The sequence below is a fragment of the Bradyrhizobium symbiodeficiens genome (genome assembly GCF_002266465.3).
GTDB lineage: Bacteria > Pseudomonadota > Alphaproteobacteria > Rhizobiales > Xanthobacteraceae > Bradyrhizobium > Bradyrhizobium symbiodeficiens.
In genome coordinates this window covers 5,916,076-5,971,517 of sequence record NZ_CP029427.2, presented here as the reverse complement: position 1 = coordinate 5,971,517, position 55,442 = coordinate 5,916,076, and the positions used below count along the sequence as shown (strand labels likewise).

The window sequence follows — 55,442 nt, the reverse complement described above, 5'->3', positions numbered from 1 at the left end:
CGCCTCGCTCATCGGATTGACCACGCCGCAGATCGTCCGCCGCGGCATCGCCTCCGTGCCGGAGGCGCGGCGGCTGTTCGCGGACATGAGTGTGCGCGAGAACATCCTGATGGGCGCCTTCGTGCGCAACGACCGCGAGGCGATCATGCAGGATCTCGACAGGATGCTGACGCTGTTCCCGAAGCTTGGCCAGCGGCTGTCGCAGCGCGCGGGCTCGTTGTCGGGCGGCGAGCAGCAGATGGTCGCGATGGCGCGGGCGCTGATGAGCCGTCCCAGGATGATCGTGATGGACGAGCCGACCATGGGCCTGTCGCCGCTCTATGTCGACCGCGTGCTCGAGCTGATCCGCACCATCAACCAGGAGGGCGTCTCCGTGTTCATGGTCGAGCAGAACGCCAGCCTCGCTCTGGAGATCGCGCATGAAGCCTATGTGCTGCAGACCGGCAAGATCGTGCTGTCAGGCTCGGCACGCACGTTGAAGGATGATCCTCGAATCCGCGACGCGTATCTCGGCGGCGCCGAGGCCGCGTAACGTTCACGCCGAGGCCGTGCTCGCGACCGGCTCCGCCGGCAGATCATCGCCATTGGGATCGCCGGGCGCGGTGGCCCAGGCCAGCTCGACCAGCGTCACGATCCGGCGTCCGCCGCCGTCGAGTTGGACCACGATCAGGCCCTGCTCCTCCATGTAGCCGAGCAGCCGCTGCGCGCGGCGCAGCGAATGCGAGCCGTAGGCGCGCGCGATCGCGGCATCGCCGGGGCAGGGCCAGCCTTCCTTGGCCGCGCGCGCGATCATCATGAACACGCCCTGCATGTCGTCTGGCAAAATGGATGCGCGCAGCGACACGTCCTGCCAGGCGTCGTCCTCGGCATGTTCCGCGCCGAGCCCCGCGCGTGCGCGCGTCAGCATGCGGCGGAATTCGGTGAGGTCAGGGACGGCCGAGCCCAGTCCCTCGATGCGGCAGCGGACCACGAACTCCTGATAGAGCACGCCGACGGCGCGAAAGCCGGCGTCGGGTGCGGCGAGCACGGCACGAAGGGTGCGATCGACGCGTTCGCGCCGCTCGGCGAGCTCCTCGGCGCTAACCGGCACCTCGTCGACTTCCGGCTGGATCACCGGCGCGGCGGCCTTCGCGGCGCGGAGCTGCTCGAGCAGATCCGGCGCCGGCCGTCGTTGCGGCCGGCTGGCATCGGGCGGCGGCGCGGCCAGAATCATGGCGCGCATATCTTCCGTGGCCGCTTCAGGCAGCGGCATCAGCCGCGGCGTGGAGTTGCGTGGGGAAGTATCGGTCGGGCCGATGTGCAAACGCAGCGGGCGGCGCGACAGCGCAGGTCCCAGCGCCATGAACTGGCCGCGCTCGAGGTCGCGGAAGGATTCGGCCTGCCGCCGCTCCATGCCGAGCAGATCGGCGGCGCGCGCCATGTCGATGTCGAGGAAGGTGCGGCCCATCAGGAAGTTGGAGGCTTCCGCCGCGACGTTCTTGGCGAGCTTCGCCAGCCGCTGAGTGGCGATGATGCCGGCAAGGCCGCGCTTGCGGCCGCGGCACATCAGGTTGGTCATGGCACTGAGCGACAGCTTGCGCGCTTCGTCCGAGACCTCGCCGGCAACCGCGGGGGCAAACAATTGCGCCTCGTCGACGACCACGAGCATCGGATACCAATGGTCGCGATCGACCTCGAACATCCCGCCGAGAAACGCGGCGGCGCGACGCATCTGGTTTTCGGCGTCGAGGCCTTCGAGATTGAGCACGGTGGAGACGCGATGCAGCCGCGCGCGCTCGCCGGCGACCTGAAGGCCGCGCTCGGTGTGATCCTCGGCCTCGATCACCAGATGGCCGAAACGCTCGGCCAGCGTGACGAAATCGCCTTCGGGGTCAATGATCGCCTGCTGCACCCAGGGTGCGCTCTGCTCCAGGAGCCGCCGCAGCAGATGCGACTTGCCGGAGCCCGAATTGCCCTGCACGAGGAGGCGGGTCGCCAGGAGTTCCTCGAGGTCCATGGCGGCCGGGGCGCCCGCCGTGGTCTGCCCCATCTCGATCGCAACCGTCATGCCCGACTCAAGTCCCCGTCATTCGCGAACAGGGGCTTATCAATCCCGTCGCGGCGCGTCGAGCGGCACGGCGTTGGTGGGGCCGCGTTGCCCACGGCGGCGTTCAGGCGTGATTCGATAGCCGTAAGAGTGCGGGCCGATAGGGGGCTTGCGGATCGTCGTCCTCGTTCTCCGGGATGACGCAGGAGCCGAATTCCTGCCTGATCCGCTCGATCTCGGCGATGCGCTCATGCAATCGCTGCAAATGTTCCGGCGACGTCGCCCGCCAGAACCGGAACGTGTCGGCCGTCATCGGCACGAAGGCCGTGCCAAACAGCGTCGGTTCGGGAACGACCGTGCGCCCGAGCAGCAGGAAGCGGTCGGCGCCGGAAACGATCAGGGTCGCATAGCCCCGGTTTCCGATCCGCCTGATGCCATTCAGCGACCATTCGGCGAGCTTGCTGAAATAAGGCTCCTCGCGCCAGCGATCGGGGCAATGGTCGTCCACCGTGACGTTCACGGCATCTTGGCTGAAATGGACGATGATCCCCGACTTCGCCGGGAACCAGTCGTCGTCGAGATGCCCCTGCAGCCAGGCGCAGACGAAGGAGCGGCACATCTGGGGGCGGCGGTCGTAGATGGTGCAGCCGGTGCCCGTCTGCCAATGCTTGCAGAGCTGGTTCACCGGCTTGTCGATGGCCGCGACTTCCAAAATATCGCAGCAGGCGTTGCACGATCCGCATTGTCGGGGCAGCGGTGCCGTCTTCGGCAGGCCGGTCGCACGCAAGCCCCGGCCGTCGCGCACCAGCAGCTTCTGCTTCTCCAGCGCGTTCAGCGCACGTTCGATCTTGAGACGGGACAGTCCGGTGGCGTCGATCACGCCCTTCGTGGTCGTCGCGCCTGCCTCGATGGCGCGGACGACGCTCAGCATCATCTGGTCCATTTTTATTGTTCTTGGTCTTCTGGTCCGGTTCCGTCAGCCAACATTACGACCCGGGCCGAAACAGGAGCGGCAAACAGGTCTCAGACATCTGATAGAAAAAACTATGTTGCTCATCGATCTGCTTGCCAGGCAAGAAGCCGCGCCCTTCGCGCTCGCATGCAACGTTTGCGCAAATGAAGGATCATGCACGGCGCTTTGCGATCGTGTTCAAGCCGATTGCGCGCAGCGGCCGCGACGGTTTTGGCTCAGATCGCGGCGAAACGAGCGCAGTTCGACGTGATGCGCCCTCAAGATATGATGAGCGGCAGGCGTTTTTCACACACACGTGATGTTCGCGCTGCACGCATTCCCGCGCGCGGAAACGACACGTTCGCGTGATCATGGGTGGATCGAGCGAGACCTTGCATCGAGTTGCTCGCGCGTGACATTCGGAACCGGCAGTGCGTCGTTCGTGGGGCCAAGGTGACCCGTGCGATCGCGATACCGTTCGAACCGTTTGCCGTCGGCTCGCCCTGATCGCGCTTCAGATCGTCACGGCGGCCGTGGCGTGGGTGGCATGCACGACGTCCGCTGTCGCGGAGGAACGCGCGCCGCTACTGCGCGCCGGATCCGCCCTGCACGATCTTCTCGTTCAGCTTGAGATCGACGGTCTCGACGGTGCGGTCGATCTCGGGGTTGGGCGCGCCGAGCTGATGCGAGATCAGCTTCACCAAGAGGTCGACGCGCTCGATGAAGGGCGCGCCGCCCGCGACCGCGCGCGCGGCCGATGACGGCTTGAGCAGGCTTTCGGCGGCCTTGGCGTATTTTGCGAACGGCACCTGGTCCTGCGGATCGGCGCCGAGCTTGCGAGCGATGGCATCGACATGGTCGTAGATCGTCTGCGAGCGCTTCAGGTCGCCGTGCACGGCGTCGCGGATCGACTGCGGCTCGTGCGGCGTGATGCAGCGGTAGTTGCCGGTGAGCAGCATCGACCATTTCGCCAGCGGCACGAACAGAGAATCGAACACTTTCAGCTTCACCGGCACGTCGTGGCCGTCGAGCGTCACGGCGTTGATGTCGGCCTCCAGCTCGCGCAGCAGCTTGTTGTGCTTCTCGTCGGCGAACACCGACGCCTTGAAGTTGGTGGGCAGGCCGACGTGAAGCACGTTCGTGGCTTCTTCCGGCGGACGGAAGGCCTGCGGGTCGGGCGAGCAGAGCGTCACGAGGCCCGGCTCGAACCGCTCCCACACCTGCGCATTGGTGTAGGCCTCCTCCAGATCCATGCCGGCGAGCGCCGGGATGCGCTTCAGATAGGGCAGCGGCGGCATGTTCATGATCGACAGGCACGGCAGCTTCGCCGCGGCGATCTTCACCATGAGCATGCGCACCGTGTGGTTGGTATATTGCGGCTCCTGCATCGCAAGGCCGACCAGATCGTAGCGGGAGAGGTCGACATTGGCGGGGGTCACGGCGTCGAGCTTTCCGGGCAGGTTGCGCGAGAAGATCGCCCGGTGCACCGCCTCGTCACGCAGCTTGATGCGTACCTCGGTACCTTCGCGATTGATCAGCTCAGCGGTCTTGGCGCGGCAGACCAGGGTCACATTGTGCCCGGCCATCAGCAGCTTCGTGCCCAGCAGCGAGCCGTAAGAAGCCCCGAGAATCAATATGTTGCGCGCCATATTCCGTCCCTTTGACAATGTCTGTGATTTTTGGGCCCGGCCGTCATCCGCGGGCGAGTTTGTCGGCATGTAAGGCGAAGTTCGCGGGGATGGCAACTGGGATAATGCATACAAGGCAGTGCCGAGTTCCCGGCCGCAGGGTGGGGGCATCAGGACCCCTCGCTCGGAATCGCCGACCCGTTGGCTGCATCGGGGCTGCTTGCCCGACCGACGAGACCCGCTTTGGGGCCGTCAAAGCCGCCCGAAGTTCCACTTAACCGAAATTAGCTGCGAGATCGGCAAGAAGTGTCTGCGAGTTGAAGAGTCGCGCCGTCGAACCTGGCACCGTCTTGCGGGCGCGGCGCTCTCTCAGCCCTGGCTTGCGACCCGCGCGCGGTCGAGATGCTCCTCGATCTTCGGGCGGTCGCGGGTGCGTTCGAAGCTGGTGCACAGCAGTTCGGTCTCTTCGAGCGAGATCGGAGCGCGATACAGCCGGCACATGAATTCGGCGCTCGCGCGTGCCTTCGAGGTAGCCGGGCCGCGTTCGGCGAGAAACATGCAGTCGCGGCAGACGCTGGCGTCGAGCCGCTGATGGGCTGCGTCGAGGTGGTTGAGAACCTCGCGGAGCGAATCGCGCAGCCTGACGCATTCGTCGTTCCCGAGCGAGGTGACCGCATTGACCACGTGATTGATAGGGTCGTGCTGGCTCAGGCATTTCTCGCCCTGGGCGGTGATGTGCAGGACGACGGAACGCTTGTCCTCTTGCGACGGCTTGCGCACCAGAAAGGACTTGCCCTCCAGCGTCTTCACGATCTGCGATGCGGTCGCTCTGGTGGCGCCGATGAAGCCGGCGAGCGCGGAAGGCGTGCGCGAAAATCGGTTGGCGCGGCCGAGAAAGCGCAGCGCCATCCATTCCCGATCGCGCAATCCATGCTGATTGCCTTCGAAATACCATGCCCTCGCCGCCTGGACCAGCAGCTCGACGGCTTCCCGTGCCAATGGCATGAATCTACTCCGCCCCCGGGACTTCGTTTGCGGCGCTCAGGAGCCGCTTTGCGCTCCGGCCTGCGAATCCATCGAAAGACATCGAACGGCTGCTGTCGGGCGAGCGAATCGTGTCGAGCTCTGGTTCGAAAGAAGGAATTGCAGCACGTCCCGCCTGGATCGCTGGGGCTCGCGTGCTCCGGAGTGAGAAACCGCGTCGTTGACATGCCAACAGCGTCGTCGTCGCGCGGGAGCCCGAGTTGTCGTCGTCAACGGACGATGGATCGGAATAGTTCAACCGGAGCCCCTGAGTTCAAGTCACACGCAGACGTTTCTTATGTTCCGCCGAAACGATGAATGAGCTTCTCAACAAAATCAAGTAGAGACGCTCGCGGAGCTCGGATGTCGCTGCAGGCGAATGTAAAGTTCAAGACAATCTCGCTGCTCGGGACACATCGTGGTGAACGCAATACGCTGTCAGGCAAGCAACATGCACTCAACTCTGCGACGCCATGATTGCACAGCATCCTGCTGTCCATGATCGATGCAGATTGATCGAAGCTTGTGCACGATGACGATGAGTTCGGCGCGTCATCCACAACTTGTGCGTGGATCCGCGGAATCGACAGGGGAATTCGCAGGAATTGCACGTGCCGGTTGTTGGCTTGGTGCCCGCCAAATCGCCCGTGCGGTGGCTTGCGGCAGCGCTGCTATTCGCCCTTCAGCATGTCGCGCAGCTCCCGGAACGGATCGGCGCTCGGGGGCGCCGAAGCGTCCTGCCGCATCGCGCCGTAGATTCTCGGAACCATGTCGACCGCCTGGTCGAGGCCCGAATCACGTCCCGGCTGATAGCCGCCCATCAGGCGAAGGTCGCGCGTGTCCTCGTATTTGGCGATCAAGGCGCGCAGCTTGCTGACCAATTCGCGCTCTTCGGGATCCCAGACGTTATGCGCGAGGCGGGAGACCGAGGCCAGAACGTCGACAGCCGGATAGCGCGCCTGGTCGGCGATGTGCCTGGAGAGCACGATGTGCCCATCGAGTGTGCTGCGGATGGTGTCGGCGATCGGCTCGTTGTGGTCGTCGCCGTCGACCAGCACGGAGAAGATCCCGGTGATGGTGCCGGCACCTTCCTCGCCGGGCCCGGCGCGCTCCAGGAGGCGCGGCAGATCGGTGAAGACCGTCGGCGCGTAGCCGCGTGCGACCGCAGGCTCGCCGGCAGCGAGCGCGACCTCGCGGGCGGCATGGGCGAAGCGGGTGATCGAATCGACCATGAGCAGGACCGATTCGCCCCGGCCGCGGAAATATTCCGCGACCGCCATGGCCGTCTTCGGCGCCAGCCGCCGCATCATCGGGCTTTCGTCTCCGGTCGACACGATGGTGACGGCGCGTTGGCGATCGTTGCCCAGCACGTCCTCGATGAACTCGCGCACCTCGCGGCCGCGCTCGCCGACCAGGGCCAGCACCACGGTGTCGAAACCCTGGCTGCGGGCGAGCATCGCAAGCAGCGTCGATTTGCCGACGCCGGAGCCGGCAAAGATGCCGACGCGCTGGCCGGCGCAGATCGGCGCGAACAAATCGATGACGCGTACGCCGGTGCGCAGCGGCTTGTGCACGCGTGCGCGCTTCATGGCCGACGGCGCCTCAGCCTCCGCCGAGACCGCCTGGGGGCCCGGCGTGAGGGGCCCCAATCCATCCAGCGGCGCGCCGAGAGCGTTGATGACGCGACCCTTCCAGCTCGGATCCGGCGCAAAGGACAAGGGCGGCATCCGGTAGGCGACCGAGCCGAGTCCGCCGGCGAACTGGCGGTCGAACGGCTTGGCGACGATGCCCTCGCTGTCGATTCGCACCACCTCGCCGATCTGCGGCTTGCCGCCCGAATTGACGCCGATGAGTTCGCCGAGCCTGACGAAGCGCGACAGGCCGGAGACACGGAAATGCGTCGGCGCGATCTCGGAGATCGCGCCGCTGACGCTTGCCAGGGGCGTGCTCTGCTGAAGCTCCAGCAGTGCCCACTCGAGTTGTCGAAGAGCGTTCAAGGAAACCGTCCAACCTCAATCTCAATGCGCGCGGGGCGCAGGCTATTTGCCGGGTTCGCCCAGCGTCCGGATCGCGTTCTGCAGCGAGCTCTCGGTGCCCTCGATCATCGAATTAGTGCCCTCGAAGGCACGCGAGGCCGCGATCAGCTTGGTCAATTCCATCATCGGGTTGGCGCCGGAGCCCTCGACATAGCCTTGCTTGAAGCCGTCGCGGGAGAAATCGGCGATGGCGCTCGCAGGCCGGTCCGGTGTCACGCCGGAATTGCCGTAGCGCTCGAGATTGGCATCAGCAGGGATGCTGAACAGGCCGATCGTGCCGATCTCGTTGTTGTCCTGGGTGATCGCGCCGCTGCGCGCGATGGAGATCGGTCCGCCGTTCGGGTCCAGCGTGATCTGCGCGCCGCCGGAATCGACGACGGGGAAACCGCTCACGGTCTGAAGATCGCCGTTGGCGCCGATCTGGAGCCGGCCGTCGCGGGTATAGACCGTGCCGTTGGGACCGGCGAAGGCGATCCAGCCCTGGCCGACCACGGCGACGTCGAGCGGATTGCCGCTCTCGGTGATGTTGCCTTGCTCGCGCGAGATGATGTTGTCGCCGGGCGAGGAGAACGCGACCGGGTTCGCGCCGGCCTTGGACAGCACGGTCTCGAACTTCACCACGTCGGTGCGGAATGCCGCCGTGTTGACGTTGGCGACGTTGTTGGCGATCGTCTGGAGGCGCTTTTCGAGGGCGACCTGGGCCGACAATCCCACATAGAGGGCCGATTGCATGACTTACCTGTTGAACCTGATGTTCTGAAGAGTAGCCAGCATGTTGGTATCCATGCTGGCCGAGGATGCGCCGCCGATCAGGATCAGCGCGGAATTGGTCGAGCTGTCGCTCTGGGCCTGGGTCGCGTCCCACATCGCCGCGAAGCGCTGCACGAACTTGGTGACCTTGGCAGGGTCCTGAAAATCGGTGAGCTTGACCTTGTTCGTGATCATCTTGGCCTGGGCGTCGATGTCGGCCGAGCTGATCGTTGCCGGCAGGCCGAGCGCGGTCTGAACCACCTGCGTCAGCGCCTTGTCCGCGAGCACCTGGTAGGCGGTCGTGATCGTGGAGGCCTTGCGGGTGAAATAGAGCGCCAGCCGCAGACCCTCGTTCTGGTCGCCGGCCTTCTGCTCCATCGTCTGCGTGACGTAATGAGTCGCCGTCCCGGTCGTGGCCTGGGCGGTCTTCGTCGCGTTGCTGCCGAGGGCGGCGAAATTGAAGGCGGTGGCGAATTCCCGGTAGCGGGTGTCGGTCAGCTTGTTGGCGAAGGTGTTCTTGTTCCCGACACCCTCGGTCAGCACCTTGCGCATGAACGCCTTGGCATAGGTCATGTCGCTGAGGCCAAAGGCCTTCATGGCGTAAGAATAGAGGCGATAGTCCTTCAGGAAGTCGTCGATCGTCTTCACGTTGCCGATATGGCTCAGGAAATAGTCGGTTTCGCGACTGACATCCGGCTGTGTCGCGACCTGCGTCAGCGACTTGCCCATGTCCTTGGTCAGCCTGGTGTAGTCCGCGATGGTGGATAGCATGACGCGCCCCTCTGGCCGCTGTTGCGACGCCGCCCCAAGCTGCCGCCGATTGCTTGCGCGGGGCTGGCGACGCGGGAAGCCAGCCTCGCGCAAGGCTCGCCGACTAGATATTCCCGGTGGGGTCGGCGATGGAGCGGCGCGTTGGGCAGTTTCGTGGGGATTTTCATCACGGTAGCGGCGCTGCTTGGCGGATTTGCCGCGATGGGCGGGCATCTGGCCGTGCTCATGCAGCCGTGGGAGTTCGTGATCATCATGGGGACCGCGGTCGGCACCTTCATCGTGGCCAATCCGTGGAAGACGGTGGTGGATACCGGGGTTGCCTGCATGCAGGCCATCACCGGCGCGGTGCCCGGCCAGCGCTACTACCTTGATCTGCTCGGCGCGCTCCACGCCCTGATGCGCGAGCTCAGGGGCAAGGGCCGCAACGAGGTCGAGGCGCATATCGACGATCCCGCGTCCTCCGAGATCTTCAAGGCGTTTCCGAGCGTGCTTGGAGATCCCTCTCTGCTCCAGTTCATCTGCGACTACGTCCGCCTCATCATCATGGGCAACGCGCGCACGCACGAGATCGAGGCGCTGATGGACGAGGAGATCCACACCATCGTGAAGAGCAAGCTGGCGCCCTATCATGCCCTGGTGACGGTGTCCGAAGCGCTGCCGGCGCTCGGCATCGTCGCCGCGGTGCTCGGCGTCATCAAGGCGATGGGCGCGCTCGACCAGTCGCCGAAGCTGCTCGGCGGCTTCATCGGCGCTGCCCTGGTCGGCACCTTCGCCGGCATTTTCCTCTCCTACGGCGTCCTTTCGCCCTTCGCGATCAAGATCAAGATGACGCGCGAGAAGAAGTGCCGGCCCTACATCATCGTCAAGCAGACGCTGCTGGCGTTCATGAACGGCGCCATGCCGCAGATCGCCGTCGAGCACGGCCGCAAGATGATCGCGAGCACCGAGCGGCCGTCGATCGACGTCGTCGAGAACGAGACGATCGCGGGTCCCAAGGCGGTCGTCACCGAGCCCGAACCCAAGGCTGCCCGCGCATGATGGAAGACGTCGAGGTCGATCAGCGCAAGCAGCTGCCGAACTATTTGCTGGACGCCGCCGGCATATCGATCGAACGCATGCCGATGCTCAATGTGATCTTCGATCGCATGGCGGCATCCTGCACCGACAGCCTGCAACCGATGGCGGGAACGCCGTGCTATTTCTCGGTCAACGGCATCACCAACGATCCGCTCGGCGACATCATCAAGGACTACGAGGGTAACGCGGTCGCGGCCGTGCTCTATGCCGAGCAGTGGGACTCGCGCGTGATCATCGTGCTGGACCGCGACTTCGTGTTCACGATGGTCGAGGCGATGTTCGGATCCGACGGGGCAGAACCGCCGCTCGATGTCGAACGCACTTTCTCGAACATCGAGATCCGCCTGGTCCAGGCGCTGTTCGAGCGGTTCGCCAAGGCGCTGCAGAACGCCTTCGCCGGCACGTCGAACGTCACTTTCCGCGTGGAGCGGGTCGAGACGGCGATGGCCTCGCTGGCGATCGGGCGCGCCAGCAACATGTCGATCTGCGCGAACATGATGGTGCAGGCGCTCTACCGCGGCGGCCAGATGTTCCTGATCATTCCGCACTCCGCGCTCAATCCGCTCAGGCAGAAGCTCGCTCACGTCGTCGTCAGCGACGGACGCGCGACCGATCCGCGCTGGCGCGAGCAGATGGAGAGTGAGGTCCAGCGAACCGAAGTGACGCTGAGCGCGGTGCTCGACGAGAAGATGATTTCGCTCGAGGACGTCGTGAAATTCAGGGTCGGACAGGTGATCGAGCTGGAGGCCACGCCGCGCACGCTGGCCCGTCTCGAAAGCAATAACCAAGTGCTGTTCTGGTGTCAGATCGGTCAGCTCGATGGCTATTACGCCATGCAGGTGGCCGATCCTGTCGATCAGAAACGGGAGTTCGTCGATGATATCTTATCTCGTTGATGCCGTGCTGTTGATCGCGCTCGCCTTCACCAGCATGCGGGTGACCCGGATGCACCGCGAGCTGGCGCGGCTGCGCAGCTACCAGGGCGAATTCTCCACCATCGTCCACGAGACGGCGGGCGCCTTCGACACGGTCATCACCGCGGCGCATGATTCCACCGCCAATCTCGGGCGCCTCGCCAACGTGCTGAGCACCAAGATCGATCAGGCCCACGAGGCGATCGCGGCGCTCGATGCGAGGAGCGGGCTCGCGCCCGCGACTGCAGGCGGCGCCGAGGTGAACAAGCACTGAAGCGAGAGCCGGCAGAACCCATACGAGCGGAACGCCAGGGCGCTCCGGGAGTGGAAATACCAAGAGGCAATACCAGATGGCGCAATCCTTCGACTATGACTCTGCCACGCGAGCACCTGCCGCCGACGAGGGGCATGCCGACACGACCCCGCTGGAGCGGCTCGCGGAGATCGCCGCGCGCACGGCGGAGGAGACCGGCAAGTTTGCCAATGTCGATGCCATCCTGCGCATTCCTGTCACCATGCAGGTGGTGCTGGGATCGGCGACCATTCCGGTGGCGAACCTGATGAAGCTCGGACGCGGCGCGGTGGTTCCGCTCGACCACCGGGTCGGCGAGCCCGTCGACGTCGTCGTCAACGGCCGCATCGTCGCCCGCGGCGAGGTGGTCGTCGTCGAAGAGGACAATTCCCGCTTCGGGGTCTCGCTGACCGAGATCGTCGGGCCGCTGGGGCAGGGTGACAGCTGACCATGGCGGCACAGGTCGGCATCGCTCCCGTCAAGCAGCGAGGCGTTGCCACGCTGGGCGGCACGGAAAAGGTCGCGGCGCTCCTGCTGGCCATGGGCCGGCAAGCGGCCGCGAGCGTGCTCGCGCAATTCGAGCCGCAGGACATTCGCATCGTTACCAAGGCCGCGGCCGAGCTGCGGCCGATCACGGCGCAGGAACTCGAATCCATCGTCGAGGAGTTCGCCCAGCAGTTCTCGATGGGCGCCAACATTCTCGGCACCCTCGGCGGCTTGGAGGCCGTGCTCGGCGACGTGCTTCCTGCCGATCAGGTCACGGCGATCATGTCGGATCTGCTCGGCAATTCGAGCCGGTCGGTCTGGGATCGCGTCTCGTCGGTGTCGGAGAATTCGCTGGCGACTTACCTGTCCAAGGAGCACCCGCAGACCGCCGCGCTGATCCTGTCCAAGGTCAAGCCGGCCTGCGCCGCCAAGGTCATGAGCCAACTGCCCTCGAGTCTGCGCAACGAATTGATGCGGCGCGTGCTCAGCCTCAAGCCGATCGTCGACGATGCGATGAAGGTTCTCGAGAAGACGCTGCATGAGGATCTGACGCTCAATTTCGCCCGCAACCTCGGCGCCGACACTTACGCCCGCGTCGCCGACATCATCAACAAGATGGAGCGCGGACATATCGAGGACATGCTCAATAGCCTGTCGGAGAAGCGGCCGAAATCGGCCGAAGTGCTGAAGGAGCTGCTGTTCACCTTCGACGACGTCATCAACCTGGCGCCGAAGGCGCGCACCATGATCTTCGACCAGGTGCCGACCGATCGTATCGTCGTCGCGCTGAAGGGCACCGACAAGCATTTCCGCGAACTGATCCTGTCCGCGGTCGCCTCGCGCGTGCGCCGCGTCGTCGAGCACGAACTCGCCATCGGCGAGCCGTCGAACCAGCGCGACGTGCTGGAGGCGCGCCGCGTCATCACCGACCTCGCGCTCGACCTCGCGGAGAAGGGCGAAATCGAGCTCAACCCCGACCAGGAGGATGAGCTGGTCTTCCGCTGACCGCTGAACGGGCATGGCAGAATCATCCGATCAGGAGAGCAAGACAGAAGAGCCGACCGAGAAGAAAGTCCGTGATGCGCTCGAACAGGGCAAGATCCCGGTCTCTCGGGAGGCCTCTATTTTTGCCTCGATGGCCGCGCTGATGGTCATTCAGGCGTTCCTGATCGGCCAGGGCGTGCAGCAATTGACGCCGACCTTGAAGAACCTGCTGGACGATCCCGACGGCTTCCCGCTCTCCACCGGCGCCGACGCACAGAACCTGCTCACCGTCGTCAGCCTCGAGGCACTGCGCTTCCTGGTGCCGCTGGTCGTCACCCTCGGCGCGTTCGGGCTCGCCACCTCGCTGCTGCAGAACGCCCCGCGCCTGGTGCTGGAGCGCATCAAGCCCGACCTGTCGCGAATCTCTCCGATCAGCGGCTGGAGCCGTCTGTTCGGAACGCAGGGACTGGTCGAGTTCGCCAAGTCGCTGTTCAAGCTGGCCGCGGTGACTTCCGTGGTCGCCTTCGTGCTGCGATCGTCCGAGGCGAAGGCGTTCGAGGCGATGTACACCGATCCGGTTGCGCTGCCGGAGATGATTCTCAACATCGCGATGCGGATCGTCTCGGCGATCTGCATCGCGACCATCGTCCTGGTGGCGATCGATCTCGCCTGGGCGCGCTTTCACTGGCGGCGCGAGCTGCGCATGACCAAGCAGGAGATCAAGGACGAGCACAAGCAGGCGGAAGGCGATCCGCTGATCAAGGCGCGCTTGCGCTCGCTGGCGCGCGACCGCTCGCGGCAGCGGATGATCGCGTCCGCATCGCGCGCGACGCTGGTGATCGCAAACCCGACGCATTTCGCGATCGCGCTGCGCTACAACCGCGAGGAAAATCCCGCGCCTCTCGTCGTGGCCAAGGGCATGGACGTGATCGCGCTGAAGATCCGCGAGGTCGCCGAGCAGAACCGGATTCCCGTGATCGAGAACAGGGCGCTGGCGCGCGCACTCTACGAGGCGGTCCAGGTCGATCAGGTGATTCCGGCGGAGTTCTTCCGGCCCGTGGCCGAGATCATCTACTTCCTGCAGTCGAAGCAGGCGCCTCGGACCGAGAAGGTCCAGTAGATTTCCGAGGACGACGTCCTGCCCAACAGCTTGACGAAAGCTTAACGCCCTAGGCTTCTCCCGAATGGACCTGAACGGGGTTGTCGTGGGACCGCTTTATCTCTTCGAACTCGCATCGTCGCAGGCGCGGTACCTCGAGCTCCGCCAGTCGACCATTGCCACCAACGTCGCCAACGCCAACACGCCAGGCTTCAAGGCGCGCGACGTCGAGCCCTTCAACAAGGTGCTCGAGGGCATGCCGGTGAGGCTTGCCACGACGTCGCCCTCGCACATGCAGCTGGCCGCGGCCGAGACCGACACACGGGCGACCGCGAAGAAGGACAGCTGGGAAGTCGTTCATTCCGGCAACTCGGTCAGCCTCGAGCAGGAAATGATCAGGGGCAGCGACGTCAGCCGCGACTATTCGATGAATTCGGCGATCGTGCGGTCGTTCCACCGCATGGTCCTGTCCAGTGCGAAGGCCTGAGGTGAACTGACATGCTGGACTCACTGCAAGCGTCATTGACGGTCGCGAGCTCCGGGCTCGAAGCGCAGTCGACGCGTATGCGCATCGTTTCGGAAAATCTCGCGAACGCGACTTCGACGGGGCGCACGGCCGGTGCCGATCCTTATCAGCGCAAGACCATCACCTTCGACGCCGCGATGGACCGTGCTTCTGGCTCGCAGCTGGCGAAGGTCAAGGAGATCGGGGTCGACACCACGCCGTACCGTGTCGAATACGATCCGGGGCATCCCGCCGCCGACAAGGCCGGCTACGTCAAGATGCCGAACGTCAACATGATGATCGAGATGGCCGACATGCGGGAAGTCAACCGGTCCTACGAGGCCAATCTCCAGGTCGTGAAACAGGTGAGGTCGATGCTCGGCATGACCATCGATCTCTTGAGGAGCTGACAATGCTTGAAGCGATTTCATCCACGGCGGTCTCCGCAGGACAGGCGGCGAGCCGCGCGACCGAGGCACAGGCCATCGCGCCGACGGCGCCGACCGCCATTCAGTCCACCGACGATGTCGGCTTCGAATCGGTGATGAAGCAGGTGACGACCGACGCGATCGGGACGCTGAAGGCGGGCGAGGCGGCGTCGATCTCGGCGATGCAGGGCAAGGAATCGACCCGCAAGGTCGTGGAGGCGCTGATGTCGGCCGAGCAGGCGCTGCAGACGGCGGTCGCGGTGCGCGACAAGGTCGTGCAGGCCTACCAGGAAGTCGTCCGGATGTCGATTTGATCTGAAGGAGTGGGATAAGTGAAATCGCTCGCCATTGCGGCCACGGGCATGAACGCCCAGCAGACCAACATCGAAGTCATCGCGAACAACATCGCCAACATCAACTCGACGTCGTACAAGCGTGCGCGCGCCGAGTTCACCGATCTGTTCTACCAGATGGACCGCATGCAGGGCGTCGCCAACGTCAACGGCTCCTCGCCGATCCCGGAAGGCGCCAATCTCGGTCTCGGCGTCAAGTCGGCGGCGATCCGCAAGCTGCACATCCAGGGCGCGCTGACGCAGACCGGCAACCCCTACGATATGGCGATCAACGGCCGGGGCTGGTTTCAGGTGCTCGGCCCGAACAACGAGGTGCAATACACCCGCGCGGGTTCGTTTACCCCCAACGCCAACGCCCAGCTCGTCACCACGGACGGCTATCTGCTGGATCCCGCCATCACGATCCCGCAGGGAACCGTCGAGGTCACGGTCAACCAGACCGGGCAGGTGTTCGCCAAGCTGGATACCGAGGTGAACCCGCGTCAGATCGGCCAGCTCAACCTCGCCAACTTCGCCAACGAAGCGGGCCTCGAACCGCTGGGCAGCAATCTCTATCGCGAGACCATTGCGTCGGGCACGCCGGTCGTCGGCCTGCCGGGCGATTCCGGATACGGCAAGATCAACCAGAAATGGCTGGAAGCATCGAACGTCGACCCGGTCAAGGAAATCACCGAGTTGATCTCGGCGCAGCGCGCCTACGAAATGAATGCCAAGGTCATCCAGGCCTCGGACGAAATGGCCCAGACGGTATCGAAGGGCATGCGCTAGTTCCGGTGTCGCGATGTTGAACAGGATGGATCTGATCGTGCGCGGGTTGGCCGCCGTGCTGCTGGTGCTGGCTTCGGTGCGCCTCGCCATGGCCGAGGAGAAGCGGCTTCCCGTGCCGGCGGTGTCGATCCGCGCCGGCGAGCTGATCCGGGACGATATGATCACGGAGCGCGCCTTCGCGCCGAACGGACTCGGCGTCGCCATGTTCATCGTAGGACGGCAGGTCCTGGTCGGCCGCATGGCGCGGCGCGCGCTGCTGCCGGGCCAGCCCATCCCGACCAACGCGGTGGAGGACCCCTGGACCGTCGCCCGCGGCGCCATGGTCAAGGTCGTAGTCGAGGACAGCGGCCTGTCCATCGTCACTTACGGCTCGGCGATGCAATCGGGCGCGTCCGGCGCGCTGATCCCGGTGCGCAACACGGATACCGGGGTGATCATCAGGGGCGTGGTCCAGCCCGATGGCACCGTGAAGGTCATGGACGGGTCATGACCAGAATCCTGCTTGCGCTCGTCCTGCTGCTTTCGGCCGCCTGTGCCCATGCCGCCGTCCGCATCAAGGACATCGCGGACATCAAGGGTCTGCGTGAAAACCAGATCGTCGGCTATGGCCTCGTCATCGGCCTGAACGGCACCGGCGACACGCTGCGCAACGCTCCGTTCACGGAGCAGTCCCTGCAATCGATGCTCGAGAACATGGGCATCAACGTCAGGAACGAGACCACGAGCACCAACAATCCCCCGCGCCCGACGACGCTGCGCACGCGCAACGTCGCGGCCGTGATGGTGACTGCGGACCTGACGCCCTCGATCGGGCCCGGCGAGCGCATGGACGTGACGGTGTCGTCGCTTGGCGATGCGACGTCGCTGCTCGGAGGTACGCTGGTCATGACATCGCTGCGCGCGGCCGACGGCGCCGTCTATGCGGTGGCGCAGGGCGCGATCACGGTCGCCGGTTACAGCGTCGGAGGCCAGGCGCAGAACGTCAGCCAGGGCACGCCGACGGCCGGACGCATTCCGAACGGTGCGCTGGTCGAGCGCGAAGTGCAGGGAAATCTCCATGAGATGGAGTTCCTGGTGCTGCAGCTGAAGAATCCCGACTTCGTCACCGCGACGCGCATTCTGGATGCCATCAACCGCTTCGCCGGCGGACGTTACCGGTCGCAGATCGCCTTCGAGCGCGACTATCGCACCATCGTGCTGTCGAAGCCGCGCCACATCGGCCCTGTCCGCTTCCTCGCCGAGATCGGCGAGCTGACGGTCGAGCCGGATACGCCGGCGCGGGTGGTGATCAACGAGCGCACCGGCACCGTGGTGATCGGGCGCGACGTGCGGATATCGACGGTTGCCGTGACACACGGCAACCTGTCGGTCCGTGTCACGGAGATGCCCGTGGTGTCGCAGCCGGCGCCGTTCTCGCGCGGGCAGACCGTGGTGGTCCCGCAGACCGTGGTCGAGGCCAACGAGGCGGGATCGCAGGTGGCGATCCTCAGCGGGGTCGATCTGCAGCGCCTGGTGCGCGGGCTGAACCAGATCGGCCTGAAGCCGTCGGGCATCATCGCGATCCTGCAGGCAATCAAGACGGCTGGTGCGCTCCAGGCCGATGTCATCGTGCAATGATGCGCAAGCGTCGTGCAAGCATGCTCGCTCAATGCTCGGGTCTGAAGCGAGAATCGCACGCGGCCCGATGCTGAAGCTGGATCACAAAGCCAAACTCCTCCTGCTGGTCGCGGCCTCCGTGCTCGCGGGCGCCTCGCCCGTGCTGGCCCTGGACGAGGCCAAGCCGTCGAAGCCGCTCAACCTGCTCTCCTTCGCGCGCGCGCGCGCCTCCGGTCCGCAGAAGCCGCAGCCGGTCACGGCGTTGCCGAGCGACAATGCGTCGATCCGGGCGACGGCATGGGCGGCCGAAGACCAGGGACCTGCGACCACCGGCGCGGTGCCTGCTTCCGAGGCGCCAGCGGCTGCACCTGCACCACCACCTGGATCTGCTCCGGCGCGTCCGGCCAAGCCCGGCAGCGTCACGGCGCCGCCGAAACCTGCGCCGCCGCAGGCCGCGGTCGCCGCGGACAACGATGTCGCCCTGTTCTGCAGCAACGTCGCTGATCCCGCCGTCGATGCCAGGCTGGCCTGGCAGCTCAAGGAGCTGGAAAAGGCCGAGAGCCTGCTCCGCCAGCGGATCGCCGAGGTCGAGGCCAAGCGCGCCGAATACGAACAGTGGATGGCGCTGCGCGACGACTTCCTGAAGAAGGCCGAAGCCAGCGTCGTCGAGATCTATTCGCGCATGAAGCCCGAAGCTGCGGCGACCCAGATTGCCGGCATGGCGGACGAGACCGCCGCCGCCGTGCTCGCCAAGCTCAGTCCGAGGAACTCGAGCGCGATCTTCAACGAGATGGATACGGCACGCGCGGCGCACCTCGCCGATCTGCTTGGCGGAATGCGTCGTGTCGATGACGGAAAGACCAAATAGATGAAGAAGCCGATCCTCATCCTCTCGCTCGTGCTGGCATCCGTGCTCCTGGCCGGATGCTTCCATGATCCGTCCGAGGTCCTGACCGGCCCGCAAATGTCGCCGGTCGGCAGCGGCCTCAGGACCCAGGCCGATCCGATCCCGGTGACGCCGCGCATGCGCACGCCTGTCAGCTATCGCTCGACCTGGGACGACGGCACCGATCTCTATCGCGATCCCCGCGCCCGGCGCACCGGCGACGTGGTGACGGTGATCATCTCGATGCAGGACAAGGCCAAGCTCGACAACAAGACCGGCCGCTCGCGCGATTCGCAGATCAAGTTCGGGCTCGACTGGCTGATGGACGTCGCTGGGTGGAACGACAAGGGATCGGCAAACGCCAACCTCAGCACCAACACCCAGATCAAGGGCAACGGCCAGATCGATCGCACCGAGGATATCAAGCTGTCGATCGCGGCCATCGTCACCGACGTGTTGCCGAACGGCAATATCATGATCAGCGGCTCGCAGGAGTTTCGCGTCAACACGGAGATGCGCGTGCTCAATGTCGGCGGCATCGTGCGTCCGCGCGATATCTCGCGCACCAACACGATCTCCTACGAGAAGATCGCAGAGGCGCGGGTGTCCTATGGCGGTCGCGGAAATCTGTCCGACGTACAACAGCCTGGATGGGGACATCGGATCTATGACGCCGTGGCACCATTCTGAAGTCCGCGCCGGTCTGGCCGCGCCGCGAGAGCAGAGGACGTGATGCGCCTGATTGCAGCCATCATGGTGCTGACCCTTGTCGCGATCGGTGCGGGCGCGCTGGCGGGCCTGCATCTGTTCGCGGCGGCCGAGCGCGTCGCCGACGCGAAGAAAACCGCCACGCCGCCGCCGCTTGCCTCGAGCTACGCCGGCAGCGCGCGGCTCCGGAAGCTGTCTCCGATCGTGACCAATCTGGCCGCGCCGGCCAACAACTGGGCCCGGGTCGAAGCCTCCATGGTGACCGAGAGCATGAGCGACGAGGACGCCGGCATCCTGGCCGCCCACATCAGCGAGGACATCGTCACCTATCTGCGGTCGGCGACGGTGACGCAATTCGAGGGATCGCGCGGGCTTCAGCATTTGCGCGACGACCTGACCGAGCGCGCCAACATCCGCTCGTCGGGCAAGGTGCGCGAATTGATCATTGAGACCCTGGTGATTCAGTGAGAGTGAAAACACTGCTGCTCGCGTTGGTTCTGGTCGTGCTGCCCGAAGTGGCGCTCGCCCAGATTCCGGACCTCAACTCGCTGCTGCCGCCCGGAAACGGCTCGACCAGCGGCCGGATCATCCAGCTGATGGCGCTGATCACGGTGCTGTCGGTGGCGCCGGGGCTGCTTATCATGGTGACGAGCTTCACGCGATTTGCGGTGGCGCTGTCGTTCCTGCGCGCCGGTCTCGGCCTGCAGACCACGCCGGCCAATCTGGTGCTGATCAGCCTCGCCCTTTTCATGACCTTCTACGTGATGGCGCCGACCTTCGATCGCGCCTGGGAGACCGGCGTCCAGCCGCTGATGAAGAACGAGATCTCGGAAGAGCAGGCTTATCTGAAGATCACCGATCCTTTCCGCGAGTTCATGCTGGCCCATGTTCGCGACAAGGATCTGCAGACCTTCGAGTCGCTCGCCGCGGAGAGCTTTCGCAAGAAGTTTGACGACAAGCGCGTCGATTTGCGCGTCATCATCCCGGCTTTCATGATCTCCGAGCTGAGGCGGTCGTTCGAGATCGGATTTCTCATCATCCTGCCGTTCCTGGTGATCGACATGATCGTGGCGACGCTGACGATGTCGATGGGCATGATGATGATGCCGCCGACGATCCTGGCGCTGCCGTTCAAGATGCTGTTCTTCGTGCTGATCGACGGCTGGAATCTGCTCGCCTCCGGACTGGTGCGCTCATTCTCGTAACGGCAGCGATCGCCTGGCGCCCCGTCATGGTTAGCGAAAAGTACCGCGCTATGGTTAGCGTTGGGTAATATTAACCATCTGATATTGCTATGGAATTCAAGCCGTCCTTAATCCGGCGGCAAGATTCGGCGTGTTAGCAATGCCTCACGGCGGGTTGGACCCCACCCCTATCAGTCCAAAGGCATGATGCCGCCCCTCCGTACCGGTGCAAGTCCGGTATGTCCCCTGATGAAAATGTAACGCGTACATAAAGGGACATTCGCAATGTCAAGCCTGCTCACGAACTCGTCCGCCATGACCGCGCTCCAGACCTTGCGGTCTGTCAGCTCGCAACTCTCCACCACGCAGAGCCGGATCTCCACCGGCCAGCGCGTGGCCACGGCCGCCGACAACGCCGCCTACTGGTCGATCGCCACGTCGATGCGCGCCGACAACGCCGCGCTCTCCGCCGTTTCCGACTCGCTCGGTCTGTCGGCCGCGACCGTCGACACCGAGTACACCGCTCTGAACAAGGTTATCGGCGACAGCAACTCCGGCCTGACCAAGCTCCAGTCGCTGCTGGTCGAAGCCAAGACCGCCGGTATCGATCGCAGCAAGATCCAGTCGGAAATCACCCAGATTCAGCAGGACATGAAGAACGTCGCCAGCGCGGCGACCTTCAACGGCGTCAACTGGCTGAGCACCAACGCTTCCACGCCGACGACCGTCAATCTGGTGTCCTCGTTCTCGCGCGTCGGCTCCACGCCGACCACCAGCTCGATCACCGTGACCGTCGCCAACTACTCGCTCTACACTTCGAGCACGGGTGGTATCCTCGACACGGTGGCCGGCAGCGCGTCGGTCGACAGCCTCAACATCGGTGCGCTGACCGACTCGACGGCCGACCAGACCATCCTCGATGGTTACATCGCCAAGGTCACCGCAGCGATCGGCACGGTGTCTTCGGGTGCCGCCAATCTCGGCGCCATCAAGAACCGCATCTCGAACAACTCGGAGTTCGTGAAGTCGCTGATGGACTCGGTGGATCGTGGTATCGGCCAGCTTGTCGACGCCGACATGAACCAGGAGTCCACCCGCCTGGCGGCCCTCCAGGTCCAGCAGCAGCTCGGCGTTCAGGCGCTCTCGATCGCCAACAACAACAGCCAGAGCATCCTGTCGCTGTTCCGCTAAGCCCTTAGACGATCTCGGGAGGGCCGCGCTTCTCGCGAAGCGCGGCCCTTTCGCTTGCCTGACGCGCGCACCGAGATTTCGGCGGCCCTGTTGCCGCAGGGGCACAGCGCCACAAGCCCCGCACAAGCTTCGCTCGCTATCCTTGCCGTTACGACAGGTTGGGCCCACGCGCATTTCCGCAGCCCAAAGGCATGACGCCGCCCTGTCGTACCGGTGCAAGTCCGGTATGTCCCCATCCAATCTGCTTTCAAAGGGACATCAAAGATGGCTTCCAGCCTGCTTACCAACTCCGCTGCAATGACTGCGCTCCAGACCCTCCGGAACGTCAGCGCCAGCCTGCAGACGACCGAAAACCGGATCTCCACCGGCCAGCGCGTCTCGACCGCTTCGGACAACTCGGCCTATTGGTCGATCGCGACCTCGATGCGCGCCGACAACGCCGCGCTCTCCGCCGTCTCCGACTCGCTCGGTCTGTCGGCCGCGACCGTCGACACCGAATACACCGCCCTGAACAAGGTCATCGGTGACCAGAACTCCGGCCTGACCAAGCTCCAGGCGCTGCTGGTCGAAGCCAAGACCGCCGGTATCGACCGCACCAAGATCCAGGCCGAAATCACCCAGATCCAGCAGGACATGAAGAACGTCGCCAGTGCGGCGACCTTCAACGGCGTCAACTGGCTGAGCACGAACGCCTCCACCCCTGCGACCGTCAACCTGGTATCGTCGTTCTCGCGCGTCGGCGGCACGCCGACGATCAGCACCATCACGGTGACCGTCGCCAACTACTCGCTCTATACCGCGACCACGGGTGGTATCCTCGACACGGTGGCCGGCAGCGCTTCGGTCGACAGCCTCAACATCGGTGCGCTGACCGACTCGACGGCCGACCAGACCATTCTCGATGGTTACATCTCGAAGGTCACCGCCGCGATCAACACGGTCAGCCAGTCCGCCGCCAACCTCGGCGCCATCAAGAACCGCATCTCGAACAACTCGGAGTTCGTGAAGTCGCTGATGGACTCGGTGGATCGTGGTATCGGCCAGCTCGTCGACGCCGACATGAACGCGGAATCGACCCGCCTCCAGGCGCTGCAGACCCAGCAGCAGCTCGGCGTTCAGGCGCTCTCGATCGCCAACCAGAACAGCCAGAGCATCCTGTCGCTGTTCCGCGGCTAAGCGGCGCTTTCGAAGACGACCGTGCTCCCTTGAGGGAGCACGGTCCCCGCCGTAACCGGCGGACGTGACGGCACGACGTGCCCGCAATCGATCTCCCGACGTCGATTTTTCATGCGACACGCTGCGGCCGATGGTGCGGCCAAGCGTCCCGGTGCGTTGCCGCCGACCTGATTGCGTCGCCAATGCTTCTTGTGAGATGGGCTTCTTGTAAAAGAGGCCATCTTGTAAAATTACAACGCCTCGCCTGCGAACTGACACATTCGTGTCCTCGCGCAACCTTCAGACAAGGTTGGCAGCGGAGTGTCCTCACCGTTCGCATTGGTACGAGGTCATATGCTCAGTCGTGCGCAGGTACAGCAACTGCTCAACAATCTGCTGGAGCTTGGGCCGCGACGCCTGATGGCCCTGGGCCTGATCGGCTTTGCCGTTCTCGTGACCGTCGTCGGCGGCGCGTACTATCTGAGCCGGCCTGAATTCGAGACGCTCTATACCGGCCTCACCCGCGAGGACGTGACGCGCATGGGCGCGGCGCTGCGCGAGCAGAACATCACCTTCGACGTCAATACGGCCGGCGACGCGCTCTCGGTGCGCCCGAGCCAGACCATGCAGGCGCGGATGCTGCTCGCCGAGAAGGGGCTGCCGACCAGCGCCAATTCCGGCTACGAGCTGTTCGACAAGATCGGCTCGCTCGGGCTGACCTCGTTCATGCAGGAGGTCACCAAGCTCCGGGCGCTGGAAGGCGAGATCGCGCGCACGGTACAGTTGATGAAGGGCGTCAAGGCGGCGCGGGTGCATATCGTGCTGCCGGTGCGCGGCTCGTTCCGCGCGACGCAGCAACCGCCGTCCGCCTCGGTCGTGCTGCGCACAGACGGCGCGATCGAGGCACGCACTGCGCAGTCGATCCGCCATCTCGTCGCCGCCGCCATTCCCGGCATGAGCCGCGACAAGGTGACGGTGCTGGATGCCGACGGCTCGATGCTGCTCGCCGAAGAGGACGAGGCGAGCGCCGCCCCGACCAAGATGGCGAGCCTGCAGAAGACCGTCGGCGGCATGGTGCAGGAGAACATCCGCAAGGCGCTGACGCCGTATCTCGGCCTTGACAATTTCGAGGTCAGCGTCTCGCCGCAGCTCTCCACCGACAAGCGGCAGGTCAACGAGACCGTCTACGATCCGGAGAGCCGCGCCGAGCGCTCGGTGCGGAACGTGCGCGAGAAGGAATCGTCGCAGAACGCCGACCGTTCGACGCCGACGACGGTGCAGCAGAACCTTCCCGATCAGCAGGTCAATGCCGGCGGCGGCAAGAACTCCAGCGAGGACAAGACCCGCCGCGAGGACGTCACCAATTTCGAGGTCTCGTCCAAGACCACGACGACGGTGAGCGACGGCTATTTGGTGAAGAAGCTCTTCATCGCCGTTCTGGTCAATCGTGCACGGCTGGTCGCCGATCTCGGCGACAAGACCAACCAGGCCATCGTCGACAGCAAGCTTGCCGAGATCAGCCAGCTCGCGGCGACGGCCGGCGGACTGGACAAGACGCGCGGCGACCAGATCCAGGTGACGGCCGTCGACTTCATCGAGGGCTCGCGCGAACTGGCGCCGGTGCCCCCGATCAGCTTCGTCGAGATGATCAACAAGCAGCTCGGCAGCGTCATCAACGCGGTGACGATCCTGGCCGTCGCCTCGATGCTGGTCTGGTTCGGATTGCGGCCCGCGGTCAACGGAATTCTGACCCATCGCGCGCAGCAGGAACAGGCGGAGGCTGCCGAGGTCGCCGAGCTCGAAGCCGCCGCCGCCCTCGCGTTGCCGGACAGCGAGGAGGCCGAGCTCAATCTCGTCGAAGACCTCGAAGGCAAGATGCAGCGAACGCCGCAGAAGCGACTGGAGCAGATCGTCCGGCTCGACCAGGCGCAGGCCGCAGCGATCCTTAAAGACTGGATGCGACGCGAGGAGGCGGCATGAACGCGGCAATCGGAAAATTCCTGACGCAGTTCGACGCGAACGGCCGGGCCAAATCACCGCCGCCTCCGCCGTCCAGGATCCAGGACGTGCTGACGAGGTCGAAGGAGGTCATGCGCGAGCCTTCGCCGCAGCCTCAGGCCCAGCCGCAACAGCTGCCGCCGTCGCCGTCGTCGGCGCCGAAGGCGGAAGCCCCGCCGGCCAGTCTCCTGGACGATGCCTACCGTCGCGGCCATGCGGCCGGCGTCGCGGACGGCGACGCCAGGCTCGCCGAGGAACGCGTCCGCAGCGCGATCCGGCTCGGCGAGGAGCGCGCCAAATGGTCAGACCAGCAGGCGATCGCGATCGTCGGCGGTTTCGAGACCGCTTGCCGCGAGATCGAGACCAACATCGCAAGCTCCGTGGCGCGGATATTGCTGCCGTTCCTCACCGAGGCGGTCCGCGACAAGGCGATCGGATCGTTGGTGGAGCATGTTGCGGCGCTGACCGGCAATTCGCCGGTGCCGGTGTTCAAGGTCACCGGCCCGAGTGAGCTGCTCGACCTCGTGAAGACGCAGCTCGAGGGGGCGAGGCGAACCGGTATCGAGTACGAGGCCGCCGATATCTTGGAGGTTCGCGTCGTGGCCGACCAGACCGTGATCGAGACGCAGATCACGGCCTGGAGCGAACGCCTGAAGGAAGCGCGCCGGTAACCCGCCATGGAAGAGGTCAAGCAGGAGCTCGTGATCGTCCGCCGGCGCAGCGCTTTCGCCGAGGAGGCGCATCACGGCGGCGTATGGAAGATCGCCTATGCGGACTTCATGACCGCGATGATGGCGTTCTTCCTGGTCATGTGGCTGCTCAACGCGCTCAATCAGGATCAGAAGCAGGTCGTCGCGAGCTATTTCAATCCGATCCAACTCGCGGAAAATGCCCCCGCGCCGAAAGGTCTGAAGAATCTGCCCAAGAAGGAGACGACGTCGCTCGAAGGTCAGGACGGCAAGCGTCAGCCGGCCGGCTCGAACGAAGAACGGCGCGGTGACTCGCCGACGGCCGAGAAGCCGGCCTCCTATGAAGAGAAGCTCCTGTTCCGCGATCCCTACGTGACGCTCGCCGAGATCGCGAACAGCGCGAACCAGTCCTCGGGGCAGCGCCGCGCCGGCGCGCTGACATCCGCCGAGGAGGACGGCTTCAAGGGCGGCGACGCCTACCGCGATCCCTTTGACCCCGGCTATTGGAAGCTCGCGCCGCAAGCGTCGTCCAAGGATGCCGATCGGATGATCGAGAGCGAGCTCAGGCCGAATGCCTCCGCGCGCGACGGCGCGCCGGGCACAAATCAGGGCGAGCCGCAGCAGCGTCGTGCCAAGGCCGACGATGCCGGCGGAAGCCTGGCGCCAAACGCGGATGCGTCGTCAGCAAACCTCTCGCCATTGCTGCCGCCGGGGGCCGCACCGGCGCAGGCCTCGCGCGAGGGCAGCGCCCAGGCGACCGTTCAAGCGACCGTTCAAACCAACGCCGCCGCGCAGGCGCGTCCCGGCGATACGACGAAGGGGCCCGAGCCGCGCGATGCGGCGCAAGCCCAGCAGCCGACCGTCAAGCAGCTTCAAGCCGCCGTCACGGAGGCGCTGTCCGACATCAAGGCGGGCGCCGGGCCGGCGGCCGAGGTGCGTCAGGTCGAGGAGGGCCTCCTGATCAGCCTGACCGACGATGCGAGCTTCGGCATGTTCGCGGTCGGCTCGGCCGAGCCGCGGCCCGAGCTGATCCGCGTGATCGACAAGATCGGGCCGCTGCTGACGAAGCGCCAGGGCGTGATCATCGTCCGCGGCCATACCGACAATCGGCCGTATCGTTCGGAGACTTACGACAATTGGCGGCTGTCGACCGCACGTGCGCAGATGGCCTATTACATGCTGGTTCGCTCCGGCGTCGACGCATTGCGGATCGAGCATGTCGAAGGCTATGCCGACCGCCGGCCGAAGCTTCCGAACGATCCGGCGGCCGCGCAGAACCGCCGGATCGAGATCCTGATCCGTGAGAAGCGCCCTTGATCAGGCCGCTCCTTCGCGCCGCATTGCTGCTCCTGCCGTTCACGGCAGCGAACGCGCTTGCGGAGCCCGCGCGCCAGCCGGGCGAGCCCTACGAACTCGTCCGCGGGTTGCAGGCGGTGCAGGACGGCATCGCCAACGGTGACACCGCCGCGCATGGCAGTCACATCGCGCTGATTCGACAGATCGGAGAGAGATTTCTCGCCGCCGATCCGGGCGTGTGGAGCAACGCGCAAAATAGCCAGGCTGCGGTCATCTACCTGCTCAGCGGCGGCGCGCCGCAAATCGTCCGCAAGCTGCCGCGCGACAAGATGAACATCGACGAGCGGCTGTTCAACGGCGCGCTCGCCTATGTCGAGGGTCGTCAGGAGGAAGCGCGGGAGCAGCTCAAGGACGTCAAGCCGCGGACGCTGTCCTCGGGCCTCGGCGGACAGGTCGCGCTGGTCCAGGGCGCCCTGTTCGCGCGTGCCGAGGCATCGCTCGCGATCGAACGTCTCGACGACGCCCGCCTGCTCCTGCCCGGCACGCTGGTGGAGGAGGCGGCCTTGCGCCGTGAGATCCTGCTGGTGGGGCAGGCGGAGGATTTCGACAAGTTCGAGTTCCTGGCGCTGGCCTATATCCGCCACTACCGCAACTCGATCTATGCCGGCGATTTCTGGCAGCGCTTCTCCACGAGCCTGGCGCAATCGAGTCTCGCGCTCGACGAGCGTCGCTTCGCGCGCATCGCGGCGCTCCTCGAGCAGATCGAGCGCGCGGGGCGACTCAAGCTCTATCTCGTGATCGCGCGCGCGGCGATGCTGCGCGGACAGCTGGCCGTCACGCGGCTTGCCGGCGAGCGGGCGCTGACGCTCAGCGCCGACGCCTCGGCGGATCGCGAGCGGGCGCATTTCTTCCGCGGCGTCGCGCGGGCACTCACCGACGAATATGACGGCGGTCTCGCCGAGCTGAAGGCACTCGACCGGTCGAAGCTGCCCGAGCGGGACGTCCTCCTTCTGAATGCCACGGTGCAGCTCGCGCTCGATGTTCGCAAGCCGCTTCCGGGCGGATCCGCCATTGCTGCCGACAAGCCTCCGGCAACGCCGGCGCGTCTCGATTTGGCGTCATCGACGGTGACGCTCGCGCGCGCGCATAAGCAACTCGGCGAACTCGAACTCCTGACCAGGGACCGCCGTCCATGACCAAGCTCAGTGGAACCTCCGAACAAATTTTCTCGGGTCTCGCCGAGAGCCTCAACATTCGCGGGACGTCGCGGTCGGCGAAGAGCGCTGGGGCCAAATCGCAGGGCGCCTCGTCGTTCAACGATCTGCTCCACACCGTCTCGAACCTCGCCAAGCAGGCATTGACCGATGAGGGCAGCGACACGACCGCGAAGGCCGGAACGCTGCGCACGCATCTGGCCCACCCGGCGGGCAAGGACAAGTCGAAGGACGAGACGGACGATCGCACCGAGGCGATCGACGTGATTGGGGCCGGCGACCAGACGACCGACAAATCCTCGGAGACGCAAGGTCCGGTCGGCCATGACCCCAAGCCGGACGTCTCCAACCGCCCGACCGTTGCCGCGATCATGGGACAGGATCTCATTGCTGCATCGGCTGTAAAGCCGACAATGCCGTCGCAGTCGGGTGACAAGAAAGACGCGCGCGAGGAGCGCTCATCCGGCGCGAGGCGCGAAGTCCCGGCCGCTGGCATGGCGAAGGCAAGTACGGCGGATTCCGCGCCATCCGCTGCGGTTCCGACCGGCGCGCGTGCGCAAGGCGGGGCCTCGCAAGCCGCGGCCGTACAGCAAGGCAGCGACGCCTCCGCCAAAGCCATGCCCGCGACATCAGGCTTCGAGGCCGTCACGGCCAATGTCGAACGCGTCGCCAAGGCGTCGACGCGTGACGCATTGCCCGAGACGACCAAGGTCACCGTGGTCCAGCAGGAGACGCATCTGCCTCCGGCGCAGTTCAACGCCCCGCAACAGGTCGCCAATGCTGTCGTCGCCGAGCTGAAGGACTCCGCGGGCCCGGCGGCGTCTGCAGCGCCCGATCTCTCGGCATCCCAGACTAATGCGCCCGATCAGCCGCTCAAGATCCTGACCATCAATCTCGAGCCGCCCGCGCTCGGCAACGTCACCGTGCGCCTTCGCCTCGTCGGCACCGAAGTGTCCGTCCACCTTGCGGCCGCGCGCAAGGACACCAGCCAGATGCTGGATCAGCAGCGCGACCAGATCCGCGATCTCATGCAGTCGGCGGGCTATGTCGCCGACGTCGCGCCCGTGCAACACGGCTCGCTGGACGGATTCCAGAGCGGCTCCGGCCAGTCGCAGCCGCAGCTTTCGGGCCAGCAACAGCCCTCGTCGCAGTCGCAAGGAACGTTCGGCGGCGCAGGCACGTCGTCGGGGCAATCCGACGGCGGCGCGAAGCAGGCCCGCCAGGAGCGCCAGCCCAGCCAGGAGACGCGTCATGACCAGGACGTGGGGCCGCATCTTCGTCGCGGCCCTGTTTATCTGTAACGCCGGCGCCGCGGCCGCGGCCACCGACGGCGCGGGCCCCTGCGAGCGCGAGATGGCGCGCGCTGCCCAGCAGCACGGGATTCCGCTCGGCATTCTCTATGCGGTCGGTCTCACCGAGACCGGGCGTCGCGGCGCGTTGCATCCTTACGCCCTCGGCGCCGACGGCCAGACCGTGTTCGCCAAGGACATGGACGATGCGATCGCAAATTTCCAGGCCATGCGCGGCAAGGGCATCAAGCTGATCGACCTCGGCTGCATGCAGATCAATCATTACTATCACGGCGACAAGTTCGTTTCGGTGCGCGCCATGTTCGATCCCGCGAAGAACGTCGAATATGCCGCGCGCTTCCTGAAAGAGCTGAAGCAGCGCGAGGGCAGCTGGACCATGGCAGTGGCCCGCTACAATGCCGGCCCCAACAACCAGCCGGCGCAGAAGCGCTATGTCTGTCACATCGTGGCTCACCTCGTGTCGAGCGGCTTCGGCGCCTGGACCGACAAGGCGCGCTCTTTCTGTCAGCCGAAAACGACATGACGATTTGAAGTTGTGCATGGTCCCGAACCATCAGCCCCGCGCAAGCAAGATCCCCCATTGTAACTGCAACCTACCAAAGGAGCCCACTTCATGAGCCTGTATGGTGTTATGCGCACCGGCGTTTCCGGCATGAGCGCGCAGTCCAACAAGCTGTCGACGGTTTCGGACAACATCGCCAACGTCAACACCACAGGTTACAAGCGGGCTTCGACCGAATTCTCCTCGCTGATCCTGAAGAGCGGCTCCGGCAATTACGACTCCGGCGCTGTCGAAACCACCGTCCGTTACGCCATCAGCGACGCCGGGCATACGCAGTTCACGACGTCGTCCACGGACCTTGCCGTGCAAGGCAACGGCTTCTTCGTCGTCTCGAACGCCAACAACACGCAGCAATTCCTGACGCGCGCCGGCTCGTTCGTCCCGGACGCTCAGGGCAACCTCGTCAACGCGGCCGGCTACTACCTTCTGGGGCAGCCCGGTAAAGTGACCAATTTCTCGCAGAACAGCCTGGCTGGAATGCAGATCGTCAACATCGCCCAGGTCTCGCAGGTGCCGGTGCCGTCGACGGCGGGCACCCTGACGACCGGCAATCTCGATCCGAAGGCGGCCGTCATCGCCGGTCCGCCCGGTCCGGCGTCCTATTCGTCGAAGAGCTCGATCGTCGCCTACAACAATATCGGGCAGGCCGTTACGCTCGACGTCTATATGTCCCACACCGCGACGGCGGCCGGCTCCGACACCTGGCAGATTCAGGTCTACGACTCCGCAACGGGCACCTCGCTCGGCGCCGCCACCACGTTCACCTTCGACACCACCGCGGCCGGAAAGGGCGCGCTGGCAGCCGCGAGCCCGACGGGTCTCACCGTGACCGTCCCGGGCGGCGCCGCGCTGACCATGGATCTGTCGAACATGACGCAGGTGGGCACCGACTTCAGCTTCAAGGCAACCGTCAACGGCAGCGTTCCCTCGGCGATCGACAAGATCGATGTCGACGAGAACGGATACGTCACAGCCGTGCTCAAGAACGGGCAGCAGACGACGCTCTACACCATCATGCTCGCCGACGTCGCGAGCCCCGACAATCTGACGCCCGAGCCGGGCAACGTCTATTCAACCAACATGAACTCGGGCAATGCGCAGGCCGGGAATGCCGGCACCGGCGGGCTCGGCACGGTTCAGTCCGGCGCGCTGGAGGACTCCAACGTCGATCTCGCGGACGAGCTCACCGGGATGATCGAGGCCCAACGCGGATTCACCGCCAACTCGAAATCGTTCCAGACGGGCGCCGACCTGCTCGACGTCGTCGTCAACCTGAAGCGCTGAATTCTTCGGCGCTCACCCCCGGCAAGAGCAGATCATGTCCCTTACCGCCGCTCTCGACTCCGCTCGCGCCTCGCTCATGGCGTCGGGCATCCAGTCGTCGACGATCTCGCGCAACATCGCCGGTGCCAGCGCCACCGGCTATTCGCGCAAGATCGCCGTGTTGGACAACCTCCCCGGCACCGGCGTCTATGTCGCGGCGATCCAGCGTGCGGCCAGTTCGGGCCTCTATTCGAACGTGCTGACCGCGACCTCGTCGTCGGCCAAGCAGAGCGTGATCTATGACGGCCTGCAGAAGATCGCGGCCGCGACGGTGGACGATCCCGAGCTCGAGCAGTCGCCGACCGCCCTGCTCAACAAGCTGAAGCAGGCGCTGCAGCAATACGCCAACTCCACCGACAACGCGACCCTGGCGCAGGCCGCCGTGACGTCCGCCAAGGACATGGTGAGCGCGCTCAACCAGGCCACCAAGACGGTGCAGTCGGTCCGTGAAGGAGCCGACGCCGACATGGCGAATTCGGTCGCCAACATCAACCAGCTGCTGTCCCAGTTCCAGACCGTCAACACGGCCATCGTGAAGGGCACGATCTCCGGCGACGACGTCACCGACTATCTCGACCAGCGCGACAGCATCGTCTCCAGGTTGTCGCAGGAGACCGGGGTCTCGATGTCGATCCGGGCCAATGGAGACGCCGCGCTCTATACCGACAGCGGCGTCGTGCTGTTCGACAAGATTGCGCGGACGGTGAGCTTTGCGCCGACCAACGCCTACACGGCCGGCACCACGGGCAATGCCGTCTTCATCGACGGCGTGCCTGTGACCGGCGCCAATTCCGTCATGCCGCTCAAGTCCGGCAAGCTCGCCGGCCTCGCCCAGCTGCGCGACCAGGACACCGTCACGTATCAGAGCCAGCTCGACGAAATCGCGCGCGGCCTGATCGACGCCTTCAAGGAGAGCGACCAGTCGGGCCGTCCCGACGCTGGCGGACCGGCCCGGCCTGTTCACCTATCCCGGCGCGCCCGCGATGCCCGCGAGCGCCACGATCTCGGTGGGCCTCGCGGGTCAGATCGCAGTCGCCGCCTCGGTCGATCCGGCCATGGGCGGAAACCCGGACCTGCTGCGCGACGGCGCCATCAGCGGCCTTCCGGCCTTCAACTACAACACGACCGGCAATGCCGGCTTCTCGACGCGGCTCCAGCAGCTCATCAACAACATGGGCGCCCCGCAGCCGTTCGACGCCACGGCTCAGGGCAAGCCGAGCGGCAGCGTGATCGAGTTCGCATCCTCCTCGGCGAGCTGGATCGAAAGCCAGCGCAAGACGGCCGACGACAACGTGCAGTACCAGAATACGCTGCTCGACCGCAGCACAGCGGCGCTGTCCAACGTCAGCGGCGTCAATATGGACGACGAGATGGCGTTGATGCTCCAGGTCGAGCGCACCTATTCGGCGTCGTCGAAGATCATTTCCACCGTCGACGAGATGCTGCAGAGCCTGCTGGCTGCCGTGGGGAACTAAGTCATGATGAGCGCGAACTACATCTCGACCCTGATGCTGTCTTCGTCGCTGAGGTCGTCGATCACGAACAACCAGAGCGCGCTGACCAAGGCCTCGAAGGAGGCGACCACCGGCCGTTTTGCCGATGTCGGCCTCGAGCTCGGCACGGGGGCGGGCCGCGACGTGGCGCTGCGGGCCGATTTCAACTTCGCCGATCAGCTCGTCGACACCAACGAGCTGGTTGCGGGGCGGCTCGACGTCACCCAGAACCGCATCACGCAGCTCGGCAAGACCGCGTCGGAATTCCTCAAGAACCTGATCGCGGCCCGCGACGCCGAGAGCGGCGCGGAGATCATCATGCCGAGCGCGTCCGCGAACCTCCAGGACGTCATTGGCGCGCTCAACGTTTCCTACAACGGGTCGTATCTGTTCGGTGGAATCAATACACAGACCGTGCCCATCACGAACTACACGGCCGGCTCGGCCAGCAAGAACCAGGTCGATGCGGACTTCCTGGCGACGTTCGGCTTCTCGCAGTCTGCCCCCGGCGTGAGCACGATCACGCCGGCGCAGATGCAGAATTTCCTCGACAACGCCTTTGACGCCGAGTTCGCGAGCCCGGCCTGGAATACCAACTGGTCGTCGGCCACGGACCAGACGCTGTCGAGCCGCATCTCCACGACCGAGGTCGTCGACAGCTCGGTCAGTGCCAACCAGCCCGGCTTCCGCAAGCTGGCCGAGGCCTACACCATGCTGACCGATCTCGGCACCACGAGCCTGAGCAAGGACACGTTCCAGGTCGTCGTCGACAAGGCGATCGGCTTGGTCAGCGGCGCGATCAACGATCTCGCCGTGCTCGGCGGCACCGTCGGCTCGATCCAGCAACGGGTCACCGGCGCGACCGAGAAGCTGAAGATCCAGAAGGACATCCTCAACGACCAGATCGTCAAGCTGGAGGCGGTCGACCCGACCGAGGCTTCGGTCCGCGTCAACACCCTGCAGACCCAGATCAAGACGGCGCTGGCGCTGACCTCGCAGCTCCAGCAGATCAGCCTCATCAACTATCTCTAGAGCCGAGGCTCGCAGCCTCGTCCTGTTATCCGGTCTCCTGCGCAGAGTGATGCTGATGACGTTTGAAGCCTATGAATCGGTCGTCGACGAGAGCGGTTACGAGGCGCGGGGCCGCGAGCGGCAGGCGCTCAGCCTCGGCATCGACCGGCTCGAGCGGCTTCAGAGAGGCGTGTTCCGCCTCGAGGATCTGGTCGAGAGCCTGCTCTATGTGCGGCGGTTGTGGACGATCTTCATCGAGGATCTCTCGCATCCGGAAAACGGGCTCCCCGACAAGCTGCGCGCCGACATCATCTCGATCGGCCTGTGGGTCGTCAAGGAAGCCGATCGCCTTCGCGAGGAGAGGTCGAACGACGTGATGCAGCTCATCGAAATCAACCGCCTGATCCGAGACGCTCTTTGATGAAGATCTCCTTGCGCGCGGGCGAACGGATCTACATCAACGGCGCGGTGCTGCGCGTGGACCGCAAGGTCTCCGTCGAGCTCGTCAACGACGTGATGTTCCTGCTCGAAGGGCAGGTCATGCAGGCCTCCGACGCCACCACGGCGCTGCGGCAGCTCTACTTCATCGTCCAGCTCATGCTGATGAACCCGACCGATATCCGCGACGCCGCGGCGCTCTATGGACAGCATCATGCGGCCCTGTGCGCCGTGTGCGAGAGCCGCGAGATGCTGGACGGACTGGGCGTGGTCGACGAGCTGGTCGGGGCGACCCGCTACTTCGAGGCACTCAAGCGGATCCGGGCCCTGTTCCCGGTGGAGCAGGCCATCCTGGCCGGCGCCATCACCGAGTCCCCATTCCAGGCTGCCTGACAGCGGAGAGGCACATGAACGTCACCAGCGCGACCGACAAATCCAGTTCAACCGGCTCCCCCAATCCGACCGCGAGCAACAGCGTCGACTACAACACGTTCCTTCAGCTTCTCGTCGCCGAGATGAAGAACCAGGATCCGACCAATCCGATGGATACCTCGCAATATATGAGCCAGTTCGCGCAGCTCTCGACGGTCGAGCAGGCCATGCAGACCAATTCGAAGCTGGATGCGCTGCTGTCCTCGCAGTCGTTGTCGCAGGCCAACGGCCTGATCGGCAAGACCGTCAGCTTCACCGACGCCACCGGCGAGAGCTTCAGCGGCAAGGTCGTTTCGGTCTCCATCAACGCCGACGGCTCCATCGCGACCCTCGAGAACGGCACCAAGGTCGCGGTCGGGCCGGGGCTCACGATCAGCCAGTCATGAACGAACGGGACGCTCTCGACATCGTCCAGGCGGCGATCTGGACCATCATCGTCGCCTCCGGGCCCGCGGTCGGTGCCGCGATGCTGGTCGGCACCGTCATCGCTTTGATCCAGGCCCTGACCCAGATCCAGGAGGTGACGCTGACCTTCGTTCCGAAGATCATCGTCATTCTCGTCGTGGTCGCCATCTCCGGCTCCTTCATCGGCGCGCATCTTTCCACCTTCACCGAGATGGTCTATTCGCATATCGAGCGCGGCTTCTGATCCGCCCAGGACTCGGCACCATCCCCGCGTAAGCTTTGCGGGGCAGATTAGAGGTGGACCCTCTGCCGGTGACCCATGGCCGATACGTTAGCTGCTAGCCTGCCGACCCCACGACGATTGGGGGCCGACGCCTTCTTCGCCGGCGGCATCGTGGCCATGCTCACGATCCTGTTCCTGCCGATCCCGCCGATCCTGATCGATCTCGGTCTTGCGTTCTCGATCGCGCTGTCGGCGCTGATCCTGATGGTCGCGCTGTGGATCCAGCGGCCGCTCGACTTCTCGGCCTTCCCGACCGTGCTGCTGATCGCGACGATCCTGCGGCTGGCGCTGAACGTCGCAACTACCCGCCTGATCCTGTCGCGCGGCGGGGAGGGCGAGCAGGCTGCCGGCCACGTCGTCGCCGGCTTCTCCAAGTTCGTCATGGGTGGCGACTTCGTCATCGGCCTGATCATCTTCGCCATCCTGGTCACCGTGAACTTCGTCGTGATCACCAAGGGCGCGACGCGAATCGCCGAAGTCGGCGCCCGTTTCACCCTGGATGCCATCCCCGGCAAGCAGATGGCGATCGACGCGGACCTGTCCGCGGGCCTGATCGACGACAAGGAAGCCCAGCGCCGGCGTCGCGAGCTCGAAGAGGAAAGCTCCTTCTTCGGCGCGATGGACGGTGCCTCGAAATTCGTCCGCGGCGATGCCATCGCCGGCCTGATCATCACCGCGATCAACATCTTCGGCGGCATCATCATCGGCGTCACGCATCACGGTCTGACGCTGTCGCGCGCCGCCGACGTCTACACCAAACTCTCCGTGGGCGACGGTCTGGTCACGCAGATGCCGGCACTGATCGTGTCGCTGTCGGCGGGCCTTCTGGTCTCCAAGGGCGGCACCAGGGGATCGGCGGAGCAGGCCGTGCTGCGGCAGCTCGGCGGCTATCCCCGCGCGGTGTCGGCCGCTTCGCTGATGATGTTCGTGCTCGCCTTGATGCCGGGGTTGCCGATGAGCCCGTTCGTGCTGCTCGGCGGCGTCATGGCCTTCGTCGGCTATTCGCTGCCGAAGCGACAAGCCGCGCGGGAGCGGAAGGAGGATGCGCGCAAGGCCGACGAGCGCGCTCAGGCGGAGGCCAAGGAATCCGTCAAGGACCAGCTCAAGACCGCCGAGATCGAGCTGGCGCTCGGCGGCCATCTTTCGGTCCATCTGCTGGGCTCGCGCACCGAGCTCGCCCACCGCGTCGCCAAGATCCGCAAGAAGTTCGCCAAGCAGTACGGCTTCGTCATTCCCGAGATCAAGCTCAGCGACAATCTGTCGATCGATCCCAAGGGTTACCAGATCCGGATCCACGACACCCGCGTTGCCCATGGCGAGCTCAGGCTCGGCGAGGTGCTGGTGCTGGTCGACAAGGACGGCAAGCCCGACGTGCCCGGCGAAGAGGTGGTCGAACCCGCCTTCGGCATGAAGGCGCTGTGGGTGACGGAAGCCTTCACGGACGAAGTCAAGCGTCAGGGCTGCAAGCCGGTCGACAATCTGTCGGTGCTGCTCACGCATTTGAGCGAAGTGCTCAGGGCGAACCTCGCCCAGCTCTTGTCCTACAAGGACATGCGCGCGCTGCTCGACCGTCTCGATCCCGAATACAAGCGCCTCGTCGAGGATCTCTGCCCGTCGCAGATCTCCTATTCGGGCCTGCTGGCGATCCTGAAGATCCTGCTGGCCGAGCGCGTGTCCATCCGCAACCTTCACCTCATCCTCGAGGCGATCGCCGAGATCGCACCTCACGTGCGGCGCTCCGAGCAGGTCGCCGAGCACGTGCGGACCCGGCTGGCGCAGCAGATCTGCGGCGACCTCTCCGACAACGGCGTGCTCAACGTCGTCAGGCTGGGCAACCGCTGGGACCTGGCGTTCCACCAGAGCCTGAAGCGCGACGGCAAGGGCGACGTCGTCGAGTTCGACGCCGATCCGCGCCTGATCGAGCAGTTCGCGACCGAAGCCAGCGCCGCGATCCGCAAGTTCACCGAGAACGGCACCAGCGTGGTGCTCGCGGTGACACCTGAAGCACGGCCCTATGTCCGGATGATCCTGGAGCGGGTGTTCCCGACTTTGCCGATCTTGTCGCATGTCGAAGTCGCGCGCAGCGCCGAGATCAGGGCGCTCGGAGCCGTGTCGTGATCAGCGGCCTTGCCGACAGCGTTCTGGTGACGTTCATCGTGTTCTGCCGCATCGGCGCCTGCCTGATGCTGGTGCCCGGTTTTTCCAGCGTCAACGTTCCGGCTCAGGTCCGCCTGTTCGTGGCGCTTGTCACCACGTTCGCGCTGACGCCGATCCTGATCGCGGTGCTGAAACCTCTCACCGACAACGCCGCGCCGCTGACGCTGGCGCTCCTGATCTGCTCCGAGCTCGTGGTCGGCAGCGTCATCGGGCTCGGCGGACGGGTGTTCTTCCTCGCGCTTCAGACCATGGCGACCGTGATGGCGAGTGCGATCGGGCTCAGCAACATTCCGGGGACGCCGGTCGCCGACAGCGATCCGGCGCCCGCGCTGGTGCCGCTGATCATGGTGTCGGTCACCACGCTCTTCTTCATGACCGACCAGCATTGGCAGGTCCTGCGCGGGCTGATGAATTCGTACGACGTCTGGCGTCCCGGCGACAGGCTCGGCGGCGGCATGGCGCTCGAGCTGCTCGTCGGCCGCCTGTCGGAAGCGTTCGTGCTGACGCTGCGGATCGCGAGCCCCTTCATCGTCTATTCGGTGATCGTCAATCTGGCGGTCAGCCTGATCAACAAGCTGACGCCGGCGATCCCGGTCTATTTCGTCTCGGTGCCTTTCGTGCTGTTTGGCGGCTTCCTGCTGCTCTACCTCACGAGCGACGAGCTGCTGACGCAATTCATGCTCGGCCTCTCGTCCTGGCTGGCGGAGTGACGCCGTGACCATTTCGCGCGCGGACAAGCTTGGCCGGATGGTGTCGCTGGTGAAGCTCCAGCTCCGGCTGTCCGAATGGCAGCTCGCGCAGCTGCGGCAGCAGGAGCGAAGCCTGCAGGACGAGCAGGAATGGCTGGTGGGGGCCCTGAACGACGGCAAGCCGCCGGCGGGGTCGTCGAGCGATTCGATCGCGCGGCGCTTGAACAGGACGAGCGTCGGTGCGCGTGCGATCCAGGCGCAGGCCGCCCGGCAGCTCGACCAGATCCGCACCGAGAGCCGCCGCGTCAAGCAGCTCGAGCAGGTCGCCAAGGCGGCGCTGGCCGACAAGCTCCGTGACGCCGAGAAGCGCACGCTCGAGGAAATGACGGGAATAAGCCCAGCCGTGCGCGCATGGACGCCACGGCCAGCCAACCGGAACAAGCCATGATCGTGACCGCGACACCCGACCTCGTTCTCGACGTCCTCGATGCCGGCGATCCCGTGACGCAGCGCGCGGCGGCCGCGAAACTCGACGCGCTGAAATCCTCCGACGCGGATTTCGCCGCCACCATGGAGGCCGAGGCCGGCAAGGCGGCGGCGGCCGCCGAGCAGCCGGCGACGAAGGTTTCCGAGGCGCCGTCGGATGCGTTGAACGGGGCGCCGGTGCGGATGATCAAGGCGCCGGCATCCGTCGAGGCTTACCGGAAGTTCGAGGCATTCATCCTCCAGACCTTCGTCGAGACGATGTTGCCGAAGGAATCCGAGCAGATCTTTGGCAAGGGCACGGCCGGCGGCGTCTGGAAGTCAATGCTGGCGGAGCAGCTTGGCAGCCAGCTGGCAAAGGGCAACGGCATTGGCATCGCCAAGCAGCTGGCCGCCGCGAATGCGGCGGCGCCGAACGGTGCCGGCAAGGCCGGATGATGATCGGCGAACGGGTGACAGAAGTTGAAGGGTGAATTTCCTATGCAGGCACGAGACAGCGCGGCGGCCATGGTGATCGAACAGCAGGTCGCGGACACCGGGGTGACGACGACGGAGGCAGCGGCAGGCGATGCGCTGCTGCCTGTGCTGCTGCCGGTCGTGAGCGACGAGGCCGTGGCCGACGGCGCGGATGCGGCGAGATCGGATGAAGTGCGCGGCCTGCTGGCGGCAATCCGCCGGCTCGAGAGCATCGTCGAGGAGGAGACGGTCGCGCTCGCGACGCGCCAGAAGATCGATTTCGACGATTTCAGCGCGCGGAAGAGCCGCAGCATGCTCGAATTCGTCCGCCTGATGCGGGCGCGGATGCATCTCGGAGGCGACGTCGAGGTCACCGAGGAAATCCAGCGGCTGCGCGAGAAGCTCGAGCGGAATCGCTCGATCCTCGAAATGCACTATGACGCGGTGCGCGAGATCGCGAGCGTCATCGTCAAGGCGATCAAGGAAGCCGAGTCCGACGGCACCTATACCGGTCGCGCAGCGCAGGACGGAACATGATCAGACTGGTGCTGGCCGGGCTCTGGGTATGCATCCTCACCGCGGGCACGAGTTACGGCGTGGCCTATTGGAAGGAAAACGGCAGCCTGCTGCCGGCGAAGGACGAATATCTCGACGGCCTGCAATACCAGAAGACGCGAGCATTGAGCGTGCCCATGGTCGAGAACGGCAATGTGCAGGGCTACATCGTCGCGCGCTTCGTCTACACCGCGGATGCACGGACCCTGCATCAGCTCAACGTTCCGCCGGAGCCGTTCGTCGTCGACGAGGCCTTCCGCAGGATCTATGCCGACGAGCGTCTCGATTTCAGGAAGCTCGCCCGCTACGACCTCGCCATCCTGACGACCGCCATCAAGCAGCGCGTCAACGAGCGGATGCAGGCTGAAGTCGTCCAGGACGTCCTGGTCGAGGACTTCAATTACGTCTCCAAGGAAGAATTCCAGCAGAAGCCGTAGCTCTTTTCTGCTGCCATCCTTCGAGACGTCGCTATGCGGTTCCTCAGGATGAGGACGGAATGCGCGGCTCCAGTTTCAGCGCGCACCGGGGACCGATTAGCCTCATCCTGAGGAGGCGCGTCAGCGCCGTCTCGAAGGATGAGGCGTGCGCTCTGCTCGCCGCCTCCAAACGCGCAACGGCCTTCCGCGAAGGTGCTTCGCAGAGGCCGTTGTCGGTTTCGCCGGAGGCCGTGTCAGTTTCCGGCCGGGTAGGCCGCCGGGACGGCATGCGCCCTGTTGAGGATGATGCCGACCTCGTCGAGCTCCTGCATCGGCACGTCGAGGGTCTCGCCGGCGGGGATGTCGAGGCGGTATCCGACGTAACGCCGGGCCACGATCGCGTCGAAGCCGAGGCGGTCGCGGAGCTTCTTGCGCAGCTTGCTGACGTGACTCTCGATCACGCTCTCGTCGAAGGTGGACTCGAAGATGCCGTAGACCGCGTTGAAGATCTGCGTCTTGGTGATCCACTTGCCGTGATTGCTGACCATATATTCGAGAATGCGCAGTTCGCGGCGGGGCAGGGTGAGGGCGTGGCCCGCGATCTCGGGGTCACGGCCGTTGAAGAAGACCTGGATCCTGCTCTCGCAGGGCCTCGGCAGCTCGCCCACCCGGCGGCGCGCGATCGCGGCCGTTCGGGCCAGGATCTCGCGCAGGTGGATCGGCACGTGCACGACGTCGTCGACGCCCGATTCGAACAGCTCCAGCGTGTTCTTGAGCATCTTCTGGCCGCTCATGGCGATGATGGGAGCGGAGGAACGCTTGCGCATCGCCCGCGGCAGGCTTCCGCGGGCATCGCAGTCCCCGAGGAGGAAGGCGTCCACCGCTGCCAGATCCGATTCACTCGCGGATTGCAGCCAGTCCCAGAATTCCCCGGAGGAGAAGCCGATCGACGATACGCCTTCGCGAACGAGCCCTCCGACATAGCTGTTCGCGACGCTCTCGCGATCATCAACGATTATATACATCAGTCTTTCGCCCCTGTTTCGCACCTGTCGCGGCCGGATGGTTGTTATGATGCCCGGCTCGGCAACGATGCTGTTTGACGACATTCCTTCCCGCGAACCGTTGTTATGGTCTCGATATTCGCGGGCAGCCCTACGCATTCAGTGCCTGCGTCTCGCAGGCCTGGTACTTCAACTCGATACTGAACGCTTACTGCGTGAGGCCCGGCGGGTGTCTTACGGATCACCTCGCGGAGCGGATTGAGAACCGACCTAGACCAGTTGCGCCAAGTTGCTCATCGCGTCCGAACACGACTGAATCTGTGTCGATCTCCTCGCCAACTGGCGAGAATCACTTGAGTAGGACCGTAACAATTGCCGATTTCCGATCAAGCGTGCGTAACAAAGCGTTTGCTACGTGTGCTTGATGCTGTTGATTTGTTTCTGGTTGTTTCTTGATATCTTCAAGCGCATCAGTTGCTTCGGAAACCAAACTAGTTCTGCACCCTGACGGTTCTAAGGTTCCGCATCCCCGTACAATAACAGCTATTTTAGTGGTGCTGTGGATCAGGCATATCGAGGGGATTTCAACCCGGGATTGACTCGGGTGCGCGGGTTTCCACATGCGACAATTCGACTCACGTGTGGCGGCGAGACTCCAGCTTGGCGAAATCTTGGCGAGTGTGTGTCTTTCGAGTCGCACTCTCGCCACGTGCATGACGCGGTTGACTGATGTGACGTCGCATCGCGCGCGATGAAAGATTTTCGATACGCACGTTTCAGGCAAGCTTCGGCACCTAACGTCACCGTTCGACAGATCGAACCGAACGGAGCATTTTCACATGTTGTCCGATGGACAAGCGCGCCCCGGCGCGACCGCTGATGTTTCCGCAACGGCGAAGCCGGCTCCCGAAGCACGCGAGACAAAGGATGATACGGCGCGAGCGGCCAAGCCTGCTGCGGGCGCAAAGCGTGTGTCGGCCGCGGCGAGCGACGAAGTTCTCGCGAAGGAGGCACTCGAGGGGCTGAAACGCATTCGCGCCAAGGCGCGTCTCGACAAGATGGCGATTTCCAAGCCGGCGCCGACCGTGATCAAGCCGGCCATAATCGTCGCCAAGCCCCCGCCGCCCCGTCCGACATGGGTTGCGCCGCTCGCAACATTGGCGGTCGCCGCCATGTTGGTGGTCTGCGCCTGCACCGGCGTGATCGCCTATCTCACCACGCAGCCCGCCCAGAACAACGTTGCGGCCAATACGGAGATCAGGAATCTGCGCGAGACCGTCGCGCAACTGCGCAAGCAGGTGTCCGGCGTGTCGGAAAATCTCGACGGCCTGCGCACCGCGGTGGATCAATCGAGCAAGGCGACCAATGACCGTTTCGGCAGGTTTGCCGAGAATTTGGACCGTATCGAGCGGGTGAGCTCGTCCTCGACGGTGAAGCTCGACAAGCTTGCTCAGGCGCAGGTTCAGACGCCGGCGCCGGCCATGGTGCAATCGCAGCCCGCGCCACAGCAAGGGGCGATGGTGGCCTCGGTCGCAGCGCCCGAGTTCACGGGTTCGGTCTCTCCGTCCGAGCGCGCGCCGGCGCCGCGCAAGGTGATCAAGGGCTGGTCGGTCCGCCAAGCCTATGAAGGCATTGCGATCCTGCAGAGTCCGAACGGCGTCATCGAGGCGGTGCTGGGACAGCAGGTGCCGGGCCTTGGTCGCATCGAGGAGATCAGGAGCGAGAACGGGCGCCTGGTGGTGGAGGCGAGCGGCGGCGTCATCTATTCGTCACGCAAGGCAACGCCCTGATCGAGGGCTGTCCTCTATTGGCGGTGATGCTCGAAGCTGGTGCATAGCAGGTCGACTTCCGCCTCCGCGATCGGCGAGCGAAACAGGCGACAGCTGAACTCGGCCGCGGCCTTGCTGTCGGTGGCGGTGCGCTCCTCCCGGAGGAAGATGCATCGCTTGCAGACGTCGGTGTGGTGCCGCTGCTCGGCCGCGTCCGACTGATCCAGCACGTGACGGAACGTGTCGCGGAAGCGGATCTTGACCTCGTCGTCGAGGACGGCGATCGCCTCGACCAGAACGTTGACGGGATCGCGCACCAGGAATTTCTTGCCCTGCTGCGTCACGCTCAGCATCACCGACCGCTTGTCGGTGGCCGAGCGTTTTCGCTCGATATAGCCCAGCCGCTCGAGCTCCCCGATGATGAACGAGGCGGTGCCGCGCGTGGTGCCGACGTAGCTCGCGAGCGCCGAAGGCGTCCGGGAAAAGCGGTTGGCGCGGGAGAGGAAGCGCAGCGCCATCCACTCGCGGTCGCGCAAGCCGTGCTTGGTGCCTTCGAACCACAGGATTCGTGCAACCTGTTCCAGCAGTTCAATCGATTCGCGAGCCAAATTCATTTCAATTCCAGATCGGATAGACTTTATTCAATTGAGCCTTGGGGGTGCGCAATCCGTGTGGGACGAGAATGAAGTTCGTGCGTGGCCCTTCGTCCGTTGCCGGACGGCGGACCGCGCGTGGGAAGAAGCTCTCCGTTGCGGAGATGGAACTTCCGGCCGTGGAACTACGGTGTCACGAAGAAAGTTCGAGTAAATCGCACGGCTCAAGTCCTCTGAAAATTTCAATCAAAATCACGACGGCTCGCGTCCAGTTGTCGGTGATATGCGGAGCGCGAGCAACATGATGTGTCATTGCGGCGGCTGCGGTATCCATTTGTTGCGAGTGAGCGTGTCGAACGCGCACGGATGCGCATCACGTGCAGCACCTGGCGGTGCGGCCGGCCGGGAGAGAACGCTGTTTTTTCGGTTAACGGATGTTGCAATGCGGTGCAGCTAGACGGTTAAGTCCGGCACATCGGCGATGGGAATGTCGGAGTGTCGTTGGGCATCGACCAAGCAGCGCCGGTCAACGTCAAACGTGCAGCATGAGCCGCCACCGTAGCCTCCTGCGTGCCGCGGTCGCCGGACTTTGTCGCGATGGGCTGATGGCCGAGACCGCGCCGCTGAAGAAACGGCAGGGCCCTGCTGAAAGCGCGCGTGCTCGCAGGCTGGTGATTTGCGTTTCGCTGGCGATTATTGGCGAATGCGTCGCCCCGGGGGGGCACCATGCGCAGCAGGAAGGGATCGATTGATGAGCTTCGAGACCACCATGACTTCGGACGTCGTCGGGCTGACGAAAATCGCCCCGGTCTCGCGCCGCGGTTTCATGAGTGCCACCGCGGCCGTCGCCGCCGGCTACACGCTTGCGGCCGGGCCCGTGCGCGCCGAGGCGATCGCGACCGACACCAATGGCCTGCAGGTCGGCGACGCCAGGATCAAGGTCGGCTCCGAACAGATGCCCGCCTATTTCGCCCGTCCCGCCGGCAACACCAAGGCGCCGGTGATCATCGTGGCGATGGAGATTTTCGGGCTGCATGAGTACATCAAGGACGTGACGCGGCGCCTCGCCAAGCTCGGCGCGTTCGCCGTCGCGCCTGACTATTATTTCCGCAAGGGCACCGACCTGACCAAGATCTCGGAGATCAAGGACCTCTTGTCGGTCGTCAATGCCAAGCCGGACGCCGAGCTGTTGTCCGATCTCGACGCCACGGCGGCGTGGGCGGGATCGCAGGGTGGCGACGCCACCAGGCTCGGCATCATCGGCTTCTGCCGGGGCGGCCGCACGGTCTGGGAATATGCCGCCCACAGCGGCACGCTCAAGGCGGGCGTCGCCTTCTACGGCACGCTGGTCGATCCCGCCAATCCGCTCTGGCCGAAGAGTCCGATGCAGCTCGCGCCCGAGATGAAGGCGCCGGTGCTCGGCCTCTATGGCGGTGCGGATACCGGCATTCCCGTCGCACAGGTCGAGCAGATGAAGGCCGCGCTGGCGGAGAACAAGAAGACCGCCGAATTCAAGATCTATCCGGAGGCGCCGCACGGTTTCCATGCCGACTACCGCGGCAGCTACCGCAAGGACGCCGCGGAAGATGCCTGGAAGCAGGCCGAGGCGTGGTTCAAGAAGTACGGCGTCCTGAGCTGACGCCTGGACAAACAAAGGGCGGCCCGATCGGCCGCCCTTGCTCGTTCAAGTCAAGCCGGTCTCACTTCGTCATCGCGCCATAGACGATGTCCTGGACCTGCTCGCGATAATACTTCCTGAGCTCGCCGGGCGCGGCCGTCCCCACGACGACCACGAGACGTTCTTGATCTCGGGGCCGAGATGGTTGGTCGTCATGTGATGCACAGTCTTCGGACCGAGGATGCGCTGGCCGTCGAGCTCGCCGCCGTTGAGCAACATCTGTCCGAAACGGGTGTAGTCGCCGACCGTCGCGAACGAGCACGCGCCGCCGCAATCGAACTTGGTCGGGGTGTCCAGCAGCTTGATCGCCTGCGGCTTGCCCGTCAGCGGATCCTTGGCGAACGGACGGGCGAGACGAGGGCGCTGCGCGTCGGTCGGGTGGAAGGTCGCGTCCTTCATGCCGAGCGGCTGCCAGACATTGGCGGCCAGATAGTCGCCGAGCTTCTGCTCGCTCACCTTCTCGACGACGGCGCCGAGCACGTCGATCGAAAAGCCGTATTCGAACTCGGTCGAGGGCTGATGCGCCAGCGGCAGCTTGGTGATGCGGTCGATGAAGGCCTGGGTATCGCCCTCGATCGCCGGCGCTGTGCCGTCAGGGTATTGCCGTGCCACCGGGCTCGATGAGTCCGGGCGACCGCCATACATCAATCCGGAGGTGTGCCGGTAGAGATCGTGGATGAAGATCGGCGTGGCCTGCGGCTCCAGCTTGAGCGAACCGTTGGCCTCGGTCACGCCGACCTTCATGTCGGCAAAGCCGGGATAGTAATTGGACAGCTTGGCCTGGAGCGGCAACCGTCCCTGCTCCATCAGCGTCAGGCCCGCGACCGCCGCCATCGGCTTGGTCATCGAGGCCAGCGCGAAGATCGCGTCGACCGGCATCGGCGTGCCTTTGTCCGGATCGAGCATGCCATAGGCCTTGTAGTGCACGAGCTTGCCGTCGCGCGCGACGGCGACGACCGCACCGGGGACGCGCTTGGCGGCGATCTCGCGGGCGAAGAAATTGTCGAGGCGCGCAAGGCCCTGACTGGAGAAACCGACGTCGTCGGGTTTGGCTTCGGGCAGCGGCGCGGCGTTGGCCGTACCGAATGTGATGACGGTAGCCGCCGCCGCGATCACAGCGATCGTCTTGTTCATGATGTCCTCCCGCGCGAGCTCGTTGTGAGAGTGGCTCGCTGGACGCCTAGATCACGACTGCACCGGCGCGAAGTCAAGCGCGAGCGGGGTATGTCTGGGACGCGTCGGAGATGCCGGAACTTATCGTGCTTCGCCTGCGTGCCACAACGCATCGAGGCCGCGCTGATAGGTCGGGTGGACGAGTGCGACGCCGAGCTCGCGCTTCAGTTTCGCATTGGAAACGCGGGCGCTGCTGGCATAGAAGCTGCGCGCCATCGCCGACATCTCGGCCGTCGCGAAATCCTCTTCCGGCGGCGGCGCAACGCGCATCAGTTCAGCCGCATAGGCGATCACGTCCTGCGGCGGCGCCGGCTCGTCGTCGCAGACGTTCCAGATGCCGCCGCTTCCGTGTTGAATGGCGGCCATGATCGCGCCCGCGATATCGTCGACATGGATGCGGTTGAAGACCTGGCCGGGCTTGATGATGCGCCGGGCCGTTCCCGCCCGCAGCGTCGCCAGCGCGTTGCGGCCGGGGCCGTAGATGCCGGCAAGCCGCAGGATCGCGGTATCGCCAATGTCCATCCAGGCCTGCTCGGCGGCAACCCGCATGCGGGCGCGGTCGAGCGTCGACTGCGGCGGGGTGCTCTCGTCGAGCCAGCCGCCGCCGTGATCGCCGTAGACGCCGATGGTGGAGAGATAGACGATCCTACGGCGGCCCCCAGCGAGCACGTCGCCGAACGCCGCGATGGCGGGATCGCCGGTGGTGCCGGGCGGGATCGACACCAGAAGCACGTCGGCATCACGAACTCTCTCGACCGTCTCGCGTGCGGGGGATCCGCCGGAAAAGCCGTGCACCTCGATGACGGCGAGGTCATCCCGCTTTGCGGGATCGCGCACCGTGCCGGCGATATGCGAGAAGCTGCCGCCGTGTTGGCGGGCGAAGTGCCGGGCGCTGTAGCCGAGGCCGAGGATGAAGAGCCGCATGCGTCTCCCGTGCAGATGAAAGTTCCCGCGCAAGCTGCGCGTCCTTCGCTCATAAGAGATTTTTGGGTCCGGCAAAAGATATTACGATTTGTCTCGCCTCATGCCCCGGGCGATGTTCGGCTGTCACAGGGAGGCACCGATCATGCGGGCAGAGGCGCCGGTTTTCGCACCGGCGGACGCCAATGAACTGATCCGGCGCGCCGCCGCGCTGATCCTCGACGTCGACGGCACCCTGGCCGAGACCGAGGAGCTGCATCGGCAGGCCTTCAACCACGCCTTCGCCCACCACGGTCTCGACTGGCAGTGGGACCGCGCCCTCTACAAGGACCTGCTGCGGATAACCGGCGGCAAGGAGCGCATGCGCGCCTATCACGCCCGGCTGGGAGGCGCGGCGCCTCTGTCGGACGTGGACATCGCGGAACTTCACCGCATCAAGACCGTGCATTATGCCGGGCTGGTCGAGACCGGCTGCTGTCCGTTGCGGCCCGGCGTGGCCGAGTTGCTCGCCGCGGCGAAGGCGCGCGGCCAGCGGCTTGCGGTTGCGACCACGACCTCGCACGGCAATATCGATGCGCTGCTGTCGCAGGCACTGGGGCCGGGCTGGGCTGCAGGGTTCGACGCCATCGTCGCCGGTGACGACGTCAGGCACAAGAAACCCGCGCCGGACGTCTATCTGGAAACCCTGGCGCGGCTGAAGCTGGGCGCGGCCGACTGCGTCGCCATCGAGGATTCCGCCAATGGGCTGATCGCGGCCTCGCGCGCCGGCATTCCGGTTGTGATCACCCGCAGCATGTTCTTTGCGGATGATGATTTTTCCGCGGCGCGGTGCGTGCTGGACGATTTGTCGGAACTTGCCGGCAAATCAAGAATGGAAAAACAACCCCATGCACAGTAGGTCACGCCGGCGTGTCGGCCGCGGTCAGTGCACCCGGTGGCTCGCTCTATCGTCTTCAGCCTGCTCGACTATCTGCGCGATCGGGCTCGACTGGTGGTGCACCAGCCGCCACTCGTCTCCGACGCGGCGGAAATGGTTCGCCGCGGCCAGAGCGGTGCCGTCGACGATCTCGATGCAGAGCACGCGGGCGCTGTCGCCGTCGACGATGACCTGCGGCTCGGCGCAGACGATTTGGGGACGCTCCGGGTTTTGCAGGATGTCGCGCCAGCTTCCGATCACGGTGGCGCGGCCGATGATGGCCGGCCAACCGGGATGGATGCAGGAAATGGCGTCGTCGGCCGCCCACATCTGTTCCATGCCGTCGAAATCGCCGGTCGAAAACGCGGCGTAAAAGGCCGCGTTGGCGGCGATGATCTTGCTGTCCTTTGCCATCGCTCTCGGGTGGGGCAAGGACAGCCAAAAATCAAGCGCGACTTCCGTCGATCTTGGCCGCAGTGCAGCATTCAAGATCGCCCGCTCTGTCGGCGATCCCCGCGAGGTCCGGCAGGGGGCAGGCGGACGAAGCCGCATCACCCGATCGCGAAATCGGCCGCCGTCTCGGCGTGAATGGCCGTGGTGTCGAAGGTCTCGACCGAGGTGTCGTCAGGGCCGACCAGCATCGTGATCTCGGTGCAGCCGAGGATGATGCACTCCGCGCCGGCGGCCACCAGTGCCGCCATCACCTCCCGATAGCGGCGGCGCGAAGGATCGGCGACAACTCCAAGGCAGAGTTCGTCGTAGATGATGCGGTTCACGTCGGCGCGGGCCTCAGTAGGAGGAACCAGCACGTCGAGATCATGCGCGCGCAGCCGGTCGATGTAGAAGTCCTCCTCCATCGTGAACCTGGTGCCGAGCAGCCCGACGCGCCGGTAGCCCTTCGCCCGGATCCGTTGCGCCGTCGCATCGCCGATGTGAATGAACGGAACGGTCACGCTGGAGACGATATCCGGCGCCAGCTTGTGCATCGTGTTCGTGCACAGCACGATCGCCCGTGCGCCGGCGCTTTCGAGGCGCTGCGCGACCTCCGCCAGGCTAACCGCCGCCTCGCTCCAGTGGCCGGCATACTGCATCTGCTTGATCGCTTCGAAATCGTAGGAATACAGCAACAGCGGGGCAGAGTGCAGCTTGCCCATGCGATCGCGGACCCGCTCATTGATGAGCTTGTAGTAGAGCGCCGTGCTCTCCCAGCTCATGCCCCCGATCAGGCCGATGGTTTGCATTCCGGTGTCCTCGACGATGTGGTCCGGCCGGACCGTAGACGAAGATGGCGAGGCTCGGTAGCGCCCTCACGCGGGCCACGCATGCCGGGCTACAAGACCTTGCGTTGCCCGACGGGCGATACACGCCAGCGCTGGGTCAATCAACCTCGGCCAAAATATTCCACTTTACCGAAATTCGGTTTCCGCGTATGTGTCGCCCATCCTGATCCGGCGAAAGGGGCGGTCGTACGTCGTCACGAGCCGCGGATCGGGGAGCGGTGGACGCGGCAGCGTCGTGCACGAGAGGCGGGAGCAGGGCGGGATGAACCCCGTGAGCTCCAGGCGTCGTGCGGACGAACGGCGCTGATGCGTACGGCCAAATCGCGTGGTCCCGGCTGTCGTTGCTACAGCCAAGCCTTTGCGGAGGTGCGCCGAGCCCGACCGGGCAACGCGCACCATCAATTCGCGGGGTGACGGAGACAACAGGAATTCGTCTCCGGGGAGAGCGCGCCATACGCCGTCAAACATCGCGCAGGGAAGGCCGGATGATCGGCTGCCCTGTGTCTCCCTCGTGCATTGCGTGTGCAATGTGTTCGCACGGGGGTCTTGCGGGTGCCAGCCGGCACCCGGCCTTCCCTGCGCCCTTTCTTCGGAGAGGGCGTGAAGAGGTCAGCAAAACTCGGGCGAAACAAGCCGCGAGATGGTGAAGGTGTGTCTATTGAACAGAGGTCGTGCCCCGGACGCAGCAGCGCTGCTTCAGCGGTGCGCCGCAGAGCCGGGGCCCATCTCGCCGGGGGTGCGCTCGATCGTTATCGTCATATCATCGCGAATGGGCGGTCGTGCAAGGGGCACCGACGGGCATGACCTCTGCGCAGGCTACCAGGGCCTTTCGACCTTGCGCGCTCTCTCGACCTGTCTTACGCAGTTCCCGAATAACTGCGCATCGCCAGATCCCCGAGGGAGCCGACATGACCATCCGCAACACCCGCACCGGGGGCCAGATCCTGATCGATCAGCTCGTCGCCCAAGGCGTCGAGCGCGTCACCTGCGTGCCGGGCGAGAGCTATCTCGCCGCGCTCGATGCGCTGCATGACAGCCCGATCGACGTCATGATCTGCCGCGCCGAGGGTGGTGCTGCGATGATGGCGGAAGCCTATGGCAAGCTCACGGGGCGGCCGGGCGTCTGCTTCGTCACCCGCGGCCCCGGCGCGACCAATGCCAGCCACGGCGTCCACATCGCGATGCAGGATTCGACGCCGATGATCCTGTTCGTCGGCCAGGTCGATACCGGCATGCGCGAGCGCGAGGCGTTCCAGGAGCTCGACTACAAGGCGGTGTTCGGCACCATGACGAAATGGACGGTCGAGATCGATCGCCCCGATCGCATTCCGGAACTGGTGGCGCGCGCCTTCCGCGTCGCCATGCAGGGCCGCCCCGGTCCTGTGGTGATCGCGCTGCCCGAGAACATGCTGACCGAAACCGCCGCCGTTGCCGACGCCATGCGCATCGAGCCGGCCGTGAGCTGGCCGGCGCCGGCCGATATCGACAAGCTTGGCGCGATGCTTGCGGGCGCCAAGGCGCCGCTGGTCATCCTCGGCGGCTCGCACTGGACGGATGAGGCGACCAAGAGCATCGCGCGCTTTGCCGAGCGGTTTGACCTGCCGGTCGCGACCTCGTTCCGCCGGGCCTCGCTGATCGACGCCGATCATTCGCACTATGCCGGCGATCTCGGTATCGGGCCGAGCCCGGGCCTGAAGGCGCGCATCGACAACGCCGATGTCATTCTTCTCATCGGCGGACGCATGTCGGAAATGCCATCCTCGTCCTACACGCTGTTCGACATTCCGACGCCGAAGCAGAAGCTGATCCATGTGCATCCGGGCTCGGAAGAGATCGGCCGCGTCTATCAGCCGGAGCTGGCGATCCAGGCGACGCCCGCCGCGTTCGCCGCCGCCGTCGAGACGCTCAAGCCTGCCGGGACGGTGGCCTGGAAGGGCGAGCCTGCCAAGGCGCATGCCGATTATCTCGCCTGGACCGAGAAGGCGCGCGAGCTGCCGGGCACGTTCCAGTACGGCCAGGTCATGACGTGGCTGCGCGATCGCCTGCCGAAGGACGCGATCGTCTGCAACGGCGCCGGCAATTATGCCGGCTGGATCCATCGTCATCACCGCTTCCACAGTTTTGCTGCCCAGCTCGCGCCGACCTCGGGCTCGATGGGCTATGGCGTGCCGGCGGCGGTGCTGGCAAAGCGGCAATATCCGGATCGCACCGTCGTCGCCTTTGCCGGTGACGGTTGCTTCCTGATGAACGGCCAGGAATTCGCGACCGCCGTGCAATACGACGCGCCGCTGGTCGTCATCATCGTCGACAATTCGCAATACGGCACCATCCGGATGCACCAGGAACGCGACTATCCCGGCCGCGTCGTCGGCACCCAGCTCAAGAACCCGGATTTCGCGATGTACGCGAAGGCGTTCGGCGGCCATGGCGAGCGCGTCGAGCGCACCGAAGAATTCGCACCCGCCTTCGAGCGTGCGCTGACCTCGGGAAAGCCGTCGATCCTTCACTGCATCATCGATCCCAGGGCGATCTCGGTCGGCAAGGATTTTGCGCCCGCGGTGAAGGCTTAGGCGATGTCAGGGAGCCGCCACGTCGCCATCATCGGCGCCGGCGCGGTCGGCGTGATCAGCGCCATCGAGGCGCTGCGCGAGGGCCACCGCGTCACGCTGATCGATCCTGGCGAGCCCGGCGGCGAACAGGCAGCGAGTTATGGCAATGCCGGCTGGCTGTCGTCGCATTCGGTGATCCCGCCGGCCGAGCCTGGCATCTGGAAGAAGGTGCCGGGCTATTTGATGGACCCGCTCGGGCCGCTGGCGATCCGCTGGTCGTATTTGCCGAAGGCGCTACCCTGGCTGGTCAAATATCTGCTCTCGGGCTGGACCGAGGCGCGGGTCGAGAGGACCGCCTTTGCGCTCCGCGACCTGTTGAAGGACGCGCCGCTGCTGCACCGGACGCTCGCCGAGGAAGCCGGCGTACCTGAGCTTGTCGAGCGCAACGGCGTCATGCATGTGTTTCCGTCGCGCGGCAATTTCGACAACGATCTCGGCTGGCGCCTGCGCAAGAAGGTCGGCGTCGAGTGGCTCGAGCTCAACGCCGACGAGATGCGTCAGCGCGAGCCCGATCTGCATCCGCGCTACACCTTCGGCGTGGTGGTGGAAGAGGCCGGACGCTGTCGCGATCCCGGTGCTTATGTCGCAGCGCTTGCCAATCATGCGATCGCCGGCGGTGCCAAGCACGTGCGCGCCAAGGCGACCGGCTTGAGGTTGAACGGCGACAAGCTCGTGGCCGTCGTCACCGAGACGGGCGAGATCGCTTGCGATGCCGCGGTCGTCGCCGCCGGCGCGCATTCAAAACGGCTCACCGCATCGGTCGGGGATCCGCTGCCGCTCGAGACCGAGCGCGGCTATCACGTCATGATCGAGCATCCGGAATCGGGTCCGCGCAGCTCGATGATGGCGTCGGATGCAAAGATGGTGGTGAACTGGACCAACAAAGGCCTGCGCGCCGCCGGCACCGTCGAGATCGCGGGCCTGGAGGCGGCGCCGAACTGGAAGCGCGCCGAGATCCTGCGGGATCATCTCTTCAGCATGTTTCCAAAACTGCCGAAGGACATTCCGGCCTCGCGTATCAAGACCTGGTTCGGGCACCGGCCGAGCATGCCGGACGGCATTCCCTGCATCGGCCATGCGCGCGCCTCGCGCGACATCGTCTATGCCTTCGGCCACGGCCATGTCGGCCTGGTCGGTTCGGCCCGTACCGGCCGGCTCGTTGCCCAGCTCCTGAGCGGCAAGCCGCCGGAGATTCCGCTGGCGCCATTTGCGCCCGAACGTTTCCTCTGAGGTCGCAGCATGACCATTTCAGCCAATTCCCCCCTACGTATCGCCCGCGGCGGCAAGGCCATCTATGGCGCGCCGCTCGGCATCCTGATGCTGGAAGCGCGCTTCCCCCGCATTCCCGGCGACATGGGCAACGGCGCGACCTGGCCATTCCCTGTGCTCTATCGCGTGGTGAGCGGGGCATCGCCGGAGAAAGTAGTGCTGAAGGGCGCGGCGGGTCTGCTGCCCGACTTCATCGATGCGGCCAAGGATCTGGTGCGGCTCGGGGCCGAGGCCATCACCACCAATTGCGGCTTTCTCTCCCTGTTCCAGAAGGAGATCGCGGCCGCGGTCGGCGTTCCCGTTGCGACCTCGTCGCTGATGCAGGTGCCGTGGGTGCAGGCGACCCTGCCGCCGGGCAAGCGCGTCGGCCTCGTGACCGTGTCGGGCTCGACCTTGACGCCGGCCCATCTGGAAGGCGCAGGGGTGCCGCTCGACACGCCGCTGGTCGGCACCGAGCACGGCAAGGAGTTCTTTCGCGTGCTGATCAAGGCCGAGAAGGACGACATGGACGTCGCGCAGGCCGAGCGCGACGTGGTCGAGGCCGGCAAGGAGCTTGTCGCCAAAAATCCCGATGTCGGAGCGATCGTGCTGGAATGCACCAACATGCCGCCTTATGCGGCAGCGCTTCAGGCCGAGGTCGGGCTGCCGGTCTACGACATCTATTCCATGATCACCTGGTTTCACGCGGGCTTGCGCCCGCGCGTTTTTGCGTGAACGCGTCCGAGAGATCGTCACAAGTCCTGGAGTGAAGCCATGAAATTATCCGGCAAGGTTGCCGCCATCACCGGCGCGGCGCGCGGCATCGGCAAGGCCTGCGCGAAGAGATTTTTGGACGACGGCGTCAAGGTCGTGATCTCGGACGTCGACGCCGAGGGCCTCGCTGCCACGGCGGCCGAGCTCGGACATCCCGATGCCTTGCGCACCGTCGTCGGCAACGTCGCCAGGCGCGCCGACGTCGACCAGCTCGTCGCCACCGCCGTGAAGGAATTCGGCCGGCTCGATATCATGGTGAACAATGCCGGTGTCGCCCGCAATCGCGACATTCTGGAGATCACTGAAGAGGAATTCGACGAGATCATCGGCATCAATTTGAAGGGCGCGTTCTTCGGCGTCCAGGCCGCGGCCAGGCAGATGATCGCGCAAGGCGGCGGCGGGGTCATCATCAACATGTCCTCCGTGAATGCGCTGCTGGCGATCCCGGCGCTGGCGACCTACGCGATGTCCAAGGGCGGCATGAAGCAGCTCACCTCGGTCGCCGCCGTCGCGCTCGCCCCGCACGGCATCCGCGTCGTAGCGGTCGGGCCGGGCACGATCCTGACCGACATGGTGGCGTCGTCGATCTACACCTCCGAGGACGCCCGCAAGACCGTGATGTCCCGCACGCCGGCCGGCCGCGGCGGCGAACCGAGCGAGGTCGCGTCGGTCGTCGCGTTCCTGGCGAGCGACGATGCCTCCTACATCACCGGGCAGACGATCTATCCGGATGGCGGGCGATTGGTTCTGAATTACACGGTGCCGGTGAAGGACAAGTAGGGCTCTCACTCCGCCGCGATCGTCATGCCGTAACCGAGCCGCTTCGAAATCCCGCCCGCGCAATCCCGTAAGGCATGCGCGATCGGGCTGTCCCAGCGGGCGTCGAACGTGCCTTCCGGGCCCATCGCGGTGATGACCAGTGCGACATGGCCTGAATGGTCGAATACCGGCGCCGAGAACGCGTTGACGCCCGGCAGGGGATCGCCGAGTGCGCGGGCGAGGCCGTGCTTGCGCACCTCGGTGAGCATCTCGGCGAGCTTGGCGCCCTTCAGGGTGCGCTTGGGATTGTAGCCGACGCCGTGGCGATCGAGGCCGCTCTCGAGTGCGGCGTTGATCGTCTTTTCCGGCAGGAAGGCCGCAAAGGCCCGGCCGGTTGCGGTCTCGAGCAGCGCCATCACCGAGCCCGCGCGCATGACGATGTGGACGGGCTGGGCCGGCTCTTCGAGCTGCACCACGGTCGGGCCGTGCGTGCCCCATACGGCGAGAGACACCGCATGTCCGATCTGACTCGCGAGCGCGGCGATCTTCGGCCTTGCGATGCGCACGCCGGAGAGCCGGCGCAGGCTGATCAGGCCGAGCTCCAGCGCCAGCGCGCCGATCTCGTAGCGGCCGGTTGTCTCGTCCTGCTCGATCAGGCCGATGCGGGAGAAGCTGGCGAGATAGGGATGCGCCTTG

General features: G+C 65.1%; 58 protein-coding genes and 2 pseudogenes (2 of these 60 only partly in view). 46 read left to right on the top strand and 14 right to left on the bottom strand.

The annotated features are described in order from the left end of the window. Positions 1-532: the 3' portion of an ABC transporter ATP-binding protein gene (locus CIT39_RS28100; RefSeq protein ID WP_094977102.1), read on the top strand. 209 nt of this gene lie to the left of the window's left edge; 532 of the gene's 741 nt are visible here — the last part of the coding sequence; its start codon lies off the left edge, out of view; it ends in the stop codon at positions 530-532. A 3-nt stretch (positions 533-535) separates the two neighbouring features. On the opposite strand, the gene CIT39_RS28095 is transcribed toward CIT39_RS28100, so the two are convergent. From CIT39_RS28095 to CIT39_RS28065, 7 genes are all read right to left on the bottom strand, one after another. Beyond that, a complete protein-coding gene (locus CIT39_RS28095; RefSeq protein WP_094977103.1) occupies positions 536-2,047 on the bottom strand; it encodes a helicase HerA domain-containing protein in 1,512 nt (503 codons plus the stop codon). 103 nt (positions 2,048-2,150) lie between these two features. Next, complete coding sequence (locus CIT39_RS28090) at positions 2,151-2,969, bottom strand: YkgJ family cysteine cluster protein (RefSeq protein ID WP_094977104.1); 819 nt, start codon at positions 2,967-2,969, stop codon at positions 2,151-2,153. Positions 2,970-3,562: 593 nt separating this feature from the next. Next, positions 3,563-4,627, bottom strand: coding sequence for a ketopantoate reductase family protein (locus tag CIT39_RS28085; protein WP_094977105.1), 1,065 nt, complete (start codon positions 4,625-4,627; stop codon positions 3,563-3,565). Positions 4,628-4,975: 348 nt separating this feature from the next. Next, positions 4,976-5,611, bottom strand: a complete 636-nt coding sequence (locus CIT39_RS28080) for a MarR family winged helix-turn-helix transcriptional regulator (protein WP_094977106.1) — start codon at positions 5,609-5,611, stop codon at positions 4,976-4,978. A gap of 689 nt (positions 5,612-6,300) precedes the next feature. Next, positions 6,301-7,626 carry a flagellar protein export ATPase FliI gene (fliI, locus tag CIT39_RS28075; protein ID WP_094977107.1) on the bottom strand — a complete coding sequence of 442 codons (1,326 nt, stop codon included), beginning with the start codon at positions 7,624-7,626 and terminating at the stop codon, positions 6,301-6,303. A 42-nt stretch (positions 7,627-7,668) separates the two neighbouring features. Continuing rightward, positions 7,669-8,397 (bottom strand): flagellar basal-body rod protein FlgF, encoded by a 729-nt coding sequence (gene flgF, locus CIT39_RS28070; RefSeq protein WP_094977108.1) that lies wholly within the window; start codon positions 8,395-8,397, stop codon positions 7,669-7,671. 3 nt (positions 8,398-8,400) lie between these two features. Next, entirely contained in the window at positions 8,401-9,186 is a 786-nt protein-coding gene (locus CIT39_RS28065; RefSeq protein WP_094977109.1) for a DUF1217 domain-containing protein, read from the bottom strand. 141 nt (positions 9,187-9,327) lie between these two features. On the opposite strand from CIT39_RS28065, the gene motA reads away from it, so the two are divergent. The 37 genes and pseudogenes from motA to CIT39_RS27880 all read left to right on the top strand — a co-directional run bounded on the left by motA (position 9,328) and on the right by CIT39_RS27880 (position 40,043). Further along, on the top strand, positions 9,328-10,224 hold the full coding sequence (motA, locus tag CIT39_RS28060; RefSeq protein WP_028145751.1) for a flagellar motor stator protein MotA: 897 nt from the start codon (positions 9,328-9,330) through the stop codon (positions 10,222-10,224). Then, the gene (locus CIT39_RS28055; RefSeq protein WP_094977110.1) at positions 10,221-11,159 is read left to right on the top strand and encodes a flagellar motor switch protein FliM; all 939 of its coding nucleotides are present in this window, start codon (positions 10,221-10,223) and stop codon (positions 11,157-11,159) included. Before motA ends, CIT39_RS28055 begins: the two co-directional genes overlap by 4 nt. Continuing rightward, complete coding sequence (locus CIT39_RS28050) at positions 11,140-11,451, top strand: hypothetical protein (RefSeq protein ID WP_094977111.1); 312 nt, start codon at positions 11,140-11,142, stop codon at positions 11,449-11,451. Before CIT39_RS28055 ends, CIT39_RS28050 begins: the two co-directional genes overlap by 20 nt. A gap of 76 nt (positions 11,452-11,527) precedes the next feature. Then, complete coding sequence (fliN, locus tag CIT39_RS28045) at positions 11,528-11,917, top strand: flagellar motor switch protein FliN (protein ID WP_094977112.1); 390 nt, start codon at positions 11,528-11,530, stop codon at positions 11,915-11,917. A 2-nt stretch (positions 11,918-11,919) separates the two neighbouring features. Next, on the top strand, positions 11,920-12,960 hold the full coding sequence (locus tag CIT39_RS28040) for a flagellar motor switch protein FliG (RefSeq protein WP_094977113.1): 1,041 nt from the start codon (positions 11,920-11,922) through the stop codon (positions 12,958-12,960). A gap of 13 nt (positions 12,961-12,973) precedes the next feature. Then, entirely contained in the window at positions 12,974-14,059 is a 1,086-nt protein-coding gene (gene flhB, locus CIT39_RS28035; RefSeq protein ID WP_094977114.1) for a flagellar biosynthesis protein FlhB, read from the top strand. A 64-nt stretch (positions 14,060-14,123) separates the two neighbouring features. Further along, on the top strand, positions 14,124-14,525 hold the full coding sequence (gene flgB / locus CIT39_RS28030; RefSeq protein WP_094977115.1) for a flagellar basal body rod protein FlgB: 402 nt from the start codon (positions 14,124-14,126) through the stop codon (positions 14,523-14,525). 11 nt (positions 14,526-14,536) lie between these two features. Beyond that, positions 14,537-14,953 carry a flagellar basal body rod protein FlgC gene (gene flgC, locus CIT39_RS28025; RefSeq protein ID WP_094977116.1) on the top strand — a complete coding sequence of 139 codons (417 nt, stop codon included), beginning with the start codon at positions 14,537-14,539 and terminating at the stop codon, positions 14,951-14,953. 2 nt (positions 14,954-14,955) lie between these two features. Continuing rightward, on the top strand, positions 14,956-15,285 hold the full coding sequence (fliE, locus tag CIT39_RS28020) for a flagellar hook-basal body complex protein FliE (protein ID WP_094977117.1): 330 nt from the start codon (positions 14,956-14,958) through the stop codon (positions 15,283-15,285). Between the two features lie 18 nt (positions 15,286-15,303). After that, on the top strand, positions 15,304-16,092 hold the full coding sequence (gene flgG, locus CIT39_RS28015; protein ID WP_094977118.1) for a flagellar basal-body rod protein FlgG: 789 nt from the start codon (positions 15,304-15,306) through the stop codon (positions 16,090-16,092). Positions 16,093-16,105: 13 nt separating this feature from the next. Beyond that, the gene (flgA, locus tag CIT39_RS28010) at positions 16,106-16,582 is read left to right on the top strand and encodes a flagellar basal body P-ring formation chaperone FlgA (RefSeq protein WP_094977119.1); all 477 of its coding nucleotides are present in this window, start codon (positions 16,106-16,108) and stop codon (positions 16,580-16,582) included. Further along, positions 16,579-17,709, top strand: coding sequence for a flagellar basal body P-ring protein FlgI (gene flgI, locus CIT39_RS28005; protein ID WP_094977120.1), 1,131 nt, complete (start codon positions 16,579-16,581; stop codon positions 17,707-17,709). Before flgA ends, flgI begins: the two co-directional genes overlap by 4 nt. 67 nt (positions 17,710-17,776) lie before the next feature. Further along, on the top strand, positions 17,777-18,556 hold the full coding sequence (locus tag CIT39_RS28000) for a MotE family protein (protein WP_162308724.1): 780 nt from the start codon (positions 17,777-17,779) through the stop codon (positions 18,554-18,556). Continuing rightward, on the top strand, positions 18,557-19,264 hold the full coding sequence (gene flgH / locus CIT39_RS27995) for a flagellar basal body L-ring protein FlgH (protein ID WP_094977122.1): 708 nt from the start codon (positions 18,557-18,559) through the stop codon (positions 19,262-19,264). Positions 19,265-19,306: 42 nt separating this feature from the next. Then, entirely contained in the window at positions 19,307-19,750 is a 444-nt protein-coding gene (locus CIT39_RS27990; RefSeq protein WP_162308723.1) for a flagellar basal body-associated FliL family protein, read from the top strand. Further along, a complete protein-coding gene (gene fliP / locus CIT39_RS27985) occupies positions 19,747-20,487 on the top strand; it encodes a flagellar type III secretion system pore protein FliP (RefSeq protein ID WP_094977124.1) in 741 nt (246 codons plus the stop codon). Before CIT39_RS27990 ends, fliP begins: the two co-directional genes overlap by 4 nt. Positions 20,488-20,751: 264 nt before the next feature. Beyond that, positions 20,752-21,657 carry a flagellin N-terminal helical domain-containing protein gene (locus tag CIT39_RS27980; RefSeq protein ID WP_094977125.1) on the top strand — a complete coding sequence of 302 codons (906 nt, stop codon included), beginning with the start codon at positions 20,752-20,754 and terminating at the stop codon, positions 21,655-21,657. Positions 21,658-21,921: 264 nt separating this feature from the next. Next, positions 21,922-22,833, top strand: coding sequence for a flagellin N-terminal helical domain-containing protein (locus CIT39_RS27975; protein WP_094977126.1), 912 nt, complete (start codon positions 21,922-21,924; stop codon positions 22,831-22,833). Between the two features lie 333 nt (positions 22,834-23,166). Further along, the gene (gene fliF / locus CIT39_RS27970) at positions 23,167-24,792 is read left to right on the top strand and encodes a flagellar basal-body MS-ring/collar protein FliF (RefSeq protein WP_162308722.1); all 1,626 of its coding nucleotides are present in this window, start codon (positions 23,167-23,169) and stop codon (positions 24,790-24,792) included. After that, the gene (locus tag CIT39_RS27965; protein WP_094977128.1) at positions 24,789-25,481 is read left to right on the top strand and encodes a hypothetical protein; all 693 of its coding nucleotides are present in this window, start codon (positions 24,789-24,791) and stop codon (positions 25,479-25,481) included. Before fliF ends, CIT39_RS27965 begins: the two co-directional genes overlap by 4 nt. A 6-nt stretch (positions 25,482-25,487) precedes the next feature. After that, positions 25,488-26,816, top strand: a complete 1,329-nt coding sequence (locus tag CIT39_RS27960) for a MotB family protein (RefSeq protein ID WP_094977129.1) — start codon at positions 25,488-25,490, stop codon at positions 26,814-26,816. Next, the gene (locus CIT39_RS27955; protein WP_094977130.1) at positions 26,813-27,991 is read left to right on the top strand and encodes a chemotaxis protein; all 1,179 of its coding nucleotides are present in this window, start codon (positions 26,813-26,815) and stop codon (positions 27,989-27,991) included. The genes CIT39_RS27960 and CIT39_RS27955 overlap by 4 nt, the downstream gene beginning before the upstream one ends. Continuing rightward, complete coding sequence (gene fliK, locus CIT39_RS27950) at positions 27,988-29,310, top strand: flagellar hook-length control protein FliK (protein WP_094977131.1); 1,323 nt, start codon at positions 27,988-27,990, stop codon at positions 29,308-29,310. The genes CIT39_RS27955 and fliK overlap by 4 nt, the downstream gene beginning before the upstream one ends. Next, positions 29,261-29,842 carry a transglycosylase SLT domain-containing protein gene (locus CIT39_RS27945; RefSeq protein ID WP_094977132.1) on the top strand — a complete coding sequence of 194 codons (582 nt, stop codon included), beginning with the start codon at positions 29,261-29,263 and terminating at the stop codon, positions 29,840-29,842. Before fliK ends, CIT39_RS27945 begins: the two co-directional genes overlap by 50 nt. Before the next feature lie 90 nt (positions 29,843-29,932). After that, positions 29,933-31,165, top strand: coding sequence for a flagellar hook protein FlgE (locus tag CIT39_RS27940; RefSeq protein ID WP_094977133.1), 1,233 nt, complete (start codon positions 29,933-29,935; stop codon positions 31,163-31,165). Between the two features lie 34 nt (positions 31,166-31,199). Beyond that, a pseudogene (gene flgK, locus CIT39_RS27935) lies at positions 31,200-32,679 on the top strand (flagellar hook-associated protein FlgK). Between the two features lie 3 nt (positions 32,680-32,682). Further along, a complete protein-coding gene (locus CIT39_RS27930) occupies positions 32,683-33,729 on the top strand; it encodes a flagellar hook-associated family protein (protein WP_094977135.1) in 1,047 nt (348 codons plus the stop codon). Positions 33,730-33,784: 55 nt separating this feature from the next. After that, complete coding sequence (gene flaF / locus CIT39_RS27925; protein ID WP_162308721.1) at positions 33,785-34,129, top strand: flagellar biosynthesis regulator FlaF; 345 nt, start codon at positions 33,785-33,787, stop codon at positions 34,127-34,129. After that, positions 34,129-34,539 (top strand): flagellar biosynthesis repressor FlbT, encoded by a 411-nt coding sequence (gene flbT / locus CIT39_RS27920; RefSeq protein ID WP_094977137.1) that lies wholly within the window; start codon positions 34,129-34,131, stop codon positions 34,537-34,539. The genes flaF and flbT overlap by 1 nt, the downstream gene beginning before the upstream one ends. A 14-nt stretch (positions 34,540-34,553) precedes the next feature. Continuing rightward, positions 34,554-34,964 (top strand): flagellar hook assembly protein FlgD, encoded by a 411-nt coding sequence (flgD, locus tag CIT39_RS27915; protein WP_094977138.1) that lies wholly within the window; start codon positions 34,554-34,556, stop codon positions 34,962-34,964. Further along, positions 34,961-35,227 (top strand): flagellar biosynthesis protein FliQ, encoded by a 267-nt coding sequence (gene fliQ, locus CIT39_RS27910; RefSeq protein ID WP_094977139.1) that lies wholly within the window; start codon positions 34,961-34,963, stop codon positions 35,225-35,227. Before flgD ends, fliQ begins: the two co-directional genes overlap by 4 nt. Positions 35,228-35,302: 75 nt before the next feature. Further along, positions 35,303-37,384: a flagellar biosynthesis protein FlhA gene (gene flhA, locus CIT39_RS27905; RefSeq protein ID WP_094977140.1), complete on the top strand. Its 2,082-nt coding sequence runs from the start codon at positions 35,303-35,305 to the stop codon at positions 37,382-37,384. Next, positions 37,381-38,133 carry a flagellar biosynthesis protein FliR gene (fliR, locus tag CIT39_RS27900; protein ID WP_094977141.1) on the top strand — a complete coding sequence of 251 codons (753 nt, stop codon included), beginning with the start codon at positions 37,381-37,383 and terminating at the stop codon, positions 38,131-38,133. The genes flhA and fliR overlap by 4 nt, the downstream gene beginning before the upstream one ends. 37 nt (positions 38,134-38,170) lie before the next feature. Next, positions 38,171-38,560: a hypothetical protein gene (locus CIT39_RS27895; RefSeq protein ID WP_094977142.1), complete on the top strand. Its 390-nt coding sequence runs from the start codon at positions 38,171-38,173 to the stop codon at positions 38,558-38,560. Beyond that, on the top strand, positions 38,557-39,033 hold the full coding sequence (locus tag CIT39_RS27890) for a rod-binding protein (protein ID WP_162308720.1): 477 nt from the start codon (positions 38,557-38,559) through the stop codon (positions 39,031-39,033). Before CIT39_RS27895 ends, CIT39_RS27890 begins: the two co-directional genes overlap by 4 nt. 42 nt (positions 39,034-39,075) lie before the next feature. Further along, entirely contained in the window at positions 39,076-39,588 is a 513-nt protein-coding gene (locus tag CIT39_RS27885; RefSeq protein ID WP_094977144.1) for a flagellar biosynthesis protein FlgN, read from the top strand. After that, positions 39,585-40,043 carry a hypothetical protein gene (locus CIT39_RS27880; RefSeq protein ID WP_094977145.1) on the top strand — a complete coding sequence of 153 codons (459 nt, stop codon included), beginning with the start codon at positions 39,585-39,587 and terminating at the stop codon, positions 40,041-40,043. Before CIT39_RS27885 ends, CIT39_RS27880 begins: the two co-directional genes overlap by 4 nt. A gap of 233 nt (positions 40,044-40,276) precedes the next feature. Here the strand turns inward: CIT39_RS27880 and CIT39_RS27875 are convergent, their stop codons facing one another. After that, positions 40,277-41,047 (bottom strand): response regulator transcription factor, encoded by a 771-nt coding sequence (locus CIT39_RS27875; protein ID WP_162307708.1) that lies wholly within the window; start codon positions 41,045-41,047, stop codon positions 40,277-40,279. 818 nt (positions 41,048-41,865) lie between these two features. On the opposite strand from CIT39_RS27875, the gene CIT39_RS27870 reads away from it, so the two are divergent. Beyond that, positions 41,866-42,816 (top strand): hypothetical protein, encoded by a 951-nt coding sequence (locus CIT39_RS27870; protein ID WP_094977146.1) that lies wholly within the window; start codon positions 41,866-41,868, stop codon positions 42,814-42,816. A 14-nt stretch (positions 42,817-42,830) separates the two neighbouring features. Here CIT39_RS27870 and CIT39_RS27865 read toward each other — a convergent pair whose 3' ends face one another. Beyond that, positions 42,831-43,409, bottom strand: coding sequence for a MarR family winged helix-turn-helix transcriptional regulator (locus CIT39_RS27865; protein ID WP_094977147.1), 579 nt, complete (start codon positions 43,407-43,409; stop codon positions 42,831-42,833). Between the two features lie 584 nt (positions 43,410-43,993). Between CIT39_RS27865 and CIT39_RS27860 the strand changes: the two genes are divergently transcribed. Continuing rightward, the gene (locus CIT39_RS27860; protein WP_155526035.1) at positions 43,994-44,140 is read left to right on the top strand and encodes a hypothetical protein; all 147 of its coding nucleotides are present in this window, start codon (positions 43,994-43,996) and stop codon (positions 44,138-44,140) included. Beyond that, positions 44,140-45,027 carry a dienelactone hydrolase family protein gene (locus CIT39_RS27855; RefSeq protein ID WP_094977149.1) on the top strand — a complete coding sequence of 296 codons (888 nt, stop codon included), beginning with the start codon at positions 44,140-44,142 and terminating at the stop codon, positions 45,025-45,027. The genes CIT39_RS27860 and CIT39_RS27855 overlap by 1 nt, the downstream gene beginning before the upstream one ends. Before the next feature lie 61 nt (positions 45,028-45,088). Here CIT39_RS27855 and CIT39_RS27850 read toward each other — a convergent pair. Beyond that, positions 45,089-46,200: pseudogene (locus CIT39_RS27850) on the bottom strand (serine hydrolase domain-containing protein). Between the two features lie 120 nt (positions 46,201-46,320). Beyond that, entirely contained in the window at positions 46,321-47,163 is an 843-nt protein-coding gene (locus CIT39_RS27845) for an SDR family oxidoreductase (RefSeq protein WP_094977150.1), read from the bottom strand. Between the two features lie 142 nt (positions 47,164-47,305). On the opposite strand from CIT39_RS27845, the gene CIT39_RS27840 reads away from it, so the two are divergent. Continuing rightward, a complete protein-coding gene (locus tag CIT39_RS27840) occupies positions 47,306-48,058 on the top strand; it encodes an HAD family hydrolase (protein WP_094977827.1) in 753 nt (250 codons plus the stop codon). A 24-nt stretch (positions 48,059-48,082) separates the two neighbouring features. Here the strand turns inward: CIT39_RS27840 and CIT39_RS27835 are convergent, their stop codons facing one another. Together CIT39_RS27835 and CIT39_RS27830 are read right to left on the bottom strand one after the other, a co-directional pair. After that, positions 48,083-48,490: a nuclear transport factor 2 family protein gene (locus CIT39_RS27835; RefSeq protein WP_094977151.1), complete on the bottom strand. Its 408-nt coding sequence runs from the start codon at positions 48,488-48,490 to the stop codon at positions 48,083-48,085. Between the two features lie 137 nt (positions 48,491-48,627). Next, the gene (locus tag CIT39_RS27830) at positions 48,628-49,317 is read right to left on the bottom strand and encodes an aspartate/glutamate racemase family protein (protein ID WP_094977152.1); all 690 of its coding nucleotides are present in this window, start codon (positions 49,315-49,317) and stop codon (positions 48,628-48,630) included. A gap of 947 nt (positions 49,318-50,264) precedes the next feature. On the opposite strand from CIT39_RS27830, the gene CIT39_RS27825 reads away from it, so the two are divergent. From CIT39_RS27825 to CIT39_RS27810, 4 genes are read left to right on the top strand one after another with little or no spacing between them, the layout of a single operon-like run. Continuing rightward, the gene (locus CIT39_RS27825) at positions 50,265-51,926 is read left to right on the top strand and encodes a thiamine pyrophosphate-binding protein (RefSeq protein ID WP_094977153.1); all 1,662 of its coding nucleotides are present in this window, start codon (positions 50,265-50,267) and stop codon (positions 51,924-51,926) included. Between the two features lie 3 nt (positions 51,927-51,929). Continuing rightward, a complete protein-coding gene (locus CIT39_RS27820) occupies positions 51,930-53,195 on the top strand; it encodes an NAD(P)/FAD-dependent oxidoreductase (protein ID WP_094977154.1) in 1,266 nt (421 codons plus the stop codon). Between the two features lie 9 nt (positions 53,196-53,204). After that, on the top strand, positions 53,205-53,948 hold the full coding sequence (locus CIT39_RS27815) for an aspartate/glutamate racemase family protein (protein ID WP_094977155.1): 744 nt from the start codon (positions 53,205-53,207) through the stop codon (positions 53,946-53,948). 39 nt (positions 53,949-53,987) lie between these two features. Then, complete coding sequence (locus tag CIT39_RS27810; RefSeq protein WP_094977156.1) at positions 53,988-54,767, top strand: SDR family NAD(P)-dependent oxidoreductase; 780 nt, start codon at positions 53,988-53,990, stop codon at positions 54,765-54,767. 5 nt (positions 54,768-54,772) lie between these two features. On the opposite strand, the gene CIT39_RS27805 is transcribed toward CIT39_RS27810, so the two are convergent. Next, positions 54,773-55,442, bottom strand: the 3' portion of a protein-coding gene (locus CIT39_RS27805) for an IclR family transcriptional regulator (protein WP_094977157.1). 125 nt of this gene lie beyond the right edge of the window; 670 of the gene's 795 nt are visible here — the last part of the coding sequence; its start codon lies beyond the right edge, outside the window — the gene reads right to left on this strand; it ends in the stop codon at positions 54,773-54,775.

What these genes read in the sequence shown, in the direction of transcription:
- CIT39_RS28095 (WP_094977103.1), bottom strand. Translation starts at nt 2,047, where the DNA reads ATGACGGTTGCGATCGAGATGGGGCAGACCACGGCGGGCGCCCCGGCC.
- CIT39_RS28090 (WP_094977104.1), bottom strand. Translation starts at nt 2,969, where the DNA reads ATGGACCAGATGATGCTGAGCGTCGTCCGCGCCATCGAGGCAGGCGCG.
- CIT39_RS28085 (WP_094977105.1), bottom strand. Translation starts at nt 4,627, where the DNA reads ATGGCGCGCAACATATTGATTCTCGGGGCTTCTTACGGCTCGCTGCTG.
- CIT39_RS28080 (WP_094977106.1), bottom strand. Translation starts at nt 5,611, where the DNA reads ATGCCATTGGCACGGGAAGCCGTCGAGCTGCTGGTCCAGGCGGCGAGG.
- flgF (WP_094977108.1), bottom strand. Translation starts at nt 8,397, where the DNA reads ATGCAATCGGCCCTCTATGTGGGATTGTCGGCCCAGGTCGCCCTCGAA.
- CIT39_RS28065 (WP_094977109.1), bottom strand. Translation starts at nt 9,186, where the DNA reads ATGCTATCCACCATCGCGGACTACACCAGGCTGACCAAGGACATGGGC.
- CIT39_RS28055 (WP_094977110.1), top strand. Translation starts at nt 10,221, where the DNA reads ATGATGGAAGACGTCGAGGTCGATCAGCGCAAGCAGCTGCCGAACTAT.
- CIT39_RS28050 (WP_094977111.1), top strand. Translation starts at nt 11,140, where the DNA reads ATGATATCTTATCTCGTTGATGCCGTGCTGTTGATCGCGCTCGCCTTC.
- fliN (WP_094977112.1), top strand. Translation starts at nt 11,528, where the DNA reads ATGGCGCAATCCTTCGACTATGACTCTGCCACGCGAGCACCTGCCGCC.
- CIT39_RS28040 (WP_094977113.1), top strand. Translation starts at nt 11,920, where the DNA reads ATGGCGGCACAGGTCGGCATCGCTCCCGTCAAGCAGCGAGGCGTTGCC.
- flhB (WP_094977114.1), top strand. Translation starts at nt 12,974, where the DNA reads ATGGCAGAATCATCCGATCAGGAGAGCAAGACAGAAGAGCCGACCGAG.
- flgB (WP_094977115.1), top strand. Translation starts at nt 14,124, where the DNA reads ATGGACCTGAACGGGGTTGTCGTGGGACCGCTTTATCTCTTCGAACTC.
- flgC (WP_094977116.1), top strand. Translation starts at nt 14,537, where the DNA reads ATGCTGGACTCACTGCAAGCGTCATTGACGGTCGCGAGCTCCGGGCTC.
- fliE (WP_094977117.1), top strand. Translation starts at nt 14,956, where the DNA reads ATGCTTGAAGCGATTTCATCCACGGCGGTCTCCGCAGGACAGGCGGCG.
- flgA (WP_094977119.1), top strand. Translation starts at nt 16,106, where the DNA reads ATGTTGAACAGGATGGATCTGATCGTGCGCGGGTTGGCCGCCGTGCTG.
- flgI (WP_094977120.1), top strand. Translation starts at nt 16,579, where the DNA reads ATGACCAGAATCCTGCTTGCGCTCGTCCTGCTGCTTTCGGCCGCCTGT.
- CIT39_RS28000 (WP_162308724.1), top strand. Translation starts at nt 17,777, where the DNA reads ATGCTGAAGCTGGATCACAAAGCCAAACTCCTCCTGCTGGTCGCGGCC.
- flgH (WP_094977122.1), top strand. Translation starts at nt 18,557, where the DNA reads ATGAAGAAGCCGATCCTCATCCTCTCGCTCGTGCTGGCATCCGTGCTC.
- CIT39_RS27990 (WP_162308723.1), top strand. Translation starts at nt 19,307, where the DNA reads ATGCGCCTGATTGCAGCCATCATGGTGCTGACCCTTGTCGCGATCGGT.
- CIT39_RS27980 (WP_094977125.1), top strand. Translation starts at nt 20,752, where the DNA reads ATGTCAAGCCTGCTCACGAACTCGTCCGCCATGACCGCGCTCCAGACC.
- CIT39_RS27975 (WP_094977126.1), top strand. Translation starts at nt 21,922, where the DNA reads ATGGCTTCCAGCCTGCTTACCAACTCCGCTGCAATGACTGCGCTCCAG.
- fliF (WP_162308722.1), top strand. Translation starts at nt 23,167, where the DNA reads ATGCTCAGTCGTGCGCAGGTACAGCAACTGCTCAACAATCTGCTGGAG.
- CIT39_RS27965 (WP_094977128.1), top strand. Translation starts at nt 24,789, where the DNA reads ATGAACGCGGCAATCGGAAAATTCCTGACGCAGTTCGACGCGAACGGC.
- CIT39_RS27960 (WP_094977129.1), top strand. Translation starts at nt 25,488, where the DNA reads ATGGAAGAGGTCAAGCAGGAGCTCGTGATCGTCCGCCGGCGCAGCGCT.
- fliK (WP_094977131.1), top strand. Translation starts at nt 27,988, where the DNA reads ATGACCAAGCTCAGTGGAACCTCCGAACAAATTTTCTCGGGTCTCGCC.
- CIT39_RS27945 (WP_094977132.1), top strand. Translation starts at nt 29,261, where the DNA reads ATGACCAGGACGTGGGGCCGCATCTTCGTCGCGGCCCTGTTTATCTGT.
- CIT39_RS27940 (WP_094977133.1), top strand. Translation starts at nt 29,933, where the DNA reads ATGAGCCTGTATGGTGTTATGCGCACCGGCGTTTCCGGCATGAGCGCG.
- CIT39_RS27930 (WP_094977135.1), top strand. Translation starts at nt 32,683, where the DNA reads ATGATGAGCGCGAACTACATCTCGACCCTGATGCTGTCTTCGTCGCTG.
- flaF (WP_162308721.1), top strand. Translation starts at nt 33,785, where the DNA reads ATGACGTTTGAAGCCTATGAATCGGTCGTCGACGAGAGCGGTTACGAG.
- flbT (WP_094977137.1), top strand. Translation starts at nt 34,129, where the DNA reads ATGAAGATCTCCTTGCGCGCGGGCGAACGGATCTACATCAACGGCGCG.
- flgD (WP_094977138.1), top strand. Translation starts at nt 34,554, where the DNA reads ATGAACGTCACCAGCGCGACCGACAAATCCAGTTCAACCGGCTCCCCC.
- fliQ (WP_094977139.1), top strand. Translation starts at nt 34,961, where the DNA reads ATGAACGAACGGGACGCTCTCGACATCGTCCAGGCGGCGATCTGGACC.
- flhA (WP_094977140.1), top strand. Translation starts at nt 35,303, where the DNA reads ATGGCCGATACGTTAGCTGCTAGCCTGCCGACCCCACGACGATTGGGG.
- CIT39_RS27895 (WP_094977142.1), top strand. Translation starts at nt 38,171, where the DNA reads ATGGTGTCGCTGGTGAAGCTCCAGCTCCGGCTGTCCGAATGGCAGCTC.
- CIT39_RS27890 (WP_162308720.1), top strand. Translation starts at nt 38,557, where the DNA reads ATGATCGTGACCGCGACACCCGACCTCGTTCTCGACGTCCTCGATGCC.
- CIT39_RS27885 (WP_094977144.1), top strand. Translation starts at nt 39,076, where the DNA reads ATGCAGGCACGAGACAGCGCGGCGGCCATGGTGATCGAACAGCAGGTC.
- CIT39_RS27880 (WP_094977145.1), top strand. Translation starts at nt 39,585, where the DNA reads ATGATCAGACTGGTGCTGGCCGGGCTCTGGGTATGCATCCTCACCGCG.
- CIT39_RS27875 (WP_162307708.1), bottom strand. Translation starts at nt 41,047, where the DNA reads ATGTATATAATCGTTGATGATCGCGAGAGCGTCGCGAACAGCTATGTC.
- CIT39_RS27870 (WP_094977146.1), top strand. Translation starts at nt 41,866, where the DNA reads ATGTTGTCCGATGGACAAGCGCGCCCCGGCGCGACCGCTGATGTTTCC.
- CIT39_RS27865 (WP_094977147.1), bottom strand. Translation starts at nt 43,409, where the DNA reads ATGAATTTGGCTCGCGAATCGATTGAACTGCTGGAACAGGTTGCACGA.
- CIT39_RS27860 (WP_155526035.1), top strand. Translation starts at nt 43,994, where the DNA reads ATGGCCGAGACCGCGCCGCTGAAGAAACGGCAGGGCCCTGCTGAAAGC.
- CIT39_RS27855 (WP_094977149.1), top strand. Translation starts at nt 44,140, where the DNA reads ATGAGCTTCGAGACCACCATGACTTCGGACGTCGTCGGGCTGACGAAA.
- CIT39_RS27845 (WP_094977150.1), bottom strand. Translation starts at nt 47,163, where the DNA reads ATGCGGCTCTTCATCCTCGGCCTCGGCTACAGCGCCCGGCACTTCGCC.
- CIT39_RS27840 (WP_094977827.1), top strand. Translation starts at nt 47,306, where the DNA reads ATGCGGGCAGAGGCGCCGGTTTTCGCACCGGCGGACGCCAATGAACTG.
- CIT39_RS27835 (WP_094977151.1), bottom strand. Translation starts at nt 48,490, where the DNA reads ATGGCAAAGGACAGCAAGATCATCGCCGCCAACGCGGCCTTTTACGCC.
- CIT39_RS27830 (WP_094977152.1), bottom strand. Translation starts at nt 49,317, where the DNA reads ATGCAAACCATCGGCCTGATCGGGGGCATGAGCTGGGAGAGCACGGCG.
- CIT39_RS27825 (WP_094977153.1), top strand. Translation starts at nt 50,265, where the DNA reads ATGACCATCCGCAACACCCGCACCGGGGGCCAGATCCTGATCGATCAG.
- CIT39_RS27820 (WP_094977154.1), top strand. Translation starts at nt 51,930, where the DNA reads ATGTCAGGGAGCCGCCACGTCGCCATCATCGGCGCCGGCGCGGTCGGC.
- CIT39_RS27815 (WP_094977155.1), top strand. Translation starts at nt 53,205, where the DNA reads ATGACCATTTCAGCCAATTCCCCCCTACGTATCGCCCGCGGCGGCAAG.
- CIT39_RS27810 (WP_094977156.1), top strand. Translation starts at nt 53,988, where the DNA reads ATGAAATTATCCGGCAAGGTTGCCGCCATCACCGGCGCGGCGCGCGGC.